Genomic DNA, 54,977 nt, shown 5'->3' with positions numbered 1-54,977 from the left:
ATCGTGATGCTGATCAGGCCGGGTTTCGCCATCGGCAGCATGACCTGGAAGAACGTGCGCGTGTGCGAGGCGCCGTCCATCATCGCGGCCTCGGCCACCGAGGTCGGCAGCGTCTTGAAGAACGCGGTCAGGAAGAACACCGAGAACGGCAGCGAGTACGCGACGTAGACGATGACCACGCCGGTGTGCGTGCCGAGCAGGCCGAGGTTCTTCACCGTGAGGAACAGCGGGACCAGCGCGAGGAAGACCGGGAACGACAGGCCGGAGACGAACAGCAGATAGATCGCCCTGCTGCCGGGGAACCGGTACCGGGCCAGCACGTACGCCGCCATCGAGCTGAGCAGCATCGTGAAGAAGGTGGACACGGCCACCACGATCACGGTGTTGACCATGTACTGGCCGATGTGGGCCTTGGCCCAGGCGCGACCCCAGGCGTCCCAATGGAAGGTCGCCGGCAGCCCCAGGGGGTGCTCGCCGAAGATCTCCGTGTTGGTCTTGAAGGAGCCGAGGAACGTCCAGATGATCGGGAAGATCACCAGGATCGCCCAGACGACCAGGGCCAGGTGCGACAGCGGGCCGAAGACGCCGACCCGGCCGCCCGTGCGCTGCGGGGGACGTGTCATGTCTAGAACTCGATCCTCTCGCGCCGCGTGACCCGCAGGGTGAGGACGGCGAACGTCAGGGTCAGGAAGAACAGGGCGACGCCCATAGCGGAGGCGTAGCCGTACTTGGAGAAGGTGAACGCCTGGCGCCAGATCTCCAGCGGCAGCACCGTGGTCGCGTTGTCGGGGCCACCCCGGTCCACGGAGAGAACCTGGACCAGGGCGAACCCGTCGAACGCGGCGATGCCGAGATAGACCCAGCCGACCTGCAGGGTGTCCCAGAGCAGCGGCAGGGTGATTTTGAAGAAGAGCGTGAACCGTCCCGCCCCGTCCAGCGCCGCCGCCTCGAACACCTCCGGCGGGATGGACGACATGCCGGCCGAGAAGAGGACGACGTAGAAGCCGACGGCCTGCCAGACCATCACGCCCATGATGGTCCACAGCGCCAGGTCGGGGTTGATCAGCCAGCCCACGGGGTCGATCCCCACGGCCCCGAGGACGCTGTTGACCACGCCGGTCTTGTCCGGGCGCAGGATCGCCTGGAACAGCACGCCGACGATGGCGACGGCGAGGACCTGCGGGAAGAAGAACACGATCTTGTAAAAGGCCGACCCGCGCACACCGGTGCGCCGCCCGTTCGCCTGCCCGCCCCCGACGTTGAGGAGGAACGAGAAGAACAGCGCGATGGCGATGGTGGCCAGCGGCATGACGAGCAGCAACAGCCCGTGATGGCGCACCGCCTGCCAGAAGACGTTGTCGGCGAACATCTTCCCGAAGTTCTCGAAGCCGACATAGTCGAAGTCCGGGGAGATGCCCTTCCAGTTGGTGAGCGCGATCTGGAACGCCTGGACGTACGGCGCGATCACGAAGACGACGTAGAGGACCAGCGGCGCCGCGAGGAAGGCCAGGATGAACCCGTACCGCCTCAACGCCATCGGCGAGGCCGAGGACAGCTTGCCATGCCGCATGGGATCACGCGGTCCGCTTCTGCTTGGTGACCGAGCTGTCGGCCTTCGTCTTGTCCGCGGCCTTCTGCATGTTGGCGCAGAACTGGTCGGCGGTGATGCGGCCGAACATGAGCGCGTTGGTCTGCTTGCGCAGCTCGGTCTCCAGCTCCTTGTACCACTGCTCGAAGCTGGACCAGGTCACCACGTTGGCGCCGGCGGCCGACTGGGCGGCCACCACGCTCTCGGTTCCGGGCGACAGCGTGAGGCCCTCGGTGGAGCCGACCACGACGGTGAGGCTCTTGGTCTTCTCGGTGAAGGCCTTGGCCGCCTCCTTGGAGAGCATGACGCGCATGTACTCCAGGCCGCCGTTGACGTTCTTGCCCTTGGCCGGGAGGACGTACGGCTCGCCCGCCACGGCCCGGATCGCCTCGTACGGCATGGTGTCGGACGCGCTGACCGACGGGGTGGCCGACATGGCGTACTCGAAGCCGGCCGGGGTGTCCTTGGCCTGCTCGGGCTCCAGCCAGGAGCCGGAGGGGTAGAGGGCGACCTTGCCCTGGTTCTGCTGGGTCTGCACCTCGGTGTGGATCAGGCCCTCGTAGGACTTGTCCATGTACTTGCCGATCTCGGCCCAGGCCGTCGCCGCCTGCTTGACGGCGTCGTGGGTCCAGGCGCCGTCGACGAGGTTGTCGATGTCGATCAGGACCTGGTTGCCGCCGATCTTCGCCGCGCTGATCAGGATCATCCAGTACTGGTAGTACGAGGCGTTCTTGCCGGCGTACGCGTACGGGGTGATGCCCTTGGCCTTGATCTTGTCGGCGAGAGTCTTGAACTCGTCGAAGGTCTTCGGCGGGGTCCAGCCCTCCTTCTCGAAGAGCTTGGCGTCGTACCAGAGGCCGTACGCGGTGTAGACGTAGTTGAGGAGGTACGGCTTGGCGGGGTCGCCGGCCAGGCCGGACTCGATCGTGCCGGGGACGAGGGTGTCCTTGACCTTCTTGCTCGGGTCGTCGATCGACGGCGCCTCGTAGAGCGGGGTCAGGTCGAGGAGCTGCCCCGCCGCGACGAGGGAGCCGGTGTCCAGGTTGTCGGTGCCGGAGTTGTTCACCACGTCGGGCACGTCGCCGCTGGCGAAGCGTGGCGTGAGGGTCTGCGCGATCGCCTGGATGCCCTGGTGGGTGATCTTCGCCTTCGGGAACTCCTTGACGTACAGCGGTTCGTGCGACTGGGTCGCGTACTCGTCGCCGTAGGCGCCCTTGAAGATCACCACTTCGAGGGGAGCGTCGGCCTTGACGCCGAACGGGTTGGCCTGCGACGTCGCCGCGCCGCCTCCGCCGGCGGAGGCGGCCGGTTCGGCGGTGCTCCCGCCGCCGGAGGTGGCGCAGGCGCTGAGCAGACCGGCCACGGGGCCGGCGGCGAGTGCGGTGAGGCCGATGCGGTGCATCATCTGGCGCCGGGTGATCTCGCGAGGCGTGTTGGTCATCCAACTCTCCTGGGGGGACAGTTAGGAAAGTTTCCTAAACGATTGCTGGAACGTACGGCGAGCCGCGAATCGCGTCAAGAGTCCGCAGTCGGTCTAGACCAATCTGTGATCCACCCCGGATCGCCCTCGGTCGATATTCGGAGGGTATATCCATGTTTAAGCAGCTAAAAGGCTGTATCAAAAGTAGGATCATCCGATCAGAGCTGGTATAGACCGGACCGGATATGCAGCGATACACAGTAAGTTGTCCGGCATGTGGGATCTTCGCCGGGAATTGTGTGAGTACGGCCATAAGGCGGCTAAGTTGGGCCTGGTCATCGGGACCTCGGGCAACCTGAGCGCCCGGAAGGGCGACCTGGTCGCGGTCACCCCCTCCGGAGTGGCGCTGGACCGGCTCAACCCGGAGGACTGCCCGGTGCTCGACCTGGAGGGCCACCCCGTCGAGGGCGACGCGCGGCCGTCGTCGGAGACGCCGATGCACCTGGCCGTCTACGCCTCGACCGACGCGCAGGCGATTGTGCACACCCACTCGGTCTTCGCGACGGTGGTCGCGACCACCGCGACCGAGCTGCCGCCGATCCACTACAACGCGCTGCTGCTCGGGGGCGCGGTCCGCGTCGCCCCCTACGCCACGTACGGCACGCCCGAGCTGGCCGAGCACGTGCGCGCCGCGCTGGCCGGCAAGCAGGCCGCGCTGCTCGCCAACCACGGCGGGGTCACCATCGGACCGACCCTGGAGAAGGCGTTCGAGGCGACCCGCCTGCTCGAATGGCTGTGCGAGGTCTACGTGCGGGCGCTCGGCGTCGGCACCCCCACCGTCCTCACCGACGAGCAGCTCGCCGCGGTGGTCGAGCGCGCGTTCAGCCCGGGATGACCGTACGGCGGGCCAGGCCGAGCGGAAGCCCGCCGTTCCCGGCGATCTGGTCGTGGAACTTGCGCAGGTCGCCGGCGTAGTCGTCCCGGATCCGCCGGATCTCCAGCGCCCCGGTGAGGTACGACGGCGCCTGGGTCGGCCAGGCGCAGTAGCGGTTGACCTCGCCCTTGGCGGTGCCCGGCGACAGCGACGCCTTGGTCGCCATGAAGGTCTCGGCCTCCTCGATCGTCATGTCGCCGCAATGCAGGGCGGTGTCCACGACCATCCGGGCGGCCCGGAAGATCCGGCAGTCCAGGTGCGCCAGCTCGGTCGCCGGGGTGTCGAAGTATCCCTGCTCGTGCAGCATGCCCTCGACGTACAGCGCCCAGCCCTCGGTGAAGTAGGGCGTGCGGAAGATCTTGCGCGCCTTCCTCGGGTTGCCCGCCATCCACCCCAGGTGCCAGTGGTGCCCCGGGTACGCCTCGTGGACGGCGATCGACGGCATCTGCGCCCGGCAGTTGGTGCGCAGGCGCTGCCGTACCTGCTCGGGGGTGAAGTCCTCCGGCGTGAACGGCACATAGAACACGCCCGACCTCGACGCGCTGAGCGGCGGCGGCGCCAGGTAGCTGGCCACGGCCAGGATGGGCCGCTGGAACTCCGGCGACGGCAGCACCTGGCACTCCTCCCCCTCGGGGAAGGTCACCAGGCCGCGATCGCGGACGAAGTCGCGGGCGCGCAGCGTCTCGGCCTCGTACTCGGCGCGCATGTCCTCCAGCGTCTCGGGGTGGTCGTCCATGAGCGACTCCATCGCCGCCCGCCAGTCCTCGCCCCACTCGCCGGAGCCCACGCGCGGCGCGACCTCGCGCATCCGGGCGTCGATCTCGTCCCACGCGCGGCGGCCCTTCTCGTGCAGCTCGGCCGCGCCGTACCCGAGCATCTCCCGCTCGCGCAGCAGCGTGGAGTAGAGCTCCTCGCCCATGCGCCAGGTGCCGCCCGCGGTGAAGCCCGACAGGAAGACGACGAAGTCGTCGAACGCCGCCGCGGCCGGCTCGGCCGCCGCCGCCAGCCGGGCCCGCAGCACCGGGTCCGCCACCAGCCCGGGGACGGTCTCGGTGAGGAAGCGCCGCGCCGTACGCGCCTGGCCCAGGCCGCGGGCGATCAGCAGGTCGGCCGCGAGATCGGGGTCGAGGTTCGCGCGGCAGGCGGCGAGCACCGCGGGCACCTCGGCGAGCCGCGCGACGGCGCTCTCGACCAGCTCGGCCTCCGGCTTCAACCGCTGCTGGAAAGGCGTGAACAGAGCGGCGAAGATCCCGTTCACGTAGGGCGCGGGATCACGCCGCCACTCAGGCCAGCGCGCGCTCGCCACCGACCCGCGCAAATGGGAGAGAACCAGCTCGCGGTCGATCTCGTCGTCCGCGGTCTCGCCGGGGGCACGTTCGGCCGACAGCCGTTCCAGCCAACGCTCCGCGGCGCGTTCCCTCGCGGTGAAGGCGGCCTCGGTGAAGTCGCCGAGTGTGTGGTCGTACCCGTCGGCGCCGAGCAGCGCGGCCCGGATCGGGTTCTCCCTGAAGTACCAACCGATGAAGTCATCCAGCAGCGTCATGCTCAAGGACTCTATCCGCGAGACTGGATCACGAATCCCCGCAACGAGGAGCAAACGGTGCCCCTGCAGATGATCGGCGCCCCCGGCGACCCCGACCTGATCCGGCTGCCCTGGGACATCCCGCTGGAGGAGTGGCCCGACCACCACCTGGTGACCCTGCCGCGCGGCATCTCGCGGCACGTCGTCCGGTTCGCCCGCCTGTCGGGGCGCGTCTACGCGATCAAGGAGATCAGCGAGCGGTACGCCAGGCGGGAGTACAAGCTGCTGTGGGACCTGGCCCGGCTGGACGCCCCGTCCGTCGAGCCGGTCGCGGTCGTCACCGGGCGCACGGCCGCGGACGGCACCGAGCTGGACTCCGCGCTGATCACCCGGCACCTGCAGTTCTCGCTCCCCTACCGGGCCGTGCTCTCCGGCGCGGTGCGGCCCGACACGCTGACGCGGCTGCTCGACGCCCTCGCCGTGCTGCTCGTCCGGCTCCACCTGGCGGGCTTCTACTGGGGCGACTGCTCGCTGTCCAACACGCTGTTCCGCCGCGACGCCGGAGCCTTCGCCGCGTACCTGGTGGACGCGGAGACCGGCGAGCTGCACCCGATGATCAGCGAAGGCCAGCGGACCCACGACATCGACGTGGCGCACGTCAACATCTACGGCGAGCTGCTCGACCTGGAGGCGGGCGAGCTGCTGCACCCGTCGATCGACCCGCTGGTCTTCGCCGGGCAGATCGTCGAGCGGTACGAGCGGCTGTGGAGCGAGCTGAACTCCGACGAGATCATCGAGGACGTCGACTGGCACATCGTCGAGCAGCGGATCAGGCGGCTCAACTCGCTCGGCTTCGACGTCGCCGAGATGATGGTCCGCAGGAAGGTCGGGACGGGGCGGCTCATCGTGCGGCCCAAGGTTGTGGACGCCGGGCACCACCAGCGCCGCCTGCTGCGCCTGACCGGTCTGGACGCGCAGGAGAACCAGGCCAGGCGGCTGCTGAACGACCTCGACGCGTTCCGGGTGTCGAACGGCCTGCGCCACGAGGACGAGGCGATCGTGGCCCACCGCTGGCTGGCCGAGGTCTTCCAGCCGGTGGTGAGCGGGATCCCGGCCGAGCTGCGGCGCAAGCTGGAACCCGCGCAGCTGTTCCACGAGGTGCTCGACCACCGCTGGTTCATGTCCGAGACGGCCGGGGCGGACGTGGGCCTCGATGCCGCGGTCCGGTCGTACGTCGAGAACGTCCTGGCGTTCAAGCCGGACGAGAACGCGGTGATCATCGACGCCGGGGCCGACCCGCTGTCCCCCTGAGCTCGGACGTCAGCCCTCCCGGAGATGCCGGGCGGCCGCGGCGATGTCGTCCTCGTTGAAGACACGGATGCCGTTCTGTTCGAGAAGCGCGGTGGTCACGCCCTGGCCCGGGGTCGTGCGCCCGGCGAACGTGCCGTCGTAGACGCGCAGCGATCCGCACGAGGGGCTGCCCTCCTTGAGGATCGCCACCCGGGCGCCGGCCGCCCGCGCCGCGTCGAGCGCCCGCCGGGCCCCCTCGACGAACGCCTCGGTCACGTCGTCGCCGTCCGGCGTGAGGATGCGCGCGGTCCCGGCCAGCACGGCGGCGCCGCCCGCGCCGCCCTCGATCTCCGCCGGCGGCCTGGGGACGGGCAGCCCGCCCGCGACTTCCGGACAGAACGGGACAAGTCGCCCTTCGGCGTTCCAGGCGGCGAGCAGTTCGTCCTCGCTCGTCTTGGCGCCGCCGTCGTAGCGCACCTTGCGGCCGAGGAGACAGGCGCTGACCAGGACTCGTTCCATAACTCCTATTCTCGCCCACCCTTAACCCAAAATAAGCCGGGCGATCTTCACATATGCCGGTAAATACAACTCTTCTATGCAGTTAGGGATTTCTCCTCCTTGAGGGACTAATCCTTATATCTCACCTCTTGTCGCGATCGATCGTGCGGGCTGCGCGGGCACCGGCTTCTCTAATGTTGGCCGCGCTGCATGGGCGACACGGCGAGGGAGCTGCGCGTGACCGGGATAGAGGACTGCCTTTCCGAGGCCATGACGATCCCCGGCGCACTTGACGCGATCCTCGTGGATCACACCAGCGGAATGGCGGTCGCCGCCAAGGGCGTGCCCTATCCGGAGGGATCGGCCGCGGGCCTGAGCGAGGCGTTCCGCGCCACACTCGACGGCCTCGCCCTCTCGACGCCCGACGGGACGATACGCATCGAGGACGTGATCGTCACCACCGACCGGGCCTACCACCTGATCAAACCGATGGAGACGATGTTCGACGGCCCGCTGCTCATCTGCCTCCGGCTCGACCCCGACCGCGCGAACCTCGCCCTCGCCCTACGCCAACTTCAGGCCATCTCCCACCGGCTGATCGCCTCGTGACCCATGGCCACCACCACGACCCTCGACTCCGTACTCACCGGACTGGCCCAGGACAGGGCCACCGGCTCCCTCCGCATCGGCCGCGCCGGCACGATCTTCCTCACCCGAGGCCGGGTGTCGTACGCCGAATGCACGGGGACGCCGGGCGTGGAGGAGCTGCTGACCGCCTCCGGGCGGATCAGCGCCGGCGCGGTCAGGAAGGCGCGCCAGGCCGCCACCGGAGAGAGCGACCCGCCGAGCGGCGGCGACCGGCTGGTCGACGCCGGCGTCCTCACCAAGGGCGAGCTGGAGTTCTGCGTCCTGGGCGCCACCCTCGACGCCTCGTACTTCCTGCTCGGACCCACGCTCGCCACGAGCGGGGCCCGTCCCGGGCCCAAGCCCCGGTTCAAGGACGGGGAGCGGCACTGGCTCGGGACGCACTGGTTCTTCGACGTGCCCGGCCTCTTCCAGGAGTGCCGGCGGAGGAAGGCCCGATTGGACCGCGCATGGCCGTCGAGCGAGCTCGACACACAACCGGTGATCCCGGTCCGGCGCATCCCCGGCAGGCACGTGGTGCTGTCCGCGCTGCAGTGGGAGGTGCTGCTCGGCGCCGACACCACCGCCACACCCGCCGAACTGGCTCGCCGCCTCGGCCGTCCCGCCTACTCGACCCTGCTCGCCGTACGCGAACTGGGCGCGGCGGGGCTGCTCGCGACCGGGGCCGACCCCGCCGACCAGGCCGCGCCCACCCAGCCGGCGCTGCCGAAACGCGCCGAGCGGAGCGGGCCACGGGCCGAGCTGCGCCCCGGACCGGGGTCGGACCCGGCACAGCCGTACCTGCCACAGGTCAGCGCCGACCCGACCGACGTGAAGCTGCTCATCAGGCTGCGTGACGCACTGGAGGCGCTGCAGTGATCACCTGGCTCAAGCGGGCCGGAAAGGGCATTTCGATGGATCTACGCGGCGAAATACACGAGGAGATGCTCCTCCTCAGGGAACGCGCGCCCGAGATCACCGGCACGCTCACCTGCACGGTGGACGGGATGCTCATCGCGACCGACATCTCCGGCCACACCGAACAGACAGCGGCGCTCTCGTCGGCGCTCATCTCGATGGCCCGCAGGATGACCGACCTCGTCCAGGTCGGCGCCCTTGAGGAGACCCTGATCTCCGGCACGCGCGGACACGCCGCGTGCTACGCCGCGGGTCCCAAGCTCGTCCTCGCCGTTCTCGCCGGCCCGGGGGCCAACCTCGGCCTGCTCCGGATCGAGGGCCGTAAGACGGCGGCCAAACTCGCCGCCATCGTCGAACGCGCATAACCGAACCAACCGAACAGGAGAAACGGGCATGACGAACATCGACATCTCGCTCAAGGAAATGATGGGCATCGACGGCGCCCTCGGCTCCTGCGTCGTCGACTACGGCAGCGGCATGGCCCTCGGCACCCTCGGCGGCTCCAAGGACCTCGACCTCGCGGTCGCGGCCGCGGGTAACACCGAGGTCGTCAAGGCCAAACTCCGCACGATGGAGTCGCTCCAGATCAAGGACGCCATCGAGGACATCCTCATCACGCTCGGCTCGCAGTACCACATCATCCGCCCGGTCACCGGGCGCAGCGGCAAGGGGCTGTTCCTCTACCTGGCCCTCGATCGCAACAGGTCCAACCTGGCGATGGCCCGCCACCAGCTCCGCTCCATCGAGGAACGCCTGGAAGTCTGACCGCTCCCCCGGGAGGCCGTCCCTACCCGGCAGCCTCCCGGGGGGACGCCCCGAGCGAAGCGAGCGCCAACCACTCACCCGCGAGGGGCGCGGCGGTGTCTGGACTGAGGAACGAGTGGGCTGAGGAACGAAGCCCCGAGTGACGAGGGAAGACCTCGACTGAGGGCGCCCCGAGCCGCGCGAGCGAAGCGAGCGCAAATAAACAGGGCGTACCGTTGTAATAGTGCAACTAATGAACCGCCGCCGACGGGTCCTGGTGCTGCTCATCTGCTGCATCAGCCTGCTGATCGTGTCCCTCGACAACACGATCGTGAACGTGGCGCTCCCCTCCATCGGACGCGCCCTGCACGCCCCCATCTCCGGGCTGCAGTGGACGATCGACGCCTACACGCTGACGCTCGCGAGCCTGCTCATGCTGTCCGGCTCCACCGGCGACCGCATCGGGCGACGGCGGGTCTTCCAGATCGGCCTGCTCGTCTTCACGTCCGCGTCCCTGTTGTGCAGCATCGCCCCGACCCTGGAATGGCTGATCGCGTTCCGCGCCCTCCAGGCGATCGGCGGGTCGATGCTCAACCCCGTCGCCATGTCGATCATCACCAACACCTTCACCGACCCGCGCGAACGCGCCCAGGCGATCGGCGTGTGGGGCGGCGTCGTCGGGATCAGCATGGCCCTCGGCCCCGTCGTCGGCGGCGTGCTCACCGACAGCGTCGGCTGGCGGTCCATCTTCTGGATCAACGTGCCGATCGGGCTGGCCGCCGTCCTGCTCACCTGGCGCTTCGTCCCCGAGTCCAAGTCCGAGAAGCCGCGCCGGATCGACCCCGTCGGCCAGGTGCTCGTCATCGCCCTGCTCGCCTCCCTGACGTACGGGATCATCGAGGGGCCCGGCCTGGGCTGGACGTCCGGCCTCACCATCGGATGCTTCGCCGTCGCCCTCCTCTCCCTCGTCGCGCTGATCTGGTACGAGCCCCGCCGCGACGAGCCGCTCATCGACGTGCGTTTCTTCCGCAGCGCCCCGTTCTCGGGGGCGGCGGCCATCGCGGTAGCCGGCTTCGCCGCGCTCGGCACCTTCCTCTTCGTCAACACGCTCTACCTGCAGGACATCCGCGGCCTGTCCGCCCTGCGCGCCGGGCTCTGCATGCTGCCCGTCGCGCTCGCGACGCTGATCTTCGGACCACTCTCCGGGCGGCTGGTCGGCGCGCGCGGTCCCCGAATATCGCTCATCGCGGGAGGCACCTGCATGGCCGTCGGCGGGGTCCTGCTCGCCCAGATCACCCCCGCCACACCCATCCCCGCGCTGCTGGCGATCTACCTGGTCTTCGGGCTCGGCTTCGCGGTGGTCAACCCGCCCATCACCAACACCGCCGTCTCCGGGATGCCGCTGTCCCAGGCCGGCGTCGCCGCCGCCGTCGCCTCGACCAGCCGCCAGGTCGGCCAGTCGCTCGGGGTCGCCATCGCCGGATCGGTCGTCGCCTCCGCCACCGGCGTCTCCGGCTTCACCCGGGCCAGCCACGCCACCTGGTGGATTGTCGCCGCGTACGGGCTGCTCGTCCTGATCCTCTCCATCGTCAGCACCAGCGGCTGGGCCATGGCCACCGCCGAACGAACCGCCGCGCGCCTGACGCCGTACGAACCGGCGAGGTCCCGATGAACGCCCTTCCCGACGAAGAGCTCGCCACCCGCGTCTGGCGCGGCATGCGCGGCCTGGTCGTCGACCGGCACGAACGACGCAAGGAGGTGTGCGAGGCCCTCGGCATGAGCTTCGTCCGCGTCAAGGCCCTCCGCCTCGTCGCCGCCGGACCACTGACCTTGCGGCGGCTCGCCGAACAGCTCACCACCGACCCTCCGTACACCACGGTCGTGGTCGCCGACCTGGAGCGCCGAGGGCTGGTCGAGCGCGCCCCTCATCCCGGCGACCGCCGGGCCAAGATCGTCTCGATCACGCCCGAAGGCGTACGGGCCGCCGAACTCGCCGAGTGCATCCTCGGCACACCGCCCGCCGCACTGCTCGCCCTGGATCCGGCCGACCTCGACGCCCTCGACCGCGTCATCACCCGTCTCCTCGCCACCTGAATCCGGGCCTGGACGGGAGCGTGGCCGTTCCTGGTGCGCGTCGCTGAATGGTGACCGCTGCGCTGCGGCGGGCAGTCGCTCCGGCGCGCCGTGATAGCTGATCTCTGGCGACACCGCTTCGCGGCTTCGGGCGCGGTGGTACATGGCACGGTCCTACGCGCGCCGGAGCAACCACCCGCACTCCGCTCCGCTCACCGCCGCCCCGGCTGCCGGCCGTAGGCGCCTCGTCTCGTCCTCGGCCTCCTTCTCGCCGGTCGTGGCGTCGATCGGCCTTCGACGCTCAAATAGGCGAGTACGCACCTGACGGGAGCGTCGACATCATCGTCAACGACGCCGGCATCGGCCGCAGCTCGGGCGGCAGTTCACCCTCGCCAACTCCCAACGCCCGCCACCCCGACGTGCTGGCAGCCCAACGCCGCGAACGCGCCCGGATCCGCGAGGAGAAGGGCATCCGCTGGGGAGGACGGCCCCTGCCACAGCGGCCTGACCGTCTCGGCGCTGCGGTCATAGCGGCAGACAGCCGGACCACCGATCAGCTGACATGCGCGGCGATGGTCCGTGCGCACTCCATCGACTCGGCATGCGTGGTGTCCACCTCCAGGTCATAGACCATGCCCCGGTGGACCACATCCGCCTGGGACTCCGCCATGCCGACGACCCGATCACCTCGTGCGACCTCACGGCCCGCGGCAACCGCACTGTCGCACCGGACGCCGACCCACAGCACCCGCAGTTCGCCCAAAGCCTTCTGCCATCGCTTCTGCGAGTCCGCTCCGCCGAGGAAGACCTCATCAACGATGACCCGGGCACCCGCACGGGCCATCGCGGCGACCCCCTCGATCCATGCCGCTTCCAGCGCCCGGAACTCCGGCCCGACGATCACTTGCCCGTCCGGAGCGAACTCGATCCCGGCATCCGATGTCTGCATGGACGCGGGCATCGCCTCAATCAGCGTGTCTGTCCCCAGGGCCAACCACGGATCCGGCAGGCATGCCTGCAGACACCGAACGATCCCGGACTTCCCCGAGCTGGAACCACCGTTGAGAACGATCACTTCAGTCATCACCACGCCACAGTAGAGGCAACCACAGCAACGCTCGAAACAGATTTCCGCGAACGCTGCACCGCCCGCCACAACCCGGTGAACCTTCCCGGTCAGAGCACTGGATCACGCTGAAGCGGCTGCGCGACGGAGGGCAGATCATCAACATCTCCAGCGGCGCGGCCTGGTCGTCGACCGGCACAAACGACGCAAGGAGGTGTGCGAGGCCCTCGGCATGAGCTTCATCCGCGTCAAGGCCCTCCGCCTCGTCGCCACCGGACCACTGACCTTGCGCCGGCTCGCCGAACAGCTCACCACCGACCCTCCGTACACCACGGTCGTGGTCGCCGACCTGGAGCGCCGAGGGCTGGTCGAGCGCACCCCTCATCACGCCCTCGACCGCGTCATCGCTCGCCTCCTCGCCACCTGATGAACGGTTGCGGGGAGACGTGGTACTCACCGTTGACAAGTGCGCTGCGCTGCGGCGGTTGGCTGCCTCGGTGCGCGAGAAGCCCGCCCATGGTGATCGCCGTCGGCGCACTGCTCAGTGCCGTCCGGCAACCCCGTGCGTGGTTCGCACTGCTGGTGTCAGCGGGATCGTCGGCCCGCTCGCCTTCACCGCGCTCTACGGCGCGACCATCGATGCCGGGGACGGATGGGTGTGGGTCTGCGGCACGGTGCTGTATGTGCTGTGCGCTCCGGCGTTCGAGAGGGCTGCCCGCGAATGTGCCGGGCCGACTCGCTGGCGAGATCGAGCCGTCCATGACTGATCTCCTGGGGCCAAGGGGTCAGGCGGTGCGCTGAGGTGATCAGTGTCGCGCCCCGGGCCAGGCGTCGAGTGCCAGTTCGGCGGTTTCGGTTATGAACAGCCCGCATGGCTGCCCGACATGCGCAGATGAGACGTACGACCCGGCTTTCCCCTACCAACGTGCCCTGGCTCCCTGCTCAATGCTGCGCCGACTCGCCCACGGCCTACCGCAGCCGGACGACCCCAGACTGTCAGCAAAATTTGCTGACAGTCTGGGGTGTCTACGCGCGTGCTCGACACGAGGATTCGTGCTGATCCTCGAGGGTGGTTCTCGTTGAGAATCCACCCGGTTCATTTCAGAAGCAGAAGTTCCCGTAGTAGTCGAAGGCGCAGTCGCCGACGACAACTACGCCGCCGCTCCAGGGCCGACCCCAGGACCCGCTCCACGGGTTACCCCAGGGCCGACCCCAGGACCCGCCCCACGGGTTACCCCAGGGCCGACCCCAGGAGCCGCTGCCCGGCCGACCCCAGCCGCCCGGTCGGCCCCAGTCGCTGTGGGTGGTGTTGACTGCGGCGCTGTCGGCCTGCGCGACAGTAGCTGAGCTCTGCATTGTGAACGTCTCCGCCGAAGCGGCGACTGGCGCCATGACGGCGAGAGCGACGCAGGCGGAACTGGCCAGAAGTACGCGGTGGAGCATGCTTGTGGATCCTCTCCTGTCCAACTGAAGTCACTAACTGTGACCGCTGCCACGCTACCCATCTGTTGATCATGGATCTGGACGGAGACACATCAAGGGACGGCAATTATGTGATCCTGTCGGCGGGTTGCCCCGTGGGAGCGAGGCGATCCGATGGCCCGCCACATCCGACGGAACAGTCTGGCCGAATCATGAGTCTGATTTCCGACCTGCGGCGAGAAGGAGGCCGAGGACGAGACGGGGCGCCTACGGCCGGCAGCCGGGGCGGCGGTGAGCGGAGCGGAGTGCGGGTGGTTGCTCCGGCGCGCGTAGGACCGTGCCATGTACCACCGCGCCCGAAGCCGCGGCAGCGGTAGCACCAGAGATCAGCTATCACGGCGCGCCGGAGCGACTGCCCGCCGCAGCGCAGCGGTCACAATTCAGCGACGCGAACCGGGCACAGCTATGCTCCCTCGCCCTCGCCCTCGCCGTCCCGGCAGGCGTCGGCGACGGCTTGGGGGTCCCAATAGAACGGGCGACATTCGAGCATGCGTCCGTTCCTGACAGTGATCAGTTGCACGATCAGGGTGTCGACGTGCCGGCCGGTGGCACGGGCGCGAAAGCGCACCCGGTTCCGCACGACCACCGTGTTCTCGTCGCCCCAGTGCTCCTGTTCCAGAAACTCCATCGACTCCCAGACCTCACTGAAGAGGGCCAGGAACCGCTCCATGCCGTCATGGCCGCGCCATGTTCCGGTGCCGGTGAAGGGCAGCCCGGGAGCCTGATGCAGGACCACCTCTGGATCCAGGTAGGCGGCGACGTCGTCGTAGCTCGCCTTACCGAACCCACCCGCGCTCACATACGCGGCCTCGGCCGCGTAGAACCTCTGCATCACCGTCCAGGCGTCTTCCGGTGACTGCCCATCCGCCCGCGATCCGCCGACCTGATCCCCTGCCACTTCTGCTGTGTCCATGGCGCCAGTGTCATCGGCCGGGGCAGGCCAACCCTGGCGGTAATCAGACCTATAACCGCCGCGGTCCCGATTCAGGGGGTCGATTCGACCCCATTCCAAGTAAAAGGCCTGGACCTCAAGGAGAGGTCCAGGCCCGGGCGTCGCCGACGCGCCGGTACCGGTCAGGCGAGGGTGACGGTGACCGGGAGCTCCTTGATGCCGTTGACGAAGTTGGAGCGGACCCGGCGGATGTCGCCGGCGAGCTTGATGTCGGCGAGGCGCGGCAGCAGCTCCTCGAACATGACCCGGATCTCCAGGCGGGCGAGGGCGTTGCCCAGGCAGAAGTGCGGGCTGCCCTTGCCGAAGGTGATGTGGTCGTTGTTCTGCCGGGTGACGTCGAAGGTGTACGGGGAGTCGAAGACTCGCTCGTCCCGGTTGCCCGAGCCGAACCACATGACGACCTTGTCGCCTTCGGCGATCTTCTGCCCGTGCATCTCGACGTCCCGGGTCGCCGTACGGCGGAAGTGGTAGACCGGGGAGGCCCAGCGCAGGAACTCCTCCACCGCGTTCGGCATGAGGGAGAGGTCCTGCCGGAGCTTCTCCGCCTGCTCGGGGTGGTCGATCAGGGCGCGCATGGTGTGGGAGATGGCGTGCCGGGTGGTCTCGTTGCCGGCGACCACGAGCAGCAGGAAGTAGTTGTCGAAGTCGTTCGGCGAGAGCGGCACGCCGTCGGACGGGGTCCCGTTGACGAGCTTGCTGACGAGGTCGGTGCCGTCGCCGCCGCGGCGCTGCCTGGCCAGCTCCCTGCCGTACTCGAAGACCTCGATGGAGGCGGGGCTGCGGAACGGCAGGTCGCGGTACTTCTCGCTCTCGGCGCTGTGCAGCAGGACGTCGGCGTAGTCGGGGTCGGTGTTGCCGATGATCCGGTTGCCCCAGTCGATGAGCTGCTGGGTGTCGTCCTCGGGCACGTCGAGCATCTTGGCCAGGACGTTGATCGGGAAGTCGGCGGAGACCTCCTTCACGAAGTCGAACGTGCCCTTGGCGAGCGCCGCGTCGAGGGTGCGGGCGGTGAGGCCGCGCAGGAAGACCTCGTAGCCGGCGACGGCCCTGGGGGTGAACTCGCGCTGCATGATGCGGCGGAGCACGCTGTGCCGGGGGCCGTCGGTCTCCAGGAGGGAGCGCCGGATGGTGGCCTGGCGTTCGTCCACCTCTTCAAGGTTGACGAACTTCATGGAGGTGAACGTCTCGGCGTCGCGGTCGACACGGACGATGTCGGCGTGACGGGTGATCGACCAGAAGCCGCTGCCGTGGTCGCCCTCGTCCTGCCAGTGCACCGGGGCCCCGTCGCGCAGCACGTCGAACATGCGCCACGGGGTTTCGCCGTCGAGGAACTTGTCGTTGTCCGCCAGGTCGACGTCTTCCAGGCGCATTGATCCTCCAGAAGGGGTTTCAGGAACTACGAGTGACTAGAGGTGGCTAGAGGTGGTAGGCGTACTCGCGGAACTCCCAGTCGGTGATGAACTGGGAGAAGCGCTCGACCTCGTTCCGCTTGTAGGCGAGGTAGGCGGTGGTGAACTCCTTGCCGAGGACCTCGCTGAAGGCGGTGTCGGCGCTGAGGGCGTCCAGCGCGACGGGCAGCGACATCGGCAGCATGGGGGCCTTGCTGGTGTCGTAGCCGTAGCCGGAGAGTGGTGCGGGCGGCTCCACGCGGTCGCGGATGCCGAGGTAGATGGCGGCGAGCAGGCCCGCGATGCCGAGGTAGGGGTTGGCGGAGGCGTCGCCGAGCCGGACTTCCAGGCGGGTGCCGGCGCCGCGCTCCGGCGGGACGCGCAGCATGGCGCTGCGGTTGTCGAGGCCCCAGTCGATCAGCCAGGGGGCGAGCGTGTCCGGCCCGAACCGCTTGTACGAGTTGATCGTCGGGTTGAGCAGGGCGGCGAGCGCTGGCGCGTGCGCGAGGATGCCGCCGATGGCGTACCTGGCCCGCTCCGAGAGCCCGTACGCCTCGGAGGGGTCGTCGAAGACGTTTTGGCCGTTCTCGTCCGTGCAGGAGAGGTGGACGTGGAAGCCGGAGCCGCCCTCGTCGTTGAAGGGCTTGGCCATGAAGGTGGCCATCATGCCGTCGCGGCGGGCCAGTTCCTTGATGGCGGATTTGAAGCGGAAGGCCCGGTCGGCGGCGTCGACGGCTTCGGAGTGGTGGAGGTTGATCTCGAACTGTCCGCCGGAGAACTCGTGGTTGCCCATGGTGACGCCGAGTTCCATCCCGCGCAGCGTGCGCAGGGTGCGCAGCACGTGGGAGCCCCGGTCGCCCTTGGCGCCGACGACGTAGACGTTGCCGGGGGCGTCGTCGTAGCGCTTCCAGCCCGCGCCGTCGGGCTCCAGCAGGAAGTACTCCAGCTCGGGGCCGACGACGCCGGTCAGTCCGAGCTCCGCGAGCTTGGCGGCGGCGGCGCGGACGACCTCGCGCGGCGATTCGGGGAAGGGCTCGCCGGTGGCGGGGTTGACCGCGTCGCCGAGACAGTAGGCGACTCCGGGCTCCCAGGCGAGCGGGACGAGTGTGGACAGGTCGGGGCGGATGGAGATGTCGGGGAGGCCCTCGTCGAGCCCGCCGGGCACGGGGACGACGTCGGCCTGCGGCGAGGTGTAGTAGACGGCGCGGCAGAAGGCGACGCCGCTCTCGCACACCTCGGGGAGCCGTTCGACGAGCACGTCTTTGCCGCGGTCGGTGCCGATGAGGTCGGGATAGCCGATACGGACGACGTCGACGCCCTGGTCCTGCAGGCGCTGAACGGCCCGTTCCGCGGACTCCGTGCTCACATGGCCTCCTCGATAGTGCCAGCACGTGGGGGGTTCATTTGGGTGCAAACAATACGCCGCAATTGGGGGGACAACAAGAGTCCACTTTTGAAAGATATCTGCGGTCCGCTGATGACAATGCCCAGCTCAGGGCATATCGTATGGATCCAAATGAACTGACCCCACCCCCAAGGAGGCGCCGTGGCCACGCTGCGCGGTTTCTACACGCCCAAGACGGTGAGCGGCCGGTCCTCGCTGGTCCCGAGCCCGCCCTGGTACTACTCGGGCGACCTGCTGACCGTGGAATACCGGACCGACCCCGCCAAGGTGGCCGCGCTGCTCCCCGAGCCGCTCTCGCTCGCCGAGGAGGACCCGGGCGCGGTGGCGGTGATCTGGGCCGACTGGCAGTCGTGCTCCGGAGGCCGCGAGGAGCTGCTGGACCCCGTGCGGTCGCAGTACAAGGAGTGCTTCGTCGTGGTGCGCTGCTCCTACCAGGGGCAGACCTACTCGCGGTGCGTCTACATCTGGGTGGACAAGGACTTCGCCATCGCCCGGGGCGTCCACCAGGGCTACCCGAAGAAGCTGGGCTCCGTCCACATGACCCGCCCGCACCCGTTCGGCCTGGCCGCGCCGCGGATCGGTGAGGGGGGCGTCTTCGGCGCCACGCTCGCCGCCGCCGACCGGCGGCTGGCCCAGGCCGTCGTACGACTCCGCGAGCCCAGCGAGACCAACGGCTTCGTCAACGGCCACCCGATGGCGCACAACCGCTGGCTGCGGTCGATCGAGCCGGGCAAGGGACTGGCTCTGGACGAGCTGATCGTCACCGGCGCCGAGAGTTTCGAGGGCGGCCAGGCCTGGACCGGCGACGCGGAGATCGAGCTGTTCGACGCGCCGACCGAGGAGCTCGCCGGCCTCACGGTGGACGAGATGATCGGCGGCTACTACCGCCAGGTCGGGGTCGTCTGGAACGGCGGCACGCTGCTGGAGTCGGGTGCCTCCGGCGCGGAGTAGCGCGAACCGTCAAGGAGGGCCGGGTCACCCCGGCCCTCCTTTTCTGTGCCTTGACCGCTACTCGGCGGAAGCGCCGTGGCCGATCCGGGCGTACGTCGCCGGGTCGGCGGCCTTGATCCGCAGGCCGTAACCGACGCCGACGATCCCGGCGAGCAGGACGAGGCCGGGGATCAGCCAGTTGAGGACCGAGTCCGGCGGGGTGCCGAGCAGGGCGTTGAAGTTGACGACCGCGAGCACGAGGATGGCCGCCAGGGCCGCGCCGGCCAGCGTGGGGGCGATGATGCGGCTGAAGCCGTTTTCACCGCGCGAGTCGCGGCGGAAGAACCCGAGCACCGACACCGAGGTGACCACGAGCAGCAGGATCACGCCGAGCGCGCCGAGGTTGGTGAACCAGTTGAACAGCGTGCCGGTGGGGTCGCCGCCGAGGACGCCGAAGCCGACCACGACCACGAGCGCGATGGCCGTCTGCACGAGCGAGCCGACGTACGGGGAGCCGTGCCTGGGGTGGGAGTCGCCGAGCCGGGCGGGCAGGACGCGCTCGCGGCCGAGCGCGAAGAAGTACCGCGCCACCGCGTTGTGGAAGGACAGCAGGGCGGCGAACACGGCGGTGACCATGAAGACGTTGGCAAGCGTGGAGAACGCCGAGCCGAGGGTCGCCTCGCCGAGGATGAAGACGAGGTCGGTGCCGTTCTTCGCCGACTCGTCGATGATCTTGTCGACGCCGGTGCCCATGGACATCGCCCACGCGGTGAAGGCGTAGAACACGCCGATCAGGGCGACGGCGATGTAGGTGGCGCGGCTGACGGTGCGGCGCGGGTCGCGGCACTCCTCGCTGTAGATCGCGCCGGACTCGAAGCCCATGAACGACGCCATCACCCAGCAGAAGCCGGCCCCGACGGCGCCGGTGGTGACGGCGCTCCAGGTGAACGGCTCGGCGGTCAGGCCGGCGGGGGCGTTCCCGACCTGGGCGATATCGAAGACCAGGACGGTGAGCCCCTCGCAGACCAGCAGGACGGCGAGGACGCGGGCGTTCAGGTCGATCCGGCGATAGCCGAGGAACGCGATCAGCGCGAGGGCGACCAGCGAGCACACCCACCAGGGCACGTCCACGCCGAGGTGCGCCGAGACCAGCCCCGCGGCGGCCGCGCCGAACAGCCCGTACAGGCCGACCTGCATGGCGTTGTACGCGACGAGCGCGACGAACGAGGCACCGACGCCGGTCACCCGGCCGAGCCCCTGCGCGATGTAGGAGTAGAACGCGCCCGCGTTGGAGATGTGCCGGCTCATCGCGGCGTACCCGGCGGAGAAGACGGCGAGCACGGCCGCGAGGATCAGGTAGATGAGCGGGACCCCGGTCACCCCGGTGGTGCCGTAGCTCATCGGAAGGCCGCCGGCCGCGACGGTCAGCGGCGAGGAGGCCGCCACGACGAAGAAGACGATGTCGGGCACGCCGATCCGACGTCGGGAGAGGGTGTGCGTCGCGGACTGTTCACCGGCCGAAAGCCGTCCGGTGGCGATTGCCTCATCGGCCATGGCAACCTTCCATATAAAAGGGGTGGATGAGCGGGGATGTCTCTTCAGCGATCTGCCCGCTCACCGGCCCGACCACTGGAATTCATGAGATCGTTTGAGTGCGTACGACCTGCCGTTTGGCGGATCGTACGTGTACAAATGAAACCGGCGCAAGACTTGACATGAAAGGAGTCGGGGTGCCCGCGCACTACTCGCTCTCCGAAACCGAGGAGGCGGTGAAGCGCAGGTTGGGGCCGATTCCGGTCCGCAGGGAGGCGCTCGCCGCGGTCTCCAACCTGTATCGCGCGGCCGCCGCGGTCCGGCAGCACCTGGAGAACTCGGCGCTCCGGTCGGCCGACCTCACCTGGAGCGCGTTCGTCGTGCTGTGGGTGGTGTGGATCTGGGAGGAGATCGAGACGCGGTACGCCGCGGCCGAGGCGGGCATCTCCAAGGGCACCCTCACCGGCATCATCAAGACCCTGGAGTCACGCGGCCTGGCGGAGCGCCGCCAGCACCCCGACGACGGCCGGCTGGCGCTGCTGCGGCTCACCCCCGAGGGGCTCGCGCTGATGGAGAAGCTGTTCCCCGCGTTCAACGACGAGGAGTCGTTCGTGGTCGGCGCGCTCGACGCCGAGGAGTCCCTGCACCTCGCGGACACGCTGCGGCGGATCGTCACGCATCTGGAGGAGCACGGCGAGGAGCGCAGGGAGAACCTGCGCCGGGAGTCCCCCGCGCCGCCGCGCCGCGGGGGACGCCGCCGGTCAGACTGAGCGGGCCGCCGCGACCAGGCCGTCGAAGATCCGCTGGTTGACCGGGTCGGTCGCCGCGGTGTCCTCGGGGTGCCACTGGACGGCGAGGAACCATCCCTTACGCGCGGCCGGCTCGGCGGCCTCGATCGTGCCGTCCTCGGCGTGCGCGACGGCCTCCAGGCCCTCCCCCAGCGACGACGCGCACTGGTGGTGGTAGCAGGACGCCTCGATCTTCTCCGCCCCGGCCACCTCGGCCAGTAGCGAGCCGGGCCGTACGCGCACCGGGTGCACGACGTGGCGGTGGTCGGGCTCCATGTGCTGCACCAGCCGCCCGCCGAGGGCGACGTTGACGACCTGCAGGCCCCGGCAGATGGCCAGGGTCGGCATCCCGGTGGACAGCGCGTGCCGGGCCGCCGCGAAGTCGAAGGCGTCCTGCTCGGCGTCCACGTCGTAGACGCTCTCGTGCGCCGCGTCCTCGCCGTACGCCGAGGGGGAGAGGTCGCCTCCGCCGGGGAGCAGCAGGCCGTCCGCGACGGCGAGCCGCGCGGCGGCCTCGTCCGCGCCCACGGGGTGCATGAGGAAGGCCTCGCCGCCGGCGCGGTGGACGGCGTCGGCGAGCGCCCGGGCGGTGACCACCGCCGAGTAACGGAGCGCGGACGTTGTGGCGGCGAACCGCGAGGGAATCGCGATGATCGGCCGGCGGTCGGGCATCCCAGCCTCCTTGCAGTTGTTTGACTCCAAACGATAGCGGCATATTGACTGGCCGGGAGAGCGCGACCTAAGTTGTTTGGGACCAAACGAGCTGGAGGAGCGGATGGCCACTGTCGGGGATGTCACGATCCAGGAGGACCACTGGATTGGAGGCGCACGGGTCTCCTCACCTGCGACGTTCGACGACGTCTCGCCGATCGACGGGCAGGTGATCGCGCGCGTCGCACGCGGCGGCGCGAAGGAGGCCGAAGAGGCGGTCCGGGCCGCGACCAAAGCGTTCCCCGCGTGGGCCCGCACGAGCCGTGAGGAGCGGGCGCGGCTGCTGCACGCGATCGCCGACGGAGTCGAGAAGCGGCTGGACCAGCTCGCGATCGTGGAGACGACCGACAACGGCGCCCTGCTGCGGTCGCACCTGCGCGGCGTGATGCCCCGGGTGGCGCACAACTTCCGCTTCTTCGCCGACTGGCTGGTCGGGCTCGGGCACGACGACTTCGAGACCCGCGGGCACCGCAACCACGTCTCCTGGGACCCGGCCGGCGTCTGCGCGCTGATCACCCCGTGGAACGCGCCACTCATGCTGGCCACCTGGAAGATCGCCCCGGCGCTCGCCGCCGGTGACACGGTCGTCCTGAAGCCGGCCGAGTGGTCCCCGCTCACCGCGTCGCTGCTCGCCGAGATCACGGTCGAGGCCGGGCTGCCCGACGGCGTCTTCAACGTCATCCAGGGGTACGGCGAGGAGGTCGGCGCCCCGCTGGTCGCCCACCCCGACGTACGCCGGATCAGCTTCACCGGCTCGGTGCCCACCGCCCGCCGCATCGCCCGCGCCGCGGCGGCCAACCTGACCCCGCTGTCGCTGGAGCTCGGCGGCAAGTCCCCGCTGATCGTCTTCGCCGACGCCGACCTCGACCTCGCCGTGAACCTCGCGGTCGAGCAGTACGACAACGCCGGGCAGGTCTGCCTGGCCGCGACCCGGCTGCTCGTCGAGGAGAGCGTCGCCGCCGAGTTCACCGAGCGTTTCGTCGCCAAGGCGAGCACGCTGCGCCAGGGCGACCCGCGCGACCTCGCCACCGACATCGGCCCGAACATCCACCGCGAGCACGTCGAGCGGATCGACGGGTTCGTCCGGCGGGCCGTCGCCGCCGGGGCCACCCCCGTCATCGGCGGCGGACCCAACACCGACCTCGGCGGGCTGTACTACCGGCCCACGCTGTTCACCGGCGTGGCCCCGGACAGCGAGATCGTCAACGAGGAGGTCTTCGGACCGGTCCTCACGCTCCAGACGTTCCGCACCGAGGACGAGGCCGTCGAGATGGCCAACTCCACGAAGTTCGGCCTGGCCGCCACCCTCGCGACCGGCTCCCGCGAGCGGGCCGACCGCGTCACCGAACGGCTGGTCGCCGGCACTGTCTGGGTCAACTGCTTCTTCGTCCGCGACCTCCAGGCCCCGTTCGGCGGCGCACGTCAGTCGGGCGTCGGCCGCGAGGGCGGCGACTGGAGCTTCGACTTCTACTGCGACGTCAAGAACACCGTCACCGCGCCGGGAGGCTGGAATGGGTGAGATCGTCGGCGCGGGCATGCTCGCCCACGCGCCCACCATCATGCTGCCCCCGGAGGTCCGCAAGGAGCTCAACGAGGGCAAGGAGATCAGCATCGTCCCCGGGCTGGAGCGCCTGCGGGAAGAGGTCTTCGAGACCCTCGACTACGACACCGTGATCGTCTTCGACTCGCACTGGGCGACCACCGTGGAGTTCGTGGTCACCGCGCAGGACCGGCGCTCCGGGCTCTTCACCTCGGAGGAGCTCCCGCGCGGCATGTGCCGGATCCCCTACGACTTCCCCGGCGACCCCGAGCTGGCCCGCCTGATCGCGGCCCAGCAGGAGAAGCACTCCACCTGGATCACCGCGATCGACGACCACCATCTGCCGATCTTCTACGCCACGGTCAACCTGTGGAAGTACCTCGGCGTACCGGGCAAGCGGTGGATCTCGATCGGCATGTGCCAGACCGCCGAGACCGAGGACAACCTCCGCCTGGGCCGTGCGGTCGGCGAGGCCGTCGCGGCAAGCGACCGCAAGGTCCTGCTGATCGCCTCCGGCGCGCTCTCGCACACCTTCTGGCCGCTGCGCCAGCTGCGCGCCCACGAGGCCAGCGACCCCGTGCACGTCTTCTCCCCCGAGGCGCGGGCCGCGGACGAGGAGCGCATCGCGTGGATGCTGGCCGGCGAGCACGCCCGCCTGCTCGACACGATGCCCGACTTCTACCGCTTCAAGCCCGAGGCCAGGTTCGGCCACTACCTGATGATGGCCGGGGCGCTCGGCGAGCACGACTTCACCGCGCCCGGCCGGCAGTACAGCGACTACGAGAACGCCACGGGCACCGGCCAGGTGCACGTCTGGTTCGACCGGCCGGAGGGCGGCTTCACCGCGCCCCGGGCGACCGACAGCTCGGGTGACCCGTACCCCTACCCGTTCACCCTCGAAGGGACCCGTTGATGCCCGAGTACCGCAGGATCCTCCTGGACGGCGCCGCCACCCAGGTGCGCCGCGAGGGCGACGAGCTGGTCAGCGCCGACGGCCGCGTGGTGGGCGTCGAGGACGCCGTCCACCTGCCGCCGTCCGTGCCCAGCAAGATCATCGCTGTCCACCTGAACCACCGCAGCCGGGTCGAGGAGTTCATGACCTCACTGCCCCCGGCGCCGACGTACTTCCACAAGCCGACCTCGGCGCTGAACGGGCACAAGGGCGCGATCGTCCGTCCCGAGCGGTGCGAGTACCTCAACTACGAGGGCGAGGTGGCCATCGTGATCGGCCGCACCGCGCGCAACATCTCGCCGGACGAGGCCGGGGACTACATCGCCGGCTACACGGTGGGCAACGACTACGGCCTGCACGACTTCCGCGACACCGACGCCGGCTCGATGCTGCGGGTGAAGGGCTCCGACACGCTCTGCCCGCTCGGCCCCGGCCTCGTCACCGACTGGGACTTCCGCGGCAAGCGGCTGCGCACGTACGTCAACGGCGAGGTCGCCCAGGACGGCTCCACCGACGAGATGGAGTGGGACATGCACTACCTCGTCGCCGACATCGCCCGCACGATCACGCTCTACCCGGGCGACGTGCTGCTGTCGGGCACCCCGGCCAACTCGCGGCCGGTCCAGCCGGGCGACGTGGTCGAGGTCGAGGTCGAGGGCCTCGGCACGCTGCGCAACCACGTGGTCCAGGGACCCGCTCCCATCCGTGACGACTGCGGCGCCCAGCCGACCGAGTCGGAGGAGGTCCTCTCCACCGCGTTCGGCGGCGACTGGGAGTTCCGCGGCATTCGAGCCCCGAAGCGCTAACCATCACAAGGAGTTCCACCATGAAGGTCGTCGTCGACATGGACGTCTGCAAGGACCACGGGCAGTGCGTCTTCTCCGCCCCCGAGGTCTTCCAGATCAACGAGAACGGCCGGCTGGTCTACGTGGCGGAGCCCGACGAGTCGCTGCGCGACGCCGTCGAGGAGGCCGCCGACGTCTGCCCGCTGCAGGCCATCACGATCGAGGACTGAACGCGATGAGCCGGCGCATCCTGATCGCGGGCGCCTCGATGGGCGGCCTGCGCGCGGCCGAGCGGCTGCGCGCCTCCGGATTCATGGGAGAAATCGTCGCCGTGGGCGACGAGATCCACATGCCGTACAACCGCCCGCCGCTCTCCAAGGAGGCCCTCGCCGCGGAGGTGACCCACGAGGCGGTCGCGTTCCGGCTGCGCCCGGCCGTCGCCGACGTGACCTGGCGGCTCGGTGTCCCGATCGCCTCCGCCGACCTCGACGCGGGAGCCGTACGGCTCGCCGACGGCGCGGAGCTGGCCTACGACGGCCTGGTGGTCGCCACCGGGATGCGGCCGCGGCGGCTGCCCACGCCGGGCCCGGCCCGGGGCAGGCACGTGGTGCGCACCCTCGACGACGCCCGCGCGCTGCGCGGCGACCTGGGCCCCGGCGCTCGGGTGCTGGTGGTCGGGGCCGGATTCATCGGATGCGAGGTCGCCGCGACGGCGCGGCTCCTCGGCGCCGACGTGACCGTGGTCGCGCCGGAGGCGGTGCCGATGCGCCGCCCGCTCGGCGACGATCTCGGGGCCGCCCTCCAGCGCCGCCACGAGCGGCACGGCGTCCGGTTCCTGCTGGGCCGTACCGTCGCGGGCTTCCTCGGCGCGGACCGGGTCACCGGGGCCGAGCTGTCCGACGGCACCCGCCTCGACGCCGACGTCGTCGTGGAGGCGGTCGGCTCGGCGTCCAACACCGAGTGGCTCGACGGCAACGGCCTCGACCTGTCCGACGGCGTGCTGTGCGACAACGCGCTGTGCGTCGAGGGGCGGGCCGGCGTGGTCGCGGTGGGCGACGTGGCCCGCTTCCCCAACCCGCGCTACGACGGCGTGGCGCGGCGGGTCGAGCACTGGAGCATCCCGACCGACACGGCCAAGCGCGCCGCGGTCACACTGCTCGCCGACCTCGCGCTGGGCGCGGCCGACCCGGCGCCGTTCGCGCCGCTGCCCACGTTCTGGAGCGACCAGTACGACCTGCGGATCCAGTCGTTCGGCGCCCCGGCACTCGGCGCGGACGACATCCGGGTCCTCGACGGCGACCTCGACGGCGAGGTCGTGGTCGGCTACCACGACGGCGGCGCGCTCGTCGGCGTCGTGCTGATCGGCCTCCCGTCCGCCGTCGCGCGCTACCGCGCCGAGCTGATGCGCGCCCCTGCGGCCGCCTGACCCCAGGAGGACCGATGGACCCGCTGGACACCCTCCGCAACGTGGTCGCCGGGGAGAGCCGCGGCCCGCTCTCCGGCGCGTGGATGGACCTCGTCGATCCCTCGACCGGGAAGGTGTACGCCCGGGCCCCGCGCTCCGGCGCGGAGGACGTCGCCGCGGCCGTGGCCGCGGCGACCGAGGCGGGCCGCTCCTGGCGGCGCACCACCCCGGCCGAACGGCAGCGCCTGCTGCTCGACCTGGCCGACCTCCTCACGGCCGAGCGGGACGCCCTGGCCGACGCCGAGGTGCGTGCCACCGGCAAGCCGCGCGGCACCGCGCTGCGTGTCGACGTGGACGGGTCGATCGACGCGATCCGCTACTTCGCCGGGGCCGCCCGCGTCCTGGAGGGGCTCGGCGGCGCCGAGTACGCCGAGGGCCACACCTCGTTCGTCCGGCGGGAGCCGGTCGGCGTGGTCGCCCAGGTGACGCCGTGGAACTACCCGCTGATGATGGCCGCCTGGAAGATCGGACCGGCGCTGGCCGCCGGGAACACGCTGGTCATGAAGCCGTCGGACACGACGCCGGGCTCGACCGTGCTGCTCGGCGAGCTGTGCGCGCGGATCCTCCCGCCCGGCGTGGTCAACGTCGTCTGCGGCGACCGGGACACCGGCCGGGCGCTGGTCGAGCACCGCGGTGTGGAGATGGTCGCCATCACCGGCTCCACCCGGGCCGGCGCCGAGGTGATGGCCGCGGCCGCCGCCGACCTGAAGGACGTCCACCTGGAGCTCGGGGGCAAGGCCCCGGCCGTGATCTTCGGCGACGTGGAGCTCGCGGCCACCGCCCGGTCGATCGCCGAGGCGGCGTACTTCAACACCGGGCAGGACTGCACCGCCGTGACCCGCGTCCTGGTCGAGGAGCGGATCCACGACGCGTTCACCGCCGCGCTGGCCGAGGCCGCCGCGTCACTGACCGTCGGCGCCCCCGACGAGGAGGGCGTCTTCTTCGGCCCCTCCAACAACGCCGCCCAGCTCGCCCGGGTCGCCGGGTTCGTCGAACGGCTGCCCGGGCACGCCCGCGTCGTCACCGGCGGCGTCCGGCTCGACCGGCCCGGCTACTTCTTCGCCCCCACCGTCGTCGCCGGGGTCCGGCAGGACGACGAGATCGTCCAGCAGGAGATCTTCGGCCCGGTCGTGACGGTGCAGCCGTTCGCGAGCGAGGACGAGGCGATCGAGCTGGCCAACGGCGTGGACTACGGCCTCGCCGCCAGCGTGTGGACCAGGGACACCGGCCGGGCCATGCGGCTGACCGCCGCGCTCGACTTCGGCGCGGTGTGGGTCAACTGCCACCAGGTGATCCTCCCGGAGATGCCACACGGCGGCTTCAAGCACTCGGGCACCGGAAGGGACCTGTCCCGGTACGGCTTCGACGCCTACACCCGGATCAAGCACGTGATGATCAGCCACGCCTGACCGGCGCAGCGAAGTGCCCGGCGAACCAGTCGCGGGCCAGTTCGGCCACGGCCTCGAGCGCGCCCGGCTCCTCGAACAGGTGGGTCGCGCCCGGCACGATCCGCAGCCGGTTCTCGCAGCGGAGCCGCTGCTGGGCCCCCTGGTTGAGGCCGAGCACCACGTGGTCGTCGCCGCCGACGATCAGGAGCGTCGGCGCGCGCACGGCCGGCAGCCGCTCCCCCGCGAGGTCCGGCCGACCGCCGCGTGACACGACCGCGGCGATGTCCGCGTCCGGCTCCGCCGCCGCCCACAGCGCGGCGGCGGCGCCGGTGCTCGCCCCGAAGTACCCGAGCGGAAGGCCCCCGGCCTCCGGCCGGCCCCGCAGCCAGCGGGTCACCGCCAGCAGCCGGTCGGCCAGCAGGCGGATGTCGAACACGTTGGCCCGGTCGATCTCCTCGTCCGGGGTGAGCAGGTCGAACAGCAGTGTGCCCAGGCCCTCCCGGTTGAGCGCCGCCGCCACGTAGCGGTTGCGCGGGCTGTGCCGGCTGCTGCCGCTGCCGTGGACGAACACGACGATCCCGCGCGCCCCCTCCGGCACGGTCAGCCGGCCCGCGAGCGGGACGCCCGCCGCGTCCGCCTCGACCTCGCCGCTGAACCCCGTCGGCCGCATGGCCCGGTGCAGCAGCTCCACCACCTGCTCGTCGCTCGTCTGCGGGAAGTCGTGGTACCAGGCCCCGATCGCGTACAGGTCGCGCGGCGTCTGCAGGCACACCACCTCGTCGGCGTCCTCGCGCAGCGCGTCCATCGTGTCGGGCGAGCCCACCGGCACCGCCAGCACCACCCGTTTCGCCCCCTGGGCCCGGGCGACCCGGCACGCCGCGCGCGCCGTCCCTCCCGTGGCCACGCCGTCGTCCACGACGATCACCGTGCGCCCGGCCGACTGGACCCGCGGCCGTCCCCCTCGGAACCGGGCCGCGCGGCGGGTCAGCTCCTCGCGTTCGGCCTCCTCCACCTTGGCCATCTGCTCTTTCGTGACACCGGCCAGCCGTACGATGTCGGGGTTCAGGACGCGCACGCCGCCCTCCCCGATCGCCCCGAAGCCGAGCTCCGGCTGGTACGGCACACCGAGCTTGCGCACCACGATCACGTCGAGCGGAGCGCCCAGCGCCCTGGCCACCTCGTACGCCACCACGACGCCGCCCCGGGGCAGCCCGACCACGACCGCGTCGGCGCCCCCGAGCCGGTCCCGGAGCCGCTCGCCCAGGCGGGTTCCGGCGTCACGCCGGTCAGCGAACACGACCACTCACCTCCCTTGTGTGAGGGTCCTCACGTTCGCCCTGCCCCCACATCGCGAACCGATGCCGCCGAGCGGCCGACTCCGAAACAGGCCGGCCTCCGCCCGCGCCCCACCAGGCGAAACGCGGGTCCCCCGGTTTTGTCGGAGGTGATCTCTACTCTCGCCGCCATGACGAATGCCGTGCAGGCGTATTCCTACGCCGGACCCTCCACGCTCAGCGAGGGCCACCTGGGGTTGTCGACGTCCGGTGGCCGCACCACGCGCGGCCTGCTCGATCATCCGCGGTTCTTCAGCGGCGTGGTCACCCAGGCGGCCGCGGCGGCGGCCGGCCTGCTCGCCGTCGCCGACGTGGCGCTGACCCGCTACCACCAGCCGCGTCCCGGCTGGAGCCGCGACCCCGTGGTGACCTGCGACGGAGACCGGCTCAGGTTCGAGTCGTTCTCCGCGTGCGGCGGCGTCTACGCGCGGCTCGACATGCTCGGTCCCGCGCTCGACGGCGAGGTGGTGGACCGGGGCACCACCAACGTCGACGTCAACCTCCCGCTGCGTGAGGCGCTGGCCCGGGTGGGCGCCCGCGACCCCCTGCACCTCGGCGTCGGCCGGGACGAGCTGACCGTCACCACGCTCGACGGGGCCGTCGTGGAGAAGAAGGTGCCCCTGCCCGAGCGCTGGCTGCGCGGCTTCGCCGAGGTGCAGGTGATCGCCTCGGGGTTCGACCTGCGCGCCGAGGTGTCCGGCCCGCACGCGGTGCGGTTCCTGCGCGGCCTGCCCAAGAGGAACACGACCGTGTGGGCGGCCCCGGCGGGGCGTGAGCTGCGGCTCACGTCCGCGCCCGCGCCCGGCGCCGTGTGCCTGGCCGGCCCGCACCGGCTCGCCACGATGCTGCCGCTGCTGCGCTTCGCCCGCTCCCTGCGGGCGTACGGCCCGGCCGCCACGACCGCGTCCCGGGCGTGGAGCGGCGACGCGGTGGCGGCAAGCGCCTGGGAGCTGGAGCTGCCCGGCATGCGCTACACGCTGGCGATCTCACCGGAGGCGTGGCGCGGCTTCTCCGGCGAGGGCGCCGTGCTCGCCGATCTGGCCACGGACGAGGCGGCCGACGACGCCGACGTGATCGGCATGCTGCTCAACTTCGAGCCCGCCGTCGAGGTGGGGCTGCTCGCCGAGCGCTCCGGCCTCCCGCCCGCCCGCGTCAAGGCCGCCCTCACCCAGCTCGGCGTCGCCGGGCGGGTGGGATACGACCTGGCCGAGGCCGCCCACTTCCACCGCGAGCTGCCCTACGACCGCGACCACGTGCGCGGGCTCAACCCCCGGCTGGTCTCCGCCCGCGCCCTCGTCGAGGCGGGCGCCGTACGGGTGACGGGTGACAGCGCCGAGGTGACCTCGAACGGATCCGTCCGCCAGGTGCGGCTCGGCGAGGACTCCTGCACCTGCGACTGGTGGTTCGACCACCGCGGCTCGCGCGGCCCATGCAAGCACGTCCTCGCCGCCCGGATCGTCGCCGCCCGCGACAAGCGGGGGCCGGGCCTCGCCGTGGATCTGGACGGCACGGACCTGGACGCGGACCTCACCGGGGGTCACCACGGAGCCGCCACGTAGTCCTTGAGGAAGACCCCGTGGACCGGATGCCCAGACTCGCCGCGCACGATCGGGTCGTAGACGCGCGCCGCCCCGTCGATCACGTCGAGCGGAGTTCTCCGGTCCAGCGACTCACGCTTCGGTAGGGGGTTCTCGTCGGTGATCCACCCGGTGTCCACGCTGCACATATGGATCCCCTCCTTGGCGAGGTCGGCGGCGCTGGTGCGGGTGAGCATGTTGAGCCCTGCCTTGGCCATGTTGGTGTGGGGATGCCGTCCGGTCTTGTCCGCGACCGTGAACTGCCCCTCGACCGCCGACACGTTGACGACGTACCGGCGGGGCGCGGGCGCGGCGCGCAGCAGCGGCAGCAGACGGTCGATCAGCAGGAACGGCGCCACCGCGTTGACGAGCTGCACCTCCAGCAGCTCGGCGGCGTCGATCTCGCCGATCCGCGCCGACCACGAGTTACGCGGCGAGAGATCGGGCAGCAGGCCCGACACGTCCGGAAGCCGCGGGCCCTCCCGAGGTGAGACCGCGCCGCCGGAAGCCGCGTCACCGGAACGCGTGTCGCCTTCGGAAACCGCGCCTTCGTCGGGGACCGGTGAGAACCCGGGCGGCGACCACGCGCCCGGCGGGAGCCCGGGGCGTTCCCCCTCCAGCAGGGCCGCGTACGCCGAGGGGAGGCGGCGCAGCGTCTGGGCGGCGTTGTTGATCAGGATGTCCAGCGGCTCGCCGTCCGCCGTGAGGTGGTCGGTGAGGGCGATGACCTGGCGAGGGTCGCGCAGGTCCATCCCCACGATCCGCAGGCAACCCGGCCAGTCCCCGGCCTCGGCGAACCGGCGGGCGGCGTCCCTGGGGAAGCGGGTGGTCACCGTGACGTGGGCGCCGTCGCGGAGCAGCTTCAGCGCGACGTGGTGGCCGATCTTGACCCGCCCGCCGGTGACCAGCGCCCGCCGCCCCGTCAGGTCCGTCCGGGCCGTCCTGCGCGCCTTGTTGGACGCCGCACAGGAGGGGCAGAGCCGGTGGTAGAAGCCGTCCACCCGGTCGAAGCGGCTCTGGCAGACGTAGCACTGCCGAGTCGTGCGCAGCCGGCCCGGGGCCCCTGGCTCTTCGCGGACCGGAGCGTCGGTCACGCGGTCCCGCGCGCCCATCGCGGTGGCGGCGAGCACGGCGGCGTCGGCCTGCGCGGAGGCACGCCTGCGCGCCCGCCTGCGTGCGCGCTTGCCGTCCCGCACCAGCGTGTGGGCGGCGAGCTCGACCCTGATCCGATCAGGGTGGTCGAGCGGCAGCGCGCGCATCTCGCCGAGCAGGCGAAGCAGCGCGGAGACCGCTTCCTGGTCCACGTTCCTCCCTCACGAGGCCCGGCCGGATTCGTACCGGCGTCCTCCTCCACGTCGATGAGGCGCGACGGCCACTGCGCTATGGACCCCGCGCGGTGTAGATCAGCAACCTATCGGACAGATCATCACATCGGGAGCCATGATCGAACAGATGTTTGATTAGACTGAGGGAGTGTTCTTCCAGAGTTCGCTGCTGGACTGCGGCGACGAGATCGGGCCGGGCCCGCTTGGGTCGTCGGTGAGGCGGACGGTCCTGGACCACGGGGCGTGGATCGACGTCCGGCCGGGGTGGATCTCCGGCGCGGACGCGCTGTTCGAGCGGCTGCTGCACGCGGTGCCGTGGCACGCCGAGAGGCGGCACATGTACGACCGGGTCGTGGACGTGCCCCGGCTGCTCTGCTTCTACGACGAGGGCCGCCCCCTCCCCGACCCCGCGCTGGACGAGGCGAAGAAGGCGCTGGACGCCCACTACGCCGCCGAGCTGGGCGAGCCGTTCCGCACCGCCGGGCTGTGCCTGTACCGCGACGGCAGGGACAGCGTGGCCTGGCACGGCGACACCATCGGGCGCGGGAGCACCGAGGACACGGTGGTGGCGATCGTCTCGATCGGGGCGCCGCGCTCCCTGCTGCTGCGCCCGCGCGGCGGCGGGCCGACGCTGCGCCACGAGCTGGGCCACGGGGACCTCATCGTCATGGGCGGGAGCTGCCAGCGCACGTGGGAGCACGCGATCCCGAAGACCGCGCGGCCGGTCGGACCCAGGATCAGCGTCCAGTTCCGCCCGCACGGGGTCCGCTGACAGTACGTCGACACATCAGACGGCGGCCGGTTCTGGCGACGTCCGATCGTCGACCGGCTCTGGTTCGCGCTGGGCCTCCCGCGCGCGGGCCGGCCGTTGTACCGTCCTTGGGGCCGCCCGGCCGATCATTGCCCGGTCGTCGGCCGCCGCACCGGGCGGCTCCTGACCGAACTCGGGAGGACGGAACATCGATGTCGATTCGGCTGATCGGCGCCAACCCCGGCCTGACGGTGTCCGACGGAGGGCGGCGCGTGGCGTTCGCCTCCGTCTGGCGCGCCGACTGGTCGCAGGCCGGGAGCGGCAGGGCGGTCGTGCTGTGGCACGAGGGCCGCACCAGGGCGCTGGGCCCCGACCCGGCGCTGGCCCGCTGGCTGGCCGAGGAGTTCACCCGGCACTTCCCCGAGGTGGCGGGCCTGCCCTGGCCCGAGCCCGAGGTCACCGTCGCACCGGTGGTCATGGAGCTGGACCTCACCGTCGGCCTGCGGGCGTCGGCGGCCGACGTGACCGTGACCATCGACGGGCCCCCGCTGGAGCGGCGCGCCTTCCGTGTCGAGGACTTCAAGCTCGGTGGGGTCCCGCATCTGCTGACCAACGTCTACATGCCCTGTCCGGCGGGCACGCTGGCTGTCGGCGGCATCCCGGTGGTTGGGGACGCGACGCACGCGTTCCTCGCCGACGCCGAGGTCTGGAGCGGCCCGGCCTCCAGGTGACCGTACCGGTTCAGTGGATGCCGCCGAACGGGACCTGTACCAGCGTGACCGAAACTCAGGACGCCCGGCCCGCCTGCGCCGGGTCCGCCGGGCAGGCCGTCGAGGCGGGCGGAGTGAGGTCGGTCAGGTAGGTCACGGCCGCCGTCATGGCGCACCTGTTGTGCATCGGCCACGCGGCGTGTCCGTCGCCGTTCCAGCGGACCAGCGTGCTCCCGGGGAGCCGCCGGTGGACGGACTCGGCCCAGCGGCGCGGCGTGGCGACGTCGTGCGCGCCGGAGAGGATCAGCGGCGTGACCGTGGCGGGCACCCGCCAGGCGTGCGGGGTCCAGCGGGCCGGCCGCGGCAGCCCCGCGCAGCCGGACACGATGTCCCACATCTCGGAGGCGCCGTGCAGGCTCGGCCCACGCCGCTTTACTGCGTCGGCCAGCCCGACCAACGCGTCGGGGCGTACGCGCGGCACGTCCTGGCAGATGATGGCGCGGTAGCGCGCGTACTCGTCCCGCACTTGGTAGCGGGACAGCGAGGTGAGCGTGGTGGCGTCCCCCTTGTCCGTCGCGTCCCGGATGCCCGCGGCGAGCATGCCGTCGACGAGGGGCGTGTTCAGCCCGTCGTTGACGGCGAGCCGGAGCTCCTCGGCGGTCACCGCCCGGCCGCCCGCGCGCACCTCGCCCCGCTCCGCCCGCGCGTACATGCGGCGGAGCTCGGCGGTGACGTCCTTCCCGCGCAGGACGCACGCCTCGGTCGCCGCGCACCTGGCGGCGAAGCGGGCCAGGCCGTCCTGGACGGCGGCGGCCCCGTCGAGGACGAGCCGCGCGGCCGGCAGGGAGCGGTCCACGACGCCGTCGAGGACGAGGGCGCGGACCCGGCTCGGATAGCGCTCGGCGTAGGCCTGGGCGAGCATCGTGCCGTACGAGACGCCGAGGAAGCTGATCGTGGGCTCGCCGAGCGCCGCCCGGACCGCGTCGAGATCCCTGGCGACGGTGTCGGTGTCGAGGTGGGCGGCCAGCGGGCCGGTCCGCTGAAGGCACGACGCGGCGAACGCGGAGTTCGCCGCGACCAGGCCGCGCACCTCGGCCCGCGTACGGGGGAAGCGCGACACCTCGGGATTAACCGGATCGGCGCACGCGACCGGCGTGCTGCCCGGCACGCCCCGCGGGTCCACGCCGACGACGTCGAACCGGTCGAGCAGGGCGGGCGGGAGCCAGACCTCCGCCCAGCCCTTGCGCGCGGCTATGTCCGCGGCGCCCGCGCCGGGACCGCCGGGGTTGAACATCAGCACGCCGACGCGGCGGGCCTGGTCACGGGCCGGCCGTACCGCGATCCGCACCTGGGCGGTGCCGGACGCGGACGGGTGATCCCAGTCGGTGGGGACGATGACGGTGCCGCAGCGGGCGCCCTCGTCCGGCGGGTCGCAGGGGACCCAGGAGACGGCCCGGGCACCGGCCGGTGACGAGGCTGCTGGTGATGGGGCCGCTGCGGCGGGGAACGCGGGCAGGCAGAGGAGCGCGGCGAGTGCGGCGAGCGACGCCCGGCCGCCCCGGACGCGGAACGCGGAAGATCGTGCGATGGCACGAGGGATTCTCATGCCGCTGGGTTCCGGGAGGCCCGCGCGGGTTCAGTGTGACTTGAATCACCTGAGCTCCCCGCGTTTTGCGGTGAACCCGCGGGTCCGGAACAGTACCCATGACGATGGACATGACGGATCTGGACCTGTTGCGGCTGGTCAGCCGGGGTGACGAGCACGCCTTCGAGGCGTTGTACACCCGGCACGCGGCGGCGCTCCTGGCGTACGCCGAAGGGCTCCTGAGCGAGCGCGGGCCGGCCGAGGAGGCGCTCCAGGAGACGTTCATCGCCGTGTGGCGCGGCGCCGCGTCGTTCGAGGAGCGGTCGCTGGTACGCACCTGGCTGTTCGGCATCTGCCGCCGCCAGGCGCTCAAGCGGATGCGCGGCCACCTGCCCGCGCCGCGCCCCCTCGACGACGCGCTCGACCTGCCGTCGTCCGAACCGGGCCCGCAGGCCGTGGCGCTGGCGCGAGCCGACGCCGCCGCGGTCGCCGCGGCCCTGGGGACGCTGGCGCCGCTCCACCGCGAGGTCTTCGACCTCGCGTTCGCCGCCGAGATGTCGCATGCGGAGATCGCCGAGGTGCTGGGCATCCCGGTCGGCACAGTGAAGAGCCGCCTGTTCAACGCCCGGGCCGCGCTGGCCCGGGCCCTGCCTGTCGTGGTCGAGGAGGCCGGCCGATGAACCATCCCACCGAGCTGCTGCCGGACTACGCCGCCGGCGTCCTGCCCGACCCGGCCGCCGTGGCCGCCCATGTGGAGGCGTGCGCCGAGTGCGCGGCCGAGACCGAGTCGTGGCGCAGCGTCCGTACGGCCGTCACGGAGCGGGCCGCCGCGGTGGCCGCGCCCGCACCGGCGATCTTCGCCGCCATCCGCGCGCGGATCGGGTCGGCCGGGTCGGCCGCCAGCACCCGCCTGGTCCCCCGGTACGGCGGCACGCTGGGAGAGCGGCCGTGGCGGCGGGCCGCCGGCCTGTTCGCCCGCCAGCGGACCCTGATCAGATGGCCGGTATGGGTGGTCTCCGCGGCCGCCCTCGTGCTCGGCGGCGTGATCGCCGCCCGGGTCTCGTCGCTGGGGCTGGCGCCGCACGCGCTCGCCACCGTGATCCCGCTCGCCGCGGCGATCGCGGTGGCGGGGGCGTGCGGGACGGAGCGGGAGCCGGTGGGCGAACTGCTCGCGGCCACGCCCACCTCGCCCAGGGTGGTGCTGCTCGCCCGCCTGACGCTGGTGCTCGGCGTGATCGTCACGGGCGGCCTGCTCGTCACGCTCGCGCTCACCCCGTTGCAACCGGTCGCGAGCGCCCTCGGCCTCGTGACCGCATGGTTCGGCCCGCTGGTGCCGCTGTCCGCGCTCAGCTTCGCGCTGTCGGTGCTGTGGCGGCCGTCCGTCGGCGTCGGGGCGGCGATGGCGCTGTGGCTGCTCCGGATGATCGCGACGACGGGCGAGATCAACCGGGCGGTGGCGGCCGCGGTCGAGCCGCTGTGGTCGCCCGGCTCCGGCGTCCTGGTGGGCGCGGCGGCGCTCGTCGCGGTGACGGTGCTGCTGTCGCCACGCCTCCCGCGTGGAGCCGCGCGGGGGGCCGGCTTCTGAACCGGAACAAAATTCCGGTGAACCGGTCCGGCCCGGCCGGTACCCACCTGTGTGAAACCGATGTCCCTGTGGCGGTACGAGGCCCGGCGTGCGGGATGGCCCGCCTGCCTGGCACCGCCCGCTTCCCTATTGGTGACCCTCGCCCTCGCGGCGGCGGGGGCGGCCTTCGGCACGCCGCGGCCGTCCGTCCACAGCCTGCTGCTCTCCGGTGTCGAGGCGCTCGTCCCGCTGGCCGCGGCGACGGCCGCGGTCACGGTGGTCAGCGTGGACCGCTGCCGCGAACTGCAGCTCACACTGCCCACGGGCTACTCCTTGACGCTGGGCCGCCGGCTGGGTGTGGTGGCCGGGATCGGCGCCGCGCTGTCGGTGCTCTTCTCGGTCGCGCTGCGGCTCACCGGCTCGTGGGCCGGCCCCGACTCGCCCCTCGCGTCGGCCCTGGTCTGGGCGTCGCCGCTGCTGGGGCTCACCGGGCTGGCCCTGCTGGTGGCCGTCCTGGGGCGCAGCGTCGTGCTGGCCACCACGACGGTCGCCGTGGTGTGGCTGTGCCAGCAGCTCTTCGCCTCGGCGCTGATCGCCGGCACGTGGTCGCGTCCGTTCTTCCTGTTCCTGACCAGCCGGGAGGGCGTCGCCGACGGCTGGGGAACGAACCGCGCGGTGCTCGCCGCCTGCGGCGTCCTGTTCATCACGATCGCGCTCCTGCTGCTGCGCCGGCCGGAGCGCCTCCTGACGGAGGAAGAGCTATGAGGCGTTTCTTCGCCGTCTGCCGCTACGAGTTCCGGATGCAGATCCGCAAACGGTCCCTGTGGCTGAGCACGGCCGGCCTGGCCGTCCTCATCGCCGTCGCCCAGGGCGACCGGGGCCCGCGCTACCTGCCGGCCGACGCGGACGCCGCCCGGGTGATGGGCTCGTGGGCGCTGCTGTTCTCGATGCTGCTGCCGATCGGGTTCGGCATGGTGCTGGCCGACCGGCTCGTCCGCGACCACCGGCTGGGCGCCGCGTCGCTGCTCGCCAGCCTGCCGACCCGCCCGGGCGCGCTGGTCGCCGGGAAGTACGCCGGATCCGTGGCCGCGACCGCGGTCCCCGCCCTGCTGGCGCTGCTCGTCACGGCGGCGGGCGAGTTCGTCCACCGGGGCGACCCCGCCCTGTTCCCCTCGGCGGTCGCCGCGTTCGCCGTGGTGCTGCTGCCGGGCCTGGCGTTCGTGGCCGCGTTCGCGCTCGTCGGCCCGCTGGTGCTCTCGGCGCCGCTGTTCCGGGTGCTGTTCGCGGGCTACTGGTTCTGGGGGAACCTGCTCGGCCCGAACTACCTGCCTTCGCTGACGGGCACCCTGCTGACGCCGATCGGCGACTACCCGGCGAGCTGGCTCATCGGTGAGCGCGCTCTGTACGCGGGCACCCCCGGCTGGCTCTCCTTCCTGCGGCCCGAACCCGGCGGCGGCGCGGCGCTTCTCAGCGTCGTCCTGCTGGCCGTGCTCGCGACGCCGCCCCTCGTGTTCGCGAGCCCGCTGCTCGCCCGCCGTACCTCGTCCTGAAACGGAGACCAAGGAAGACCATGGACATCATGATCAGCGGGCTGCGCAGGCGGTTCGGGCGGGTCGAGGCGCTGCGCGGCGTCGATCTCGCCGTCCCCGGAGGCATGTTCGGCCTGCTGGGCACGAACGGCGCCGGCAAGACCACCCTCATGCGCGTCCTGGCCGGGGTGCTGCCCCCGACCAGCGGGCGGGTGCTGGTGGGCGGCCACGACATCACCACGCGGGCGGGACGGCTGGCCGTACAGCGGCGGCTGGGATATCTGCCGCAGGACCTCGGCCTCTATCCCGACCTGACGACGCACGAGTTCCTGGACTACGTCGGTCTGCTCAAGGGCCTGGACGACGACGCGGCCCGGCGGCGCCAGATCGGCGAGCTGCTCGACATGGTGGGGCTGGCCGACGTCGCCCGGCGCCGGCTCAAGGGCTTCTCGGGAGGCATGCGGCGGCGGGTCGGCATCGCCCAGGCTCTGCTCGGCGACCCCGCCCTGATCGTCGTGGACGAGCCGACGGCCGGGCTCGACCCCGAGGAGCGCATCCGGTTCCGCACGCTCCTCGCCCAGATCGCGGGCCATCGGACCGTACTGCTGAGCACCCACATCGTGGAGGACGTCGCGCAGACCTGCCAGGAGGCCGCCGTCATGGCCTCGGGACGGGTGGTTTTCACCGGCCCGGTGACCGGCATCATCGACCGGGCCCAAGGCGCGACGTGGGAGGTCGTCACCCAGGGGCCGCCCCCGTCCACCGGGGTCGTGGTGTCGGCGGTCGGCCGTCCGGGCGGCACCCACTACCGCGTGGTCAGCCCCACCAAGCCGGATCCGGCCGCGGTCCCCGTGCAGCCGTCACTCGAGGAGGGCTACGTCGCCCTCATGCGCGAAGCCGTCCCCAGCTGACCGTCCGCGCCCAAGCCGGCGCCCCGCACATCGGCGGCGATCCGATCGTGCAGCTCGGTCAGCGCCGGTACGGCCGCGGCGCCGTCGGCGAGCAGCCGCCGGGCCACCCGGTCGAGGATCTCGGCCCGGTCGAGCAGGCCTTCGTGAACCATCCGGGCGATGACGTCCACCTGGGCTCCGGAGAGGGCCGAGCCCAGCCCGGCAAGGTCGAAGACGCGCGGCAGGAGCCGAACGAACAGCGGATCCCGGGCAAGGCGCTCCAGGTCGGGCCGTCGCGCCGCCTGACCGGCCGCGCCGAGGGAGCGGAGCCAGCCGACCACGAAGGCGTCGTTCGGGGGCGGCTCGATGCCGGTCTCACGGACCAGGCTCGCGGCGATCCGCCAGTGCGGGATCTCCACGTCCAGATGGGACGCCCGCAGCCGCTCGACCATCCGGCGGGCCAGGTCCGCGCGCCACGGCTCGGGCCGCCGCCGCAGCACGCCGAGGATGCGCCCCGCGTCGGCGACGTGGTCGTCCCGCCAGCCGAAGTCGCGCCGGTAGAGCCAGTTCGTCACGGCGCCGGGCCCCGGCAGGCAGGCGGTTCCGGCCCCCCGCAGGGCCGGGATCTGCGCGCGCCACTCCCACCAGCCGTCCGTGGTCCGCCTCAGCTCGGCCAGGTGGCGCGGCAGCTCCGCCGCCACCGCTCTCCTGCCGCCCGCGTCGAGGGCGGTCACGAGCTGGAGGGTGCCCGCGGTGTCTCCGGCGACGATCCGCGCCGCGACCTCCTGCCAGGGGGTCATGGGGCCCGCTCCGGCCGCCGCCCCGTCATGGTCATCCGCACCGCTTCAGCCATGACCCGAACCCTAATGATCACCTCCGACAAATCTCGGCATATTGGGAGCCCCAGGTTGACGAAATCGCTTTGACCTCCGCGGCCCCGGCCGGGAAGGATCGGCGGAGCCGTCGGGTGAGAGGAAACGCAGATGCGGATCAGAGCGGCCCGGGCGGACGAGGCCGAGATCCTGAGTGAGCTGGCGATCCGCTCGAAGGCGTACTGGGGCTACGACGAGGCGTTCATGGCGGCGTGCGCCGACGAGCTCACCCTCGCGCCGTCCCGGGTCGAGACCGTACGCGCCACGGTGGCGGAGCGGGACGGGCGCGTCCTCGGCTTCGGCACCCTGGAGGGCGAGCCACCCGAGGGGGCGCTCGGCATGCTCTTCGTGGCCCCGGACGCGATCGGCGGCGGCGTCGGCCGTTCCCTGTACGAGCACATCGTGTCCAGGGCGCGCGAGCTGGGCTTCACCCGCCTGACGATCGACGCCGACCCGAACGCGGAGCCGTTCTACCTGGCCATGGGGGCGGTACGGATCGGCGCCACCCCGTCCGGGTCCATCCCGGGGCGGGTCCTGCCGCTGCTGGAGGTCGCCCTCTCCGACGACGCCGCGCCGCCGCGATCCGTCGAGGAGGCGATCGCGGCCGAGCGGGCCGGCCGGCCGCCGCGCTACCTCTTCTTCTGGGGCCACCGCCCCCGGAGGGACGGCGCGATCGGGCCGAGCTGCCTCAGCCAGTGGTGGGAGGCTCCGTTCACCGCCGACGGACAGCTCTTCCGTACGGCCGAGCACTACATGATGGCGCACAAGGCGTGGCTGTTCGGGGACGAGGAGACGGCCGAGCGGATCCTGGCCGTGGCTCACCCGAACGCGGCCAAGGCCCTGGGCCGCGCCGTCCGCGGGTTCGACGACGAGCTGTGGACGGCCCGGCGTTTCGAGATCGTCGTGCGCGGCAACATCGCCAAGTTCGGCGCCGGCCCGGACCTGACGGCGTTCCTGCTGGGCACCCGGAACCGGGTGCTCGTCGAGGCCAGCCCGTACGACCGGATCTGGGGCATCGGGCTGGCCGCGGACGACGAGCGGGCGGCCGGCGCTTCCACATGGCGCGGGCAAAACCTGCTCGGTTTCGCCCTGATGCAGGCCCGCGACGTGCTCGGCGGCGGCGGGACGTCGATAACCTTGGAGTCCTCATGAGCGCCACTCTTGTCGGAAAAGACCTCACCGCCGGGCACGGCGACCGCGTGCTGTTCAGCGATCTCGACCTGGTCGTCGCCCCCGGGGACGTCGTCGGGCTGGTCGGGGTGAACGGCGCGGGCAAGTCCACGCTGCTGCGCCTGCTGGCCGGGCTCGACAGCCCCGAGCACGGCTCGGTGCGGCTCAGCCCGCCCACCGCCAACGTCGGCCATCTGCCGCAGGAGCCCGAACGGCGGCCGGGCGAGACGGTGGCCGCGTTCCTCGCCCGGCGGACCGGCGTGGCCGCCGCGCAGCGGGCCCTCGACACCGCCACCGAGGCGCTGGCCGACGGCGACCCCGGCGACGCGTACGCGGAGGCGCTGGAACGCTGGCTCGCCCTCGGCGGCGCCGACCTGGAGGAGCGGGCCGCCGAGGTGGCCGCCGAACTCGGGCTCACGGTCGACCTTGAGCAGGAGATGACCTCCCTGTCCGGCGGCCAGGCGGCGCGGGCGGGCCTGGCGTCGCTGCTACTCAGCCGCTACGACCTGTTCCTGCTCGACGAGCCGACCAACGACCTCGATCTCGACGGCCTCGACCGGCTCGAACGCTTCGTGACCGGGTTGCGCGCGGGCGTCGTCGTGGTCAGCCACGACCGCGAGTTCCTCGCCCGTACGGTCGACCGGGTCGTCGAGCTCGACCTCGCCCAGCAGCAGGTCCGCGCGTACGGCGGCGGCTACGACGCCTACCTGGAGGAGCGCGAGGTCGCCCGCAGGCACGCGCGGGAGCAGTACGACGAGTACGCCGAGACCAGGGCGACGCTGGAGTCCCGCGCCCGGACCCAGCGCGCGTGGATGGAGAAGGGCGTCAAGAACGCCCGCCGCAAGGCCCCCGACAACGACAAGATCGGCCGGAAGTTCCGCTCCGAGGCCACCGAGAAGCAGGCCGCCAAGGCCCGGCAGACCGAGCGGATGATCGAGCGGCTGGAGGTCGTCGACGAGCCGCGCAAGGAGTGGGAGCTCCGCATGGAGATCGCCGCCGCTCCCCGCTCCGGCACGGTGGTGACGACGCTGCGCGGAGCGGTCGTGCGGCGCGGCGGCTTCACTCTCGGGCCGGTGGATCTGCAGATCGACTGGGCGGAGCGGGTCGCGATCACCGGCGCGAACGGCTCGGGCAAGACCACCCTGCTCGGCGCGCTGCTCGGGCGGCTGCCCCTCGCCGAGGGCGGGGCGGCGCTCGGCCCCGGCGTGGTCGTCGGCGAGGTCGACCAGGCCCGCGCCCTGTTCGAGGGGGACGAGCCGCTGCTCGACGCGTTCGGCGCGCTCGTCGAACTACCGCCGGCCGAGGTCCGCACCCTGCTCGCGAAGTTCGGCCTGCGCGCCGACCACGTGCTGCGCTCCGCGGCCACCCTGTCGCCGGGCGAGCGGACCCGGGCGGCGCTCGCCCTCCTCCAGGCGCGCGGGGTCAACCTGCTCGTCCTCGACGAGCCGACCAACCACCTCGACCTGCCCGCGATCGAACAGCTGGAGTCGGCGCTCGCCGCGTACCAGGGAACGCTCCTGCTGGTCACCCACGACCGGCGGATGCTGGAGGCGGTCCACACCACGCGCCGCCTCCACGTCACCGCCGGACACGTCGCCGAGAGCTGAGCCCGACCCCACCGGACACCCGGTGGGGCCGGTCGCTTCGCCGGAAGGAACCTGCGGTCCTCGCTCCCTTCCGCTCCGCTCCCTCGCTCCCGGTGAACGTGTGGGGACAGCCGCACCAGGCACCTTGGGAACGCCGGATTGACTCGAGCCTTCACCTGCGAAAGCGCCGCTGGTCAGAGATCTCGCCCGGTGGTAGACAAACCGCATGACTGAGATCGTCCTGTTCCACTCCGCTCAGGGCCTCCGACCCGGTGTCTCCGCCGCCGCCGACATCCTCCGGTCGGCGGGCCACACCGTACGCACGCCTGACTACTACGGCGGAGAGATCTTCGACGACATCGCGGGCGGCCTGCGCAAGCGTGACGCGCTGGGCTTCGCCGAGATCGAGCGCCGGGTGCGGGAGATCGGCGCGGGCCTCCGGGAACCGGCGGTCTTCGCCGGGTTCTCCCTCGGCGCGTACGCCGCCCAGCTCCTGGCCGCCACCCATCCCGCGGCACGCGGCGCGGTCCTGCTGCATGGCGGTGTGACCGCGGACGAGGTCACCTCCGGACCCTGGCCGTCGACCGTTCCGGTCCAGGTCCACTACATGGAGCGCGACCCATGGATCGACGCCGCCGAGATCGCCGAGCTGAACCGCGCGGTCACCGCCGCCGGCGCCCACTTCGAGGCGCACGTCTATCCCGGCGAGACGCACCTGTTCACCGACCCGGACCTCCCGGAATACGACCCCGACGCCGCGGCGCTCACCTGGAAGCGGGTCATCGATTTTGTCAAACCATTATGACTTGACGTTACAAAATGAGTTATTGCGATTACCTCGGGTATTTGGGTCTGGCTTTTTCAGTGCCCCTCCCCCTAAACTCTCGCCCGACCGGAGAAATCGGCGGAAGGGGTTTCCCATGAAGATCGAGATCAAGAAGGTCGAAGAGGTCGAGACCACAGGGAACAGCAACAGCTGCTGACCGTCCCGTGGGGCCGCCGACGCGGTGGCCCCACACCGTCTTCTTCCGGGAGCCCAGCCGATGTCTCGGGTTCAAGTGAATCCGGCTTTCCCTCTTTTTCTCGACGATTTCCAAGGACGGGCCAGGCTCGGAGACTTTCCTCCGACCGGGCAGATCCTCGAACCCGCCGAAGCCCCCCTGCGTCACCTGCTGCGCCTGTGCGCGAACACGCCGCGCAGCAGGAAAGAGCTGCACGAACTGATCGACGACATCTCGTCAGGTGAGATCGACGCTGCCGTCGACACGCTGCTCGCCGCCCGCGTTCTGGTCGGCGAGGACGACGTGGCACGGCTGACCCGGGACGAGCGCCTCTCCCGCCAGGCCCTGTTCCTGTCCATGTTCCACCCCGTCGAGCGGGTCGAGGCGGGCCTACGCGATCTGTCCGGACTCGACGTCACCGTGCTCGGCGTGGGCGCGATCGGTGGAAGCTGCGCCACCCAACTGGTCACCGCCGGGGTCCGGACCCTGCGACTCGTCGACGACGACCGTGTCGAGTGGTCCAACCTGCATCGCCAGCACCTGTATACGGCCGAGGACGTGGGCGCGCCCAAGGTGGCCGCCGCGGCCCGAGCGCTGCGCCGGTACCAGCCTGGGGCGCAGATCCGGACGCTGGAACAACGTCTGACCAGTGCGGAGGACGTCGCCGAGGCCGTCGCGGGCGCTGATTTCGTGGTGAACACCGTGGACACGCCGCAGCCGCACATCCGCAGGTGGGTGAACCGCGCCTGCGTCGAGGCCGGCGTGCCGTTCGTCACCGGCGGCTTCAACCAGCACGTCGGGCTGATCGGGCCGCTCGTGGTGCCGGGCGAGACCGCCTGCCTGGCCTGCCAGGAGCGACAGCTCGCCGAGCGGTACGGCCGGGCGGAGCTGCCGACGGCAGAGAACGCCGGGCGGGTGACCCCGTCCTTCGGCCCGCTCTGCTCGGCCGTGGCCGGCCTGCTCGCCGCTGAGATCATCCGCTACGCCACGGGGACCGGACCGTGCGCGATCAAGGGCAGGACGGTGTACCTCGACCTGTTGACATTGGCCACGACCAGCCGCGACTTCGTCCGCATGAGCGCCTGCGGGGTCTGCGGATGACATCCGCGGACCTGTCCTTCCTCAGCGTCGTCGCCGATGGCCCTGACGACTACGTGATCGGCAACGGGGAGACATTCGTCAACGTACCCGCCGTCGCCGCCGCGGTGATCGAGCTGATGGACGGGACCAGGACCGCCGACGACGTCCGCGCCCGTGTGCGGGAGAGTCACGACATCGATGTGGACGTCGCCGATTTCGTCCAGGACCTGGAGCGTCTCGGCCTGCTCACCCCACCGCGGCGGCCGCCCAACGTCTGGGACCGGATCCGGCCGGGACTGGTGCGGCCGCTGTTCTCCCGGGCGGCCGACGCCGTGGTGCTGGTCGTGTTCTGCTGCGCGGTGGCCGCCATCGTGACGCGTCCGGAGATCCTGCCCACATACGCCGGGCTGGTGTGGGCCGACAGCCTCGCGTTCACCGTCGCCTTCGCGGCCGGCTCCTGGCTCCTGGTCTTCGTTCACGAGCTGAGCCACATTTTCGCGGCACGTTCTCTCGGCGTTCGCGCCGAGCTTTCCCTGGGAACCAGGATGCAGTTCCTGGTGGTCCAGACCAAGGTAACCGGAATTTGGCAGACGCCACGAAGCGCGCGTTATCGGGTGCATCTCGCGGGAATGCGAACAGACCTGTTCCTCTTCTCCGCCGGAGCCTGCACGCTGCTTTTCGTGGACAGCGGAGTCATCCGTCTGGTGATGCTGATCTGCTTGTCGCAGATCGTCTGGCAGTTCCTCTTCTTCATGCGCACCGACGTGTATTACGCGTACGCGAACCTGACCGGAGAAAAGAATCTCATGGAGGACGCCCAGTCGTACCTCCGGGCGGTGATCGGCCGCCGGTCGGCGCCGGGTGCGTCGCGGGGCGTCCGCCGGTACGCGTGGTTCCTCGTCGTGGGCCGCGTCCTCGGGCTCGCCTTCTTCGCCGGGTACACGATCCCCGTCACCGTCGCCGCGTGCCGCGGGGCGCTCGACGAGCTCGCCGCCTCCCCCGGCTCGCTGGGTCCGCTCGCCACTCTGATGATCATCGCCCTCGGCTGGGTGCTGTACCTGTACGTGTTCGCCCGTCGGGGCGTACGGGCGGCGCGGGCGCGGCGATCGGCCGACGCCGGATGACCCTCGCGCCGGCGATCGTGTTTGTATTGCCGGTGTGGAGGCGTCGGTAGAGCAGCTCGTGTTCGTCCGCGAGGACGAGTACACGGTCGCGCGGATGAGCGCCGACGGCGAGCCCTCGTTCGTCGCCTCGGGACGGGCGCTGGCCGGGGCGCAGCCGGGCGAGACGCTTCGGCTGACCGGCGAGTGGGACGACCACCCGCGGTTCGGCCGCCGGTTCGCGACGACCGGATGCGAGCGGATCGTGCCGTCCACGGTGCGGGCGATCCGGCTCTACCTGGGCTCCGGCCTGATCAGGGGCATCGGGCCGCGCCTCGCGCAGGCGATCGTCGAGCACTTCGGCGAGTCCAGCCTGGAGGTCATCGACGCCCGGCCCGCGCGGCTCCGCGAGGTCGTCAACATCGGCCCGGTACGGCAGGCCCAGATCGTGGCCGCGTGGCGGGAACAGAAGGCGATCGCCGCGCTGATGGTGACCCTCCAGGGGTTCGGCGTCAGCCCGCTGCTCGCGACCAAGATCTACCAGGTGTTCGGCGCGGACGCGGCCGAGGTGCTGCGCTCCGACCCGTACCGGCTGGTCGGGCAGGTGCGCGGCATCGCCTTCGCCACCGCGGACCGGATCGCGCTGGCGTCCGGGGTTCCGGAGAGCAGCCCGCAGCGGATCAAGGCGGCGATCCTCGACCGGCTGGAGACGGCGGCGGCCCGCGACGGGCACTGCTACCTGACCATGCGAGCGCTCCTGACCCACACGGTCGAGCTGGTGGAGCAGGACGAGGACCTCGTCCGCGCGATGGTGGACGCCCTGGCGAGCGAGCTGCAGGTCGTGATCGAGGACGGTCCCGTGGTGTATGCCAAGGGGCTGCACGCCCGCGAGACCCGGCTCGCCGCCGAGCTGGGCCGGCTCTGGCGCGCCCCCTCGACGCTGCCGATGCGGCGCTACGACGAGGACCCGGCGCTCGACGACGACCAGCGGGCGGCGGTCACGATGGCGTTGACCAGCACCGTCTCGGTGCTGACCGGCGGCCCGGGCTCCGGCAAGAGCCGCACGGTCCGGGCGATCGCGGCGACCGTGCGCGCGATGGGCGGCGCGGTCACGCTCGCCGCGCCCACGGGGAAGGCGGCCAAGCGGCTCTCGGAGCTGGCCGGGCTGCCCGCGATGACGATCCACCGCCTGCTCGCGCACCAGCCGGATCCGGACACGCTCTTCGACGAGACCCCGGCCGCCGCCGACCTGATCGTGATCGACGAGGCGTCCATGCTGGACCTGAACCTGGCCACCCGGCTCTGTTCGGCCGTCCCCTCGGGCAGCCATCTGCTGCTCGTGGGCGACCAGGACCAGCTTCCGAGCATCGGCCCCGGCAGCGTGCTCGCCGATCTGCTGCGCGTCGAGGAGATCCCCCGGGTGAGCCTCACCCGTGTCTACCGGCAGGCGGACGGCAGCGGCATCGTCGAGGCGGCGCACCGCATCCAGTCGGGCGCGCTGCCGTACGTCCCGGGTGGCGGCGGCTTCTGGTTCGAGGAGCTGGACGACCCGGAGGCGGTCGCGGACCGGGTGGTCCACCTGGCGACCGAGGCGATCCCCCGCAAGCAGGGGGTCGATCCCGGCCAGGTGCAGGTGCTCTGCCCGATGCGCAAGGGGGCCACCGGCACGGTCGAGCTGGGCCGCCGGCTCCAGGAGCGCCGCAACCCGCCGTCCCCCGGCGCGGCCGAGCACTGGTCGGGCGCCTCGGTCTTCCGCGTCGGCGACCGGGTGATGCCGATACGCAACGACTACGACAAGGGTGTCTTCAACGGCGAGACCGGCACCGTGACCGCCGTCCATCTGGAAGATCGCACGGTGGAGGTCCTGATCGACGACGGCGACCTCGTCTCGTACGACTTCGACGAGCTCGACGACCTCGCCCACGCCTACGCGGTGAGCGTCCACCGGGCCCAGGGCAGCGAGTACCCCTTCGTCGTCGCCCCTCTCGTGGCCGAGTCGGGCGGCATCATGCTGCGCCGCCGGCTCCTCTACACGCTGGTCACGCGGGCCCGCTCGTGGGTCGTCCTCGTCGGGCAGCGCGAAGCGTTGGAGCTGGCGGTGCAGCGGCTCGGCCACCGGCGCAACACAGCGCTCCCCCACCGCCTCGCCGCCGTGCTGTGACACGCCCGTCCGGGGGTCACTCGTCCGGCATCCAGGAGCCGTGGAACCCGGCCGGGACCCGGCGCGGCAGCCGTACGGACGCCACCGGGGACAGGTCGGCCGCGTCGAGGACCAGCAGCTCCGCCCGCGATCCCACGATCGTGAGGAGCCAGCCGTGGTCGTCGTCCCCGCCCGCCTCTGGGTCGGCGGGCACGAACACCGCCTCGCCGGGGGAGGCGCCGACCCGGTGGGTGCGGCTCGCTCCGGTCACGACGTCGTACTTCACGATCTCCTCCCCGGCCACCGCGTACACGTGGCGGTTGGGCAGGCCGGTGCGCCGGTCGTCGATCGTCGGGAACTCCACGGTCCGGTCGTCGATCCGCTCCTCGGTGACGGCGCCGGTGGCCGGGTCGAGCGTCCAGCGGTGCAGCGCACCGCCCGGGGCGTGGGCGGCGGGGTCGGTGGCGCCGCCGATGCGCCGCCAGAGCCGGGTGAACCGATCCGGCGCGTGGCGGACGGCGTCGAGGACCACGCGGCCCGCGGCGTCCTCACGCGCGTTCCCGACGTGGAAGACGTAGCAGGGGTCGATCTCGAACCAGCGCACCGGCCCGTCACCGTCGCGCGGCATCACGCCGAGCCGGGCGCCGTAGCCGTCGTCCCACCGGTACGGCATGCCGTCCCCGAGCAGGCCCAGGTCGAACACCACCGGCAGGTCGAGCCAGACCACGTAGTGCTCGGTGACGGCGAAGTCGTGCATCATCGTCGAGCCCGGCACCTCGACCACCCGGCTCTCCACCAGCTCGCCCGCCGCGTCCAGCCGGTGGTAGGTGAGGTACGGCGGGGCGAAGCCGTACCCGAAGAAGTGCAGCTCGCCGGTGCGCGGGTCCTCCTTGGGGTGGGCGGTCATCGCCGTGGTGAGCCGGCCGCCGAAGTCGCACGGGCCGAGCGTCTGCAGCTCCCCGCCGATCTCGTACGGCAGGCCCTGCTCGACCAGGGCGAGGGTCCGGCCCGCGTGCCTGATGACGTGCGTGTTGACCGGGAGCGCGGTCAGGTCGACGCCGTCCGGGCCGACGAACGGGACCCCGTCCATGTGCCGGCTGCGGACCCAGCGGTTGCGGTACCACTCGGCCCGGCCGTCCCGCAGCCGGACGCCGTGGATCATCCCCTCGCCCGCGAACCAGTGGCCGGGGTCCTGGCCGGGCAGCGGGTTGGGACCGTTGCGCAGGTAGCGGCCGGTCAGCGCGGGCGGGAGCGTGCCGGTGACGGGCAGGTCGACGGCGTCGATCTCGTCAGGGACCGGGGCGAGGTCTCCCTGAAGGTACGTGGCGGTCACGATGCTCCGATCTGGGGGTGGTTCAGGCGGCCTGCGCGGCGCGGGCGCGGGCCCGGGCGAGCGCGGCGTAGCGCACGGTGAAGACGGCGGGGATCGCGAAGCCGCAGACCTTCACCGCGATGATCGCGGCGGTGGCGTGCGGGGCGAAGGCGATCAGCAGGGCCAGCCCGGCGGTGTTGCAGGTGAAGGCGATCGCCCAGGCGGCGGTGATGACGACGTTGACCCGGTAGAACATCGGGGTGCTGTGCACCTCGGCGGGCACCCCCTCGCGGGCGATCCCCAGCGTGAACGGCCGGCGGATGGCGAGGGTCGTCCACGCGGTGAGCGCGAGCCAGCCGACCGCGACGGCCGGGCCGTACTCGCCGAAGGGCGCGGGGGTGATCAGGAATGCGGCGAGGGTGAGCCCGGCGAAGAACACCACCGAGCCGATCTCGAGCACCAGCGCGTCCCAGGCGCGGCCCTTGCGGCGGTCCATCATGAGCAGCAGGGCCGACAGCGCGAAGGCGGCGGCCGCGCCGTACCTGGCCTCGCCGTTCGTGCTGAGCACGGCGAAGGCGATCCAGGGCAGGAAGCTGCGGACGTAACCGAGCACGGGGGACTCCTTGAGGACGACATTCCATGAGTGACATGTCGAAAGTAGAACCTCCTGGGTCGACATGTCAACTGTGGAATGTAGGCTTGCCTCCATGAGCCTTCGCCACGCCATGCTCGGGCTGCTGGCCCGTGGTCCCGCCAGCGGCTACGACCTGTTGAAACTGTTCGAGATCTCGCTGTCCAACGTCTGGCCGGCGACGCAGAGCCAGCTCTACTCCGAGCTGGGCCGGCTCGCCGACACCGGCCTGGTCAAGGTCGTGGCCGAGGGGCCGCGCGGCCGCAAGGAGTATGCCATCACCGACGAGGGGCTGGCCGAGCTGCGGCACTGGATCACCGAGGTGGAGCCGAACCGGTCCCGGCGCAGCGACATGCTGCTCCGCGTGTTCTTCCTGAACACCGTCGAGCCCGAGCAGGCACGGCAGTACCTGCGCGACCGAGCCGCGGCGGCCGTCACCCAGCACGAGGGGCTGGCCAAGATCCGGGAATTCATCGCGGACGAACAGGACGCGCTGTCGGTCTACGGGCGGATCGCGATGGAGTGGGGGCTGCGCTTCAGCGCCATGCAGCAGGAGTGGGCCGAGTGGGCCGCCGAGGAGATCGACCGGCTTCCCTCGCCTCCGTCCGCCTGACTCGTTATGTCACATAGCAGGACCAAGGCGGCATCAAACCCATAAAGGGACCTTGTCGGCTATATCGACATCAACGGAGATTTGCCAGAGTCCCCCCAGCCTCTGGAGGCTCTCCGTGCCACAACTACGAGCAGCCCTCATCGTCACCACCCTGGTCATCATGGGCGCCACCCCCGCCCACGCGGCCGACGGTCCCGCCATCACCGTCGAGCAGGACCGCACCCAGCCGGTCTTCTCGTACGCCGACGCCATCCGCGAGCACGTCTACGTCGAATCGGAGATCGACAGCGACGGCGACGGGCGGCTGGACCGGGTCCGGGTCGACATCATCCGCCCCAAGGAGTCCGGCCCCGGCCTCAAGGTGCCGACGATCATCGACGAAAGCCCCTACTACGACAACTCCGGCCGCGGCAACGAGTCCGAGCGCAAGGTCTACGACGCGAACGGGAACCTCGCCAAGTTTCCGCTGTTCTACGACAACTACTTCGTGCCGCGCGGCTACGCGGTGCTCGACGTCGACATGATCGGCACCACCAAGTCCGACGGCTGCCCCGACGTCGGCGGGCGGGGCGACGTGCTGGGCGGGAAGGCCGTCATCGACTGGCTGAACGGCCGCGCCCCCGCCTACCACGCCGACGGCACGCCGGCGTTCGCCGACTGGAGCACCGGCAAGGCCGCGATGATCGGCAAGTCGTACGACGGCACGCTCGCCAACGCGGTCGCGGCGACCGGCGTGCCGGGCCTGGAGACCATCGTCCCGATCTCCGCGATCAGCTCCTGGTACCGGTACCAGCGCTCCAACGGCGTGATCTACAACTACAACTACATGTCCTACCTGGCGAGGGCCGTCGACACCGACCCCGCCGCCAAGTGCGCCGCCGTACGGACGCGGCTGGACGCCGACGCCGACGACAGGACCGGCGACTACAACGCCTTCTGGGCCGAGCGCGACTACGTCAACGGCACCGTCGGCGACGTCTCCCAGGTCCGGGCCAGCGTCTTCGCCGTACACACGGTGAACGACCTGAACGTCAAGCCCGACCACTTCTCCACCTGGTGGGAGGCGCTCGCCGACCGGAACGTGCCGCGCAAGGTCTGGGTCGGCCAGTACCAGCACGTGGACCCCTTCGACTTCGAGGGACGCCGCGACCTGTGGGTGGACACGCTGCACCGCTGGTTCGACCACTGGCTGCTCGGCGTGCGGAACGGCATCATGGACGAGCCCCGCGCCGACGTGCAGGTCGGCCCCACCTCCTGGATCACGCAGCGCGACTGGCCGGCGCCGGCCGCGTCGACCACGTTCCTCCGCCCGGCGGCGAACGGCTCGCTCGGGCTCTCCCCGGGCAAGAACGGCGAGACCGCGACCTTCACCGACGTCCGCCAGTCCGAGGACGCGATGGTGGCCGACATCGGCACCGCCAAGCCCGGACGGGCGGCCTTCACCACCGGCGAGCTGCCCCGGGACCTGCGCCTGTCCGGCACGCCGGTCGTGGACCTGCGCGTCGCGCTCGACAAGCCCACCACGAACCTGACCGCGCTCCTCGTCGACTTCGGCGAGGACACCAGGATCGACTGGCGGCGCGGGCAGGGCATCACCACGCTCACCCGGGAGAGCTGCCACGGCGAGAGCACGGCGGCGGACGACGCCTGCTACCGCGAGGTCGTCACCAACGTGGCCACCCGACCGCTGGAGATCGTCGCCCGCGGCTGGATCGACGCGCAGAACCGCGACTCGCTTACCGACCCCTCCCCCTTGACTCCCGGGACGTACGCGCAGGTCAAGTGGAAGACGTTGCCGCAGGACTACACCTTCAAGAAGGGACACCGGCTGGGCCTGGTGATCGCCGGGACCGACTCCACCTACAGCAGCGAGACCGCCACCGGCGCGAAGGTCACCGTCGACCTGCACAAGAGCAGGGTGCGGGTCCCGCTCGTGCTCGGCGTCGGCCACTCCCTGACCGACGGGGACGTCCCGAAGGACACGGGCACGTGGCACGGCCCCCGGCAGATCGACCTGCCGGTTCCGGAGAACCACCTCTACTGATCTCCTGAACACCCCCTGAGCCGCGCCGGGCCAACGCTCCCGGCGCGGCTCCGCGCTTCCGAAGCCGGCGACTGATCGGCTCGGCGGTCAGCTACGCCTCGGGCAGGTCGGACGGCAGCGTCGGCAGCGGCCACCGGGGATCGATCCGCCAGGTCTCCGCGAACGGCCCCCGTCGCTCCTCGATCAACGCGATCACCTGGTCGCGGGCCTCCTGAATCGCGCGGTGTTCCGCGTCGCCGACGATGCCCAGGCGGCGGCCCTGGCGATATTCGTCCTCGTCCTTCCACCGGTAACCGGACAGGTCCGGCTCCGCGACGAGGTCCAGCAGCAGGTCGAAGGTGTCGATCCCCCACTCGGTACGCCGGTATGGGCGCTGGAAGTTCACGTACCAGCGCAGCAGGCGCTGCTCGGCGTCGAAGAAGCGCCCCACGCCGAAGTACTCCCCTGCCTGCTGGCTGCTCGTCCAGAGCGTGTCGCGCCAGGTCCACCGGCCGAGCCGCCACCGGCCGGAGGCAAGATCGGCGGGCATCCGACCCCTCAGGGCGGGATCCCCGGTCTCCAGGGAGGCGATCCACGTACGGGGCGCGAGACTCACGATCCCCGGCCAGTACCCGAGAGCGATCCGATCGCCGTCGTCCGCGAGCACCCGGTGAGGCGAGGCGGTCCAGACCCGTTCCCGGAAGACGTCCCGGCGCACGATGGTCTCGCCCTCGCCGAACCGCGATCTGATCCCGACCATGTGCGGCTCCCACACAGCAGATGAGACGACGGGGGTTACGGCAGTTGTGCCCACGCTCGGGCGGGTGCTCGGTTCTGGGGATCCAGAGCGACGGCTGCAGCTCTCGAACATGTGGTGGCGGGGAAGCAACGCCCGCCGTCCATCCCGGATCAGCCGGGGAATCGCAGGAAAGCCGGATCGACCCGATCGGCGAGCCATACGCCGTTGGCGCTGAGCCGGAACTCGTGCCCGGCGGCGTGCATCGCGCCCGCGTCGACGACCAGCACCACCGGAACACCACGGCGGCCGCCCACCCGCTCGGCGGTCTCCCGGTCCGCGGACAGGTGGACGTGATGCCGGTTCATCGGCCGCAGGCCCTGTTCCCGGATGGCGGCCAGATAGCGGCCCACGGTCCCGTGGTACAGCGTCGCGGGGGGCTCGGTCACCGGAAGGCCAAGATCCACCGGAACGGAATGCCCCTGACTGGCCCGGATCCGCCCGTCCTGTAGCACGTACCGCTTTTTGTCGTTGGCGGCGACGACGTGCGCCAACTCCTCCGGGGCGATAGGGAAGCCGTGCCGGGCGGCGGCCTTCAGGAGGACGTCCACCTCGACCCAGCCGCCGTCGTCCAGGGTGATGCCGATCCGCTCAGGCTCGTGGCGCAGGTGCTTGGCCAAATACTTCGACACGCGCACCATCCGCCGCTCGTCCATGTACGTCACTTCCCTCCGCGCTTCTCGGAACAACCGGAACGCGATGCTTCCCGGTGGCCGCGCCCTTTGAGTCTCCCCGGCCTACGGCCCCCGGCGTCAACAGGATTTCGACCATCGGAAGAAGCACCTACAGCCACACGGAAAGTGATCTTTTGAGTACCCGCGACGTCGCCTGGCCAAATGGCACTCCGAGCAGGACATCCCGCAAGTCAAGATCAAACTCGTCGGCGCCGTCGGACGGAAAGCGGGTTAAGGGCCCGCGATCGAACAACTGGAGTCGGCACTCGCCGCGTACAGGTCGCGGGTCACCGGCAGCAGGGTTCCCTTGCCGGACTAGAGAGAAGCGTCTGGCCGCGTACCGCCCTGCCAGCCCCAGTCGAACTGGGCCAAGTGATTCATCAGCCGTGTGATCAGGTCGCGGGTCTGATAGTGCAGCATCCCGATGTTGAGGTCGTTGGTTCCGATGACCGCCAAGACGGCGTCCTCGCCCACCGCGAACACCGCCAGGTAACCGTCGCTACCGCGGGCCACCGCCTCGCGGAACCGCCCGCGGCCCGTCGCCTGGGTGGCCTGACGGGCCAGGCCGAGAGTCGCCGCGATGAGTGCGGCGATCCTGGTCGGCTCCGCCTCGGGAATGTCGCAGCTGATCAGGAACCCGTCGCTCGCGGCCACCATGCTGCCGTGCACGCCGGCCATCTGCGTTCTGAGCTCGCGGAGTTCCGCGCGGACCCGCTTG

55 protein-coding genes (2 of these 55 cut by a window edge) are annotated in these 54,977 nt (G+C 71.3%); 34 read left to right on the top strand and 21 right to left on the bottom strand.

What is annotated here, in order from left to right; all coding sequences use genetic code 11:
- The 3 genes in view from ACQP1V_RS10180 to ngcE are tightly spaced (at most 4 nt apart) and all read right to left on the bottom strand, a layout consistent with a single transcriptional unit that may run on beyond the window.
- Positions 1-623 carry the 5' portion of a carbohydrate ABC transporter permease gene (locus ACQP1V_RS10180; RefSeq protein WP_387413123.1) on the bottom strand. 241 nt of this gene lie to the left of the window's left edge, so only the first 623 of its 864 coding nucleotides appear in the window; its start codon is at positions 621-623; the stop codon falls past the left edge of the window.
- Between the two features lie 2 nt (positions 624-625).
- Entirely contained in the window at positions 626-1,570 is a 945-nt protein-coding gene (locus tag ACQP1V_RS10175; protein ID WP_433421322.1) for a carbohydrate ABC transporter permease, read from the bottom strand.
- 4 nt (positions 1,571-1,574) lie between these two features.
- Entirely contained in the window at positions 1,575-3,029 is a 1,455-nt protein-coding gene (gene ngcE, locus ACQP1V_RS10170; RefSeq protein WP_433421319.1) for an N-acetylglucosamine/diacetylchitobiose ABC transporter substrate-binding protein, read from the bottom strand.
- Between the two features lie 253 nt (positions 3,030-3,282).
- On the opposite strand from ngcE, the gene ACQP1V_RS10165 reads away from it, so the two are divergent.
- Entirely contained in the window at positions 3,283-3,903 is a 621-nt protein-coding gene (locus tag ACQP1V_RS10165) for a class II aldolase/adducin family protein (protein ID WP_433421316.1), read from the top strand.
- Here the strand turns inward: ACQP1V_RS10165 and ACQP1V_RS10160 are convergent.
- Positions 3,890-5,485 (bottom strand): DUF885 domain-containing protein, encoded by a 1,596-nt coding sequence (locus ACQP1V_RS10160; protein WP_433421314.1) that lies wholly within the window; start codon positions 5,483-5,485, stop codon positions 3,890-3,892. The genes ACQP1V_RS10165 and ACQP1V_RS10160 overlap by 14 nt on opposite strands.
- Positions 5,486-5,542: 57 nt before the next feature.
- On the opposite strand from ACQP1V_RS10160, the gene ACQP1V_RS10155 reads away from it, so the two are divergent.
- Positions 5,543-6,775: a DUF4032 domain-containing protein gene (locus ACQP1V_RS10155; RefSeq protein WP_433421311.1), complete on the top strand. Its 1,233-nt coding sequence runs from the start codon at positions 5,543-5,545 to the stop codon at positions 6,773-6,775.
- A gap of 9 nt (positions 6,776-6,784) precedes the next feature.
- On the opposite strand, the gene ACQP1V_RS10150 is transcribed toward ACQP1V_RS10155, so the two are convergent.
- On the bottom strand, positions 6,785-7,273 hold the full coding sequence (locus ACQP1V_RS10150) for a DUF523 domain-containing protein (RefSeq protein WP_433421308.1): 489 nt from the start codon (positions 7,271-7,273) through the stop codon (positions 6,785-6,787).
- 216 nt (positions 7,274-7,489) lie between these two features.
- Between ACQP1V_RS10150 and ACQP1V_RS10145 the strand changes: the two genes are divergently transcribed.
- From ACQP1V_RS10145 to ACQP1V_RS10120, 6 genes are all read left to right on the top strand, one after another.
- The gene (locus tag ACQP1V_RS10145) at positions 7,490-7,861 is read left to right on the top strand and encodes a roadblock/LC7 domain-containing protein (protein ID WP_433421305.1); all 372 of its coding nucleotides are present in this window, start codon (positions 7,490-7,492) and stop codon (positions 7,859-7,861) included.
- Between the two features lie 3 nt (positions 7,862-7,864).
- Complete coding sequence (locus tag ACQP1V_RS10140; RefSeq protein ID WP_387413109.1) at positions 7,865-8,755, top strand: MarR family transcriptional regulator; 891 nt, start codon at positions 7,865-7,867, stop codon at positions 8,753-8,755.
- The gene (locus tag ACQP1V_RS10135; protein WP_387413107.1) at positions 8,752-9,159 is read left to right on the top strand and encodes a roadblock/LC7 domain-containing protein; all 408 of its coding nucleotides are present in this window, start codon (positions 8,752-8,754) and stop codon (positions 9,157-9,159) included. Before ACQP1V_RS10140 ends, ACQP1V_RS10135 begins: the two co-directional genes overlap by 4 nt.
- Positions 9,160-9,187: 28 nt before the next feature.
- A complete protein-coding gene (locus tag ACQP1V_RS10130) occupies positions 9,188-9,559 on the top strand; it encodes a hypothetical protein (RefSeq protein ID WP_387413105.1) in 372 nt (123 codons plus the stop codon).
- A gap of 232 nt (positions 9,560-9,791) precedes the next feature.
- A complete protein-coding gene (locus tag ACQP1V_RS10125) occupies positions 9,792-11,210 on the top strand; it encodes a DHA2 family efflux MFS transporter permease subunit (RefSeq protein WP_433421301.1) in 1,419 nt (472 codons plus the stop codon).
- Positions 11,207-11,632: a MarR family winged helix-turn-helix transcriptional regulator gene (locus ACQP1V_RS10120; RefSeq protein ID WP_433421298.1), complete on the top strand. Its 426-nt coding sequence runs from the start codon at positions 11,207-11,209 to the stop codon at positions 11,630-11,632. Before ACQP1V_RS10125 ends, ACQP1V_RS10120 begins: the two co-directional genes overlap by 4 nt.
- 532 nt (positions 11,633-12,164) lie before the next feature.
- On the opposite strand, the gene cpt is transcribed toward ACQP1V_RS10120, so the two are convergent.
- Positions 12,165-12,695 (bottom strand): chloramphenicol phosphotransferase CPT, encoded by a 531-nt coding sequence (cpt, locus tag ACQP1V_RS10115; RefSeq protein ID WP_433421295.1) that lies wholly within the window; start codon positions 12,693-12,695, stop codon positions 12,165-12,167.
- 214 nt (positions 12,696-12,909) lie between these two features.
- Here cpt and ACQP1V_RS10110 point away from each other — a divergent pair, with 214 nt between their 5' ends.
- Both ACQP1V_RS10110 and ACQP1V_RS10105 read left to right on the top strand, forming a co-directional pair.
- Positions 12,910-13,104 carry a MarR family transcriptional regulator gene (locus tag ACQP1V_RS10110; protein WP_433421292.1) on the top strand — a complete coding sequence of 65 codons (195 nt, stop codon included), beginning with the start codon at positions 12,910-12,912 and terminating at the stop codon, positions 13,102-13,104.
- Positions 13,105-13,243: 139 nt separating this feature from the next.
- A complete protein-coding gene (locus ACQP1V_RS10105; protein ID WP_433421290.1) occupies positions 13,244-13,444 on the top strand; it encodes a hypothetical protein in 201 nt (66 codons plus the stop codon).
- Positions 13,445-13,778: 334 nt separating this feature from the next.
- Here the strand turns inward: ACQP1V_RS10105 and ACQP1V_RS10100 are convergent, their stop codons facing one another.
- From ACQP1V_RS10100 to ACQP1V_RS10085, 4 genes are all read right to left on the bottom strand, one after another.
- On the bottom strand, positions 13,779-14,120 hold the full coding sequence (locus tag ACQP1V_RS10100; protein ID WP_433421287.1) for a hypothetical protein: 342 nt from the start codon (positions 14,118-14,120) through the stop codon (positions 13,779-13,781).
- 442 nt (positions 14,121-14,562) lie between these two features.
- Positions 14,563-15,072 (bottom strand): nuclear transport factor 2 family protein, encoded by a 510-nt coding sequence (locus tag ACQP1V_RS10095; protein ID WP_433421284.1) that lies wholly within the window; start codon positions 15,070-15,072, stop codon positions 14,563-14,565.
- Positions 15,073-15,233: 161 nt separating this feature from the next.
- The gene (locus ACQP1V_RS10090) at positions 15,234-16,481 is read right to left on the bottom strand and encodes a cytochrome P450 (protein WP_433421281.1); all 1,248 of its coding nucleotides are present in this window, start codon (positions 16,479-16,481) and stop codon (positions 15,234-15,236) included.
- A gap of 46 nt (positions 16,482-16,527) precedes the next feature.
- Positions 16,528-17,865, bottom strand: a complete 1,338-nt coding sequence (locus ACQP1V_RS10085; RefSeq protein WP_387413091.1) for a glutamine synthetase family protein — start codon at positions 17,863-17,865, stop codon at positions 16,528-16,530.
- A 180-nt stretch (positions 17,866-18,045) separates the two neighbouring features.
- On the opposite strand from ACQP1V_RS10085, the gene ACQP1V_RS10080 reads away from it, so the two are divergent.
- Positions 18,046-18,855: an acetoacetate decarboxylase family protein gene (locus ACQP1V_RS10080; RefSeq protein WP_067135860.1), complete on the top strand. Its 810-nt coding sequence runs from the start codon at positions 18,046-18,048 to the stop codon at positions 18,853-18,855.
- Positions 18,856-18,912: 57 nt separating this feature from the next.
- On the opposite strand, the gene ACQP1V_RS10075 is transcribed toward ACQP1V_RS10080, so the two are convergent.
- Positions 18,913-20,388, bottom strand: coding sequence for an APC family permease (locus ACQP1V_RS10075; protein ID WP_433421278.1), 1,476 nt, complete (start codon positions 20,386-20,388; stop codon positions 18,913-18,915).
- Positions 20,389-20,564: 176 nt separating this feature from the next.
- Here ACQP1V_RS10075 and ACQP1V_RS10070 point away from each other — a divergent pair, with 176 nt between their 5' ends.
- Entirely contained in the window at positions 20,565-21,137 is a 573-nt protein-coding gene (locus tag ACQP1V_RS10070) for a MarR family winged helix-turn-helix transcriptional regulator (protein WP_433421275.1), read from the top strand.
- Here the strand turns inward: ACQP1V_RS10070 and ACQP1V_RS10065 are convergent.
- Positions 21,129-21,827, bottom strand: coding sequence for a gamma-glutamyl-gamma-aminobutyrate hydrolase family protein (locus ACQP1V_RS10065; RefSeq protein ID WP_433421272.1), 699 nt, complete (start codon positions 21,825-21,827; stop codon positions 21,129-21,131). The genes ACQP1V_RS10070 and ACQP1V_RS10065 overlap by 9 nt on opposite strands.
- A gap of 103 nt (positions 21,828-21,930) precedes the next feature.
- Between ACQP1V_RS10065 and ACQP1V_RS10060 the strand changes: the two genes are divergently transcribed.
- The 6 genes from ACQP1V_RS10060 to ACQP1V_RS10035 are packed head-to-tail and all read left to right on the top strand — an operon-like array spanning position 21,931 to position 28,017.
- On the top strand, positions 21,931-23,385 hold the full coding sequence (locus ACQP1V_RS10060; protein WP_433421269.1) for an aldehyde dehydrogenase: 1,455 nt from the start codon (positions 21,931-21,933) through the stop codon (positions 23,383-23,385).
- Positions 23,378-24,319, top strand: coding sequence for a 3,4-dihydroxyphenylacetate 2,3-dioxygenase (locus ACQP1V_RS10055; protein ID WP_433421266.1), 942 nt, complete (start codon positions 23,378-23,380; stop codon positions 24,317-24,319). The genes ACQP1V_RS10060 and ACQP1V_RS10055 overlap by 8 nt, the downstream gene beginning before the upstream one ends.
- Positions 24,319-25,164, top strand: coding sequence for a fumarylacetoacetate hydrolase family protein (locus ACQP1V_RS10050; protein WP_387413082.1), 846 nt, complete (start codon positions 24,319-24,321; stop codon positions 25,162-25,164). The genes ACQP1V_RS10055 and ACQP1V_RS10050 overlap by 1 nt, the downstream gene beginning before the upstream one ends.
- 20 nt (positions 25,165-25,184) lie before the next feature.
- The gene (locus ACQP1V_RS10045) at positions 25,185-25,373 is read left to right on the top strand and encodes a ferredoxin (protein WP_066950081.1); all 189 of its coding nucleotides are present in this window, start codon (positions 25,185-25,187) and stop codon (positions 25,371-25,373) included.
- A 5-nt stretch (positions 25,374-25,378) separates the two neighbouring features.
- Entirely contained in the window at positions 25,379-26,569 is a 1,191-nt protein-coding gene (locus tag ACQP1V_RS10040; protein ID WP_433421262.1) for an NAD(P)/FAD-dependent oxidoreductase, read from the top strand.
- A 14-nt stretch (positions 26,570-26,583) separates the two neighbouring features.
- Complete coding sequence (locus ACQP1V_RS10035) at positions 26,584-28,017, top strand: aminobutyraldehyde dehydrogenase (protein ID WP_433421259.1); 1,434 nt, start codon at positions 26,584-26,586, stop codon at positions 28,015-28,017.
- On the opposite strand, the gene ACQP1V_RS10030 is transcribed toward ACQP1V_RS10035, so the two are convergent.
- Positions 28,004-29,293 (bottom strand): phosphoribosyltransferase family protein, encoded by a 1,290-nt coding sequence (locus ACQP1V_RS10030; protein WP_433421256.1) that lies wholly within the window; start codon positions 29,291-29,293, stop codon positions 28,004-28,006. The two genes, ACQP1V_RS10035 and ACQP1V_RS10030, sit on opposite strands and share 14 nt — an antisense overlap.
- Before the next feature lie 168 nt (positions 29,294-29,461).
- Here ACQP1V_RS10030 and ACQP1V_RS10025 point away from each other — a divergent pair, with 168 nt between their 5' ends.
- Entirely contained in the window at positions 29,462-30,889 is a 1,428-nt protein-coding gene (locus ACQP1V_RS10025) for an SWIM zinc finger family protein (protein WP_433421253.1), read from the top strand.
- Here ACQP1V_RS10025 and ACQP1V_RS10020 read toward each other — a convergent pair.
- Positions 30,868-32,211: an SDR family NAD(P)-dependent oxidoreductase gene (locus tag ACQP1V_RS10020; protein WP_433421250.1), complete on the bottom strand. Its 1,344-nt coding sequence runs from the start codon at positions 32,209-32,211 to the stop codon at positions 30,868-30,870. The two genes, ACQP1V_RS10025 and ACQP1V_RS10020, sit on opposite strands and share 22 nt — an antisense overlap.
- A 169-nt stretch (positions 32,212-32,380) precedes the next feature.
- Between ACQP1V_RS10020 and ACQP1V_RS10015 the strand changes: the two genes are divergently transcribed.
- Positions 32,381-33,004, top strand: coding sequence for an alpha-ketoglutarate-dependent dioxygenase AlkB (locus ACQP1V_RS10015; protein ID WP_433421247.1), 624 nt, complete (start codon positions 32,381-32,383; stop codon positions 33,002-33,004).
- 191 nt (positions 33,005-33,195) lie between these two features.
- Complete coding sequence (locus tag ACQP1V_RS10010; protein ID WP_387413068.1) at positions 33,196-33,714, top strand: hypothetical protein; 519 nt, start codon at positions 33,196-33,198, stop codon at positions 33,712-33,714.
- A gap of 55 nt (positions 33,715-33,769) precedes the next feature.
- On the opposite strand, the gene ACQP1V_RS10005 is transcribed toward ACQP1V_RS10010, so the two are convergent.
- Positions 33,770-35,299, bottom strand: a complete 1,530-nt coding sequence (locus ACQP1V_RS10005; protein ID WP_433421243.1) for an alpha/beta hydrolase — start codon at positions 35,297-35,299, stop codon at positions 33,770-33,772.
- A 110-nt stretch (positions 35,300-35,409) separates the two neighbouring features.
- Here ACQP1V_RS10005 and ACQP1V_RS10000 point away from each other — a divergent pair, with 110 nt between their 5' ends.
- The 5 genes from ACQP1V_RS10000 to ACQP1V_RS09980 are packed head-to-tail and all read left to right on the top strand — an operon-like array spanning position 35,410 to position 39,282.
- Positions 35,410-35,958, top strand: a complete 549-nt coding sequence (locus ACQP1V_RS10000; protein WP_433421240.1) for an RNA polymerase sigma factor — start codon at positions 35,410-35,412, stop codon at positions 35,956-35,958.
- Positions 35,955-36,863 (top strand): hypothetical protein, encoded by a 909-nt coding sequence (locus ACQP1V_RS09995; RefSeq protein ID WP_433421234.1) that lies wholly within the window; start codon positions 35,955-35,957, stop codon positions 36,861-36,863. The genes ACQP1V_RS10000 and ACQP1V_RS09995 overlap by 4 nt, the downstream gene beginning before the upstream one ends.
- Positions 36,864-36,923: 60 nt before the next feature.
- On the top strand, positions 36,924-37,607 hold the full coding sequence (locus ACQP1V_RS09990; RefSeq protein WP_433421231.1) for a hypothetical protein: 684 nt from the start codon (positions 36,924-36,926) through the stop codon (positions 37,605-37,607).
- Positions 37,604-38,392: an ABC transporter permease gene (locus ACQP1V_RS09985; RefSeq protein WP_067135830.1), complete on the top strand. Its 789-nt coding sequence runs from the start codon at positions 37,604-37,606 to the stop codon at positions 38,390-38,392. Before ACQP1V_RS09990 ends, ACQP1V_RS09985 begins: the two co-directional genes overlap by 4 nt.
- Positions 38,393-38,412: 20 nt before the next feature.
- Positions 38,413-39,282, top strand: a complete 870-nt coding sequence (locus ACQP1V_RS09980; RefSeq protein ID WP_067135828.1) for an ATP-binding cassette domain-containing protein — start codon at positions 38,413-38,415, stop codon at positions 39,280-39,282.
- Here the strand turns inward: ACQP1V_RS09980 and ACQP1V_RS09975 are convergent.
- The gene (locus tag ACQP1V_RS09975) at positions 39,246-40,061 is read right to left on the bottom strand and encodes a hypothetical protein (RefSeq protein ID WP_433421228.1); all 816 of its coding nucleotides are present in this window, start codon (positions 40,059-40,061) and stop codon (positions 39,246-39,248) included. The two genes, ACQP1V_RS09980 and ACQP1V_RS09975, sit on opposite strands and share 37 nt — an antisense overlap.
- A 183-nt stretch (positions 40,062-40,244) precedes the next feature.
- Between ACQP1V_RS09975 and ACQP1V_RS09970 the strand changes: the two genes are divergently transcribed.
- The 6 genes from ACQP1V_RS09970 (at position 40,245) to recD2 (ending at position 48,231) form a co-directional block, all read left to right on the top strand.
- Positions 40,245-41,285 (top strand): GNAT family N-acetyltransferase, encoded by a 1,041-nt coding sequence (locus ACQP1V_RS09970; RefSeq protein ID WP_433421226.1) that lies wholly within the window; start codon positions 40,245-40,247, stop codon positions 41,283-41,285.
- Positions 41,282-42,910 carry an ABC-F family ATP-binding cassette domain-containing protein gene (locus ACQP1V_RS09965; RefSeq protein WP_433421224.1) on the top strand — a complete coding sequence of 543 codons (1,629 nt, stop codon included), beginning with the start codon at positions 41,282-41,284 and terminating at the stop codon, positions 42,908-42,910. The genes ACQP1V_RS09970 and ACQP1V_RS09965 overlap by 4 nt, the downstream gene beginning before the upstream one ends.
- Positions 42,911-43,115: 205 nt before the next feature.
- Positions 43,116-43,694: a dienelactone hydrolase family protein gene (locus ACQP1V_RS09960; protein WP_433421221.1), complete on the top strand. Its 579-nt coding sequence runs from the start codon at positions 43,116-43,118 to the stop codon at positions 43,692-43,694.
- Between the two features lie 238 nt (positions 43,695-43,932).
- Entirely contained in the window at positions 43,933-44,991 is a 1,059-nt protein-coding gene (locus ACQP1V_RS09955) for a TOMM precursor leader peptide-binding protein (RefSeq protein ID WP_433421218.1), read from the top strand.
- Positions 44,988-46,094 (top strand): PqqD family peptide modification chaperone, encoded by a 1,107-nt coding sequence (locus tag ACQP1V_RS09950; RefSeq protein ID WP_387413047.1) that lies wholly within the window; start codon positions 44,988-44,990, stop codon positions 46,092-46,094. Before ACQP1V_RS09955 ends, ACQP1V_RS09950 begins: the two co-directional genes overlap by 4 nt.
- A gap of 34 nt (positions 46,095-46,128) precedes the next feature.
- The gene (recD2, locus tag ACQP1V_RS09945) at positions 46,129-48,231 is read left to right on the top strand and encodes an SF1B family DNA helicase RecD2 (RefSeq protein ID WP_433421214.1); all 2,103 of its coding nucleotides are present in this window, start codon (positions 46,129-46,131) and stop codon (positions 48,229-48,231) included.
- Between the two features lie 16 nt (positions 48,232-48,247).
- Here recD2 and ACQP1V_RS09940 read toward each other — a convergent pair whose 3' ends face one another.
- Together ACQP1V_RS09940 and ACQP1V_RS09935 are read right to left on the bottom strand one after the other, a co-directional pair.
- Positions 48,248-49,543 (bottom strand): carotenoid oxygenase family protein, encoded by a 1,296-nt coding sequence (locus ACQP1V_RS09940; RefSeq protein ID WP_433223613.1) that lies wholly within the window; start codon positions 49,541-49,543, stop codon positions 48,248-48,250.
- Between the two features lie 22 nt (positions 49,544-49,565).
- On the bottom strand, positions 49,566-50,135 hold the full coding sequence (locus tag ACQP1V_RS09935; protein WP_067135808.1) for a hypothetical protein: 570 nt from the start codon (positions 50,133-50,135) through the stop codon (positions 49,566-49,568).
- A 94-nt stretch (positions 50,136-50,229) separates the two neighbouring features.
- Here ACQP1V_RS09935 and ACQP1V_RS09930 point away from each other — a divergent pair, with 94 nt between their 5' ends.
- Together ACQP1V_RS09930 and ACQP1V_RS09925 are read left to right on the top strand one after the other, a co-directional pair.
- On the top strand, positions 50,230-50,766 hold the full coding sequence (locus ACQP1V_RS09930; RefSeq protein ID WP_433421211.1) for a PadR family transcriptional regulator: 537 nt from the start codon (positions 50,230-50,232) through the stop codon (positions 50,764-50,766).
- Between the two features lie 115 nt (positions 50,767-50,881).
- The gene (locus ACQP1V_RS09925) at positions 50,882-52,810 is read left to right on the top strand and encodes a Xaa-Pro dipeptidyl-peptidase (protein ID WP_433421208.1); all 1,929 of its coding nucleotides are present in this window, start codon (positions 50,882-50,884) and stop codon (positions 52,808-52,810) included.
- 91 nt (positions 52,811-52,901) lie between these two features.
- Here ACQP1V_RS09925 and ACQP1V_RS09920 read toward each other — a convergent pair whose 3' ends face one another.
- The 3 genes from ACQP1V_RS09920 to ACQP1V_RS09910 form a co-directional block, all read right to left on the bottom strand.
- Positions 52,902-53,549 (bottom strand): DUF402 domain-containing protein, encoded by a 648-nt coding sequence (locus ACQP1V_RS09920; protein WP_433421206.1) that lies wholly within the window; start codon positions 53,547-53,549, stop codon positions 52,902-52,904.
- Positions 53,550-53,698: 149 nt separating this feature from the next.
- The gene (locus ACQP1V_RS09915) at positions 53,699-54,241 is read right to left on the bottom strand and encodes an RNA 2'-phosphotransferase (RefSeq protein WP_433425799.1); all 543 of its coding nucleotides are present in this window, start codon (positions 54,239-54,241) and stop codon (positions 53,699-53,701) included.
- 333 nt (positions 54,242-54,574) lie between these two features.
- Positions 54,575-54,977: the 3' portion of a roadblock/LC7 domain-containing protein gene (locus tag ACQP1V_RS09910; RefSeq protein ID WP_433421203.1), read on the bottom strand. Its footprint extends 35 nt past the window's final position; 403 of the gene's 438 nt are visible here — the last part of the coding sequence; its start codon lies beyond the right edge, outside the window — the gene reads right to left on this strand; it ends in the stop codon at positions 54,575-54,577.

It is taken from the genome of Microtetraspora malaysiensis, from assembly GCF_050947145.1.
Lineage (GTDB): Bacteria > Actinomycetota > Actinomycetes > Streptosporangiales > Streptosporangiaceae > Microtetraspora_A > Microtetraspora_A malaysiensis.
Note: the sequence above shows the minus strand (reverse complement) of the source record. Positions and strands in the feature narration are given on the sequence as shown.

Excerpts from the sequence above, each read along its gene's own strand:
- ACQP1V_RS10100 (WP_433421287.1), bottom strand. The coding sequence starts at position 14,120 with ATGCTCCACCGCGTACTTCTGGCCAGTTCCGCCTGCGTCGCTCTCGCC.
- ACQP1V_RS10165 (WP_433421316.1), top strand. The coding sequence starts at position 3,283 with ATGTGGGATCTTCGCCGGGAATTGTGTGAGTACGGCCATAAGGCGGCT.
- ACQP1V_RS09965 (WP_433421224.1), top strand. The coding sequence starts at position 41,282 with ATGAGCGCCACTCTTGTCGGAAAAGACCTCACCGCCGGGCACGGCGAC.
- ACQP1V_RS10160 (WP_433421314.1), bottom strand. The coding sequence starts at position 5,485 with ATGACGCTGCTGGATGACTTCATCGGTTGGTACTTCAGGGAGAACCCG.
- ACQP1V_RS09920 (WP_433421206.1), bottom strand. The coding sequence starts at position 53,549 with ATGGTCGGGATCAGATCGCGGTTCGGCGAGGGCGAGACCATCGTGCGC.
- ACQP1V_RS09985 (WP_067135830.1), top strand. The coding sequence starts at position 37,604 with ATGAGGCGTTTCTTCGCCGTCTGCCGCTACGAGTTCCGGATGCAGATC.
- ACQP1V_RS09950 (WP_387413047.1), top strand. The coding sequence starts at position 44,988 with ATGACATCCGCGGACCTGTCCTTCCTCAGCGTCGTCGCCGATGGCCCT.
- ACQP1V_RS10130 (WP_387413105.1), top strand. The coding sequence starts at position 9,188 with ATGACGAACATCGACATCTCGCTCAAGGAAATGATGGGCATCGACGGC.
- ACQP1V_RS10000 (WP_433421240.1), top strand. The coding sequence starts at position 35,410 with ATGACGGATCTGGACCTGTTGCGGCTGGTCAGCCGGGGTGACGAGCAC.
- ACQP1V_RS09960 (WP_433421221.1), top strand. The coding sequence starts at position 43,116 with ATGACTGAGATCGTCCTGTTCCACTCCGCTCAGGGCCTCCGACCCGGT.
- ACQP1V_RS10055 (WP_433421266.1), top strand. The coding sequence starts at position 23,378 with ATGGGTGAGATCGTCGGCGCGGGCATGCTCGCCCACGCGCCCACCATC.
- ACQP1V_RS10050 (WP_387413082.1), top strand. The coding sequence starts at position 24,319 with ATGCCCGAGTACCGCAGGATCCTCCTGGACGGCGCCGCCACCCAGGTG.
- ACQP1V_RS10035 (WP_433421259.1), top strand. The coding sequence starts at position 26,584 with ATGGACCCGCTGGACACCCTCCGCAACGTGGTCGCCGGGGAGAGCCGC.
- ACQP1V_RS09955 (WP_433421218.1), top strand. The coding sequence starts at position 43,933 with ATGTCTCGGGTTCAAGTGAATCCGGCTTTCCCTCTTTTTCTCGACGAT.
- ACQP1V_RS10090 (WP_433421281.1), bottom strand. The coding sequence starts at position 16,481 with ATGCGCCTGGAAGACGTCGACCTGGCGGACAACGACAAGTTCCTCGAC.
- ACQP1V_RS10120 (WP_433421298.1), top strand. The coding sequence starts at position 11,207 with ATGAACGCCCTTCCCGACGAAGAGCTCGCCACCCGCGTCTGGCGCGGC.
- ACQP1V_RS10025 (WP_433421253.1), top strand. The coding sequence starts at position 29,462 with ATGACGAATGCCGTGCAGGCGTATTCCTACGCCGGACCCTCCACGCTC.
- ACQP1V_RS10005 (WP_433421243.1), bottom strand. The coding sequence starts at position 35,299 with ATGAGAATCCCTCGTGCCATCGCACGATCTTCCGCGTTCCGCGTCCGG.
- ACQP1V_RS10150 (WP_433421308.1), bottom strand. The coding sequence starts at position 7,273 with ATGGAACGAGTCCTGGTCAGCGCCTGTCTCCTCGGCCGCAAGGTGCGC.
- ACQP1V_RS09915 (WP_433425799.1), bottom strand. The coding sequence starts at position 54,241 with ATGGACGAGCGGCGGATGGTGCGCGTGTCGAAGTATTTGGCCAAGCAC.
- ACQP1V_RS10065 (WP_433421272.1), bottom strand. The coding sequence starts at position 21,827 with ATGCCCGACCGCCGGCCGATCATCGCGATTCCCTCGCGGTTCGCCGCC.
- ACQP1V_RS10095 (WP_433421284.1), bottom strand. The coding sequence starts at position 15,072 with ATGGACACAGCAGAAGTGGCAGGGGATCAGGTCGGCGGATCGCGGGCG.
- ACQP1V_RS10125 (WP_433421301.1), top strand. The coding sequence starts at position 9,792 with ATGAACCGCCGCCGACGGGTCCTGGTGCTGCTCATCTGCTGCATCAGC.
- ngcE (WP_433421319.1), bottom strand. The coding sequence starts at position 3,029 with ATGACCAACACGCCTCGCGAGATCACCCGGCGCCAGATGATGCACCGC.
- ACQP1V_RS10075 (WP_433421278.1), bottom strand. The coding sequence starts at position 20,388 with ATGGCCGATGAGGCAATCGCCACCGGACGGCTTTCGGCCGGTGAACAG.
- ACQP1V_RS10140 (WP_387413109.1), top strand. The coding sequence starts at position 7,865 with ATGGCCACCACCACGACCCTCGACTCCGTACTCACCGGACTGGCCCAG.
- ACQP1V_RS09970 (WP_433421226.1), top strand. The coding sequence starts at position 40,245 with ATGCGGATCAGAGCGGCCCGGGCGGACGAGGCCGAGATCCTGAGTGAG.
- ACQP1V_RS09980 (WP_067135828.1), top strand. The coding sequence starts at position 38,413 with ATGGACATCATGATCAGCGGGCTGCGCAGGCGGTTCGGGCGGGTCGAG.
- ACQP1V_RS10040 (WP_433421262.1), top strand. The coding sequence starts at position 25,379 with ATGAGCCGGCGCATCCTGATCGCGGGCGCCTCGATGGGCGGCCTGCGC.
- ACQP1V_RS09990 (WP_433421231.1), top strand. The coding sequence starts at position 36,924 with ATGTCCCTGTGGCGGTACGAGGCCCGGCGTGCGGGATGGCCCGCCTGC.
- ACQP1V_RS09930 (WP_433421211.1), top strand. The coding sequence starts at position 50,230 with ATGAGCCTTCGCCACGCCATGCTCGGGCTGCTGGCCCGTGGTCCCGCC.
- ACQP1V_RS10045 (WP_066950081.1), top strand. The coding sequence starts at position 25,185 with ATGAAGGTCGTCGTCGACATGGACGTCTGCAAGGACCACGGGCAGTGC.
- ACQP1V_RS09975 (WP_433421228.1), bottom strand. The coding sequence starts at position 40,061 with ATGACCCCCTGGCAGGAGGTCGCGGCGCGGATCGTCGCCGGAGACACC.
- ACQP1V_RS10010 (WP_387413068.1), top strand. The coding sequence starts at position 33,196 with ATGTCGATTCGGCTGATCGGCGCCAACCCCGGCCTGACGGTGTCCGAC.
- ACQP1V_RS10175 (WP_433421322.1), bottom strand. The coding sequence starts at position 1,570 with ATGCGGCATGGCAAGCTGTCCTCGGCCTCGCCGATGGCGTTGAGGCGG.
- cpt (WP_433421295.1), bottom strand. The coding sequence starts at position 12,695 with ATGACTGAAGTGATCGTTCTCAACGGTGGTTCCAGCTCGGGGAAGTCC.
- ACQP1V_RS10060 (WP_433421269.1), top strand. The coding sequence starts at position 21,931 with ATGGCCACTGTCGGGGATGTCACGATCCAGGAGGACCACTGGATTGGA.
- ACQP1V_RS09995 (WP_433421234.1), top strand. The coding sequence starts at position 35,955 with ATGAACCATCCCACCGAGCTGCTGCCGGACTACGCCGCCGGCGTCCTG.
- ACQP1V_RS10110 (WP_433421292.1), top strand. The coding sequence starts at position 12,910 with ATGAGCTTCATCCGCGTCAAGGCCCTCCGCCTCGTCGCCACCGGACCA.